The organism is Nocardiopsis deserti, from assembly GCF_008638355.1.
Classification (GTDB): domain Bacteria; phylum Actinomycetota; class Actinomycetes; order Streptosporangiales; family Streptosporangiaceae; genus Nocardiopsis; species Nocardiopsis alborubida.
Genome location: NZ_VWVS01000017.1, coordinates 112,059 through 167,862 on the forward strand (window position 1 = coordinate 112,059; position 55,804 = coordinate 167,862).

Consider the following 55,804-nt stretch of genomic DNA (forward strand, 5'->3'; position numbering starts at 1 on the left):
TATGGCTCCGCGGTCGAAACCCCCCGAGAACGCGCGTCCACTGTCGTACACCATCCGCAGCGCGCCGAGGCCCCCGGATCCGAGGGCCGTACGCGTGGAGACCGTTGCCGAAGCGGTGTCCAGGATCGCCTCCGGCGGCGGGATCCATGCCTTCCTGATCCTCCTGATGCCCTTCTCGCTCGCGGACGGCGTCACCCCCGGATCCGTCCTCACCATGTTCACGGCGGCCTACGCCGTCCTTCTCACGGTCACCACGCTTCCCGGGTTGATCGCCTTCCTCCTGGAGCGCAGGCGTGCCTCCGGCCGCAGACACGAGTCCGAGCGCAGGTGCGCGTGCGAGCACAGGCGTGCGTCCGCGCGCGGGGCTCCGACGCTCCGTGCCACGAAGGCCGCCCCCTCCGCGGTCGCGGCCCTGCTCTACGCCTGCCTCCCCGCGTCCCTGATCCTCACCGAGGGCCCCGACGCCTTCATCATCGCCACCTCCCTGTTCGTCGGCCTGTTCGGCTACCTCGTCCACCGGGCCTGCCTGGCGGTCGCCTTCTCCTCCGCCCCGGGAGCCGTCGTCCGCGCCGTGGCGCTGATCGCGCCCCTGCTGCTGATCCTGGGACTGGCCTCCGCCCTCCGGTGAACGGGGGGATCCCGACCGGCCCCGGACACGGACGAGCCACGGCGCCGATGCGGACACACTGGTAGGCGTCCACGAGGGAGAGAGCCGCATCGGTCCCGCCGCGTGTGAGCGGCGGCCGACCGTGCGGTCCGGGTCGAAGGAGGGCGTGGTGAACGGTGGTGCGGGTATTCCCGGCCGGACGTACCGGAAGGCCGAGAAGCGGCGGTCGCAGATCCTGTCGCGCGCGATCGAGGTGTTCGCCGAGCACGGCGTGGGTGCGTCGCTACGGGCGATCGGCGAGGCCATCGGGGTGTCCCACGCGGCGCTGCGCTACTACTTCGCCTCCCGCGACGAGCTCCTGGTGGAGGTGTACCGGGAGCACGAGGCGGTCGGGTGCGAGCCGTCGGATCCGGACGCCGTCTCGGCGGTCGCGGTGATGGAGCGCAGCGCGGAGCGCAACCGCTCGATCCCCGGTCTGGTCGAGCTGTACGCGACGCTGACGACGGACGCGTTGCAGGAGCAGCGGCACCCCGTGACGCGGGAGTTCGTCCGGGCCCGGTTCCGGGCACTGCGCGCCGACCTCGCCGAGCGCGTCCGCGCCGGTCAGCGCTCCGGGGAGATCGCGGCCGACATCGACCCCGACGACGCGGCGGCCCTGGTGATCGCCGCCTCCGACGGGTTGCAGTTGCAGTGGCTGCTCGATCCGCAGGAGGTGGACGTCTACCGCGCGCTCCAGGTCCTGGAACGGCTGCTGCCCGGCGGGGGAGAGGGCGCCGGGACCGAGAGCGGCGGGCCCGGTGGCGGGGCGTCGGCCCAGGCCACGTGAACGCGCCCCGGGCGCCGTCACCGCTCGCGTGCGGTGACGGCGCCCGGGGCTCTCCATGTCAGGCCCGTGCCGACTGGAGGGTCGGGCTGGCCGGGTCCCACCCCGCCGGGAGCGGGGCCACCGGCGCCACGGCGGAGGTGATCTCCACGGGCGTTCCGCCGGCCGCGGCGTCGCGGATGCCCAGCAGCACGTCGAGCACGTGCGAGGCCACGGCCCCCGAGGCGCGTTCGGTCCCGCCCGCGCGTAGCGCGCGGACCAGGTCGACGACACCGGCCCCGCGCCCGTACACGGGCCCCTCGGGGGCGATGGTGACCGGCTCCTCCCGGTCGTACCGCCACAGGGTGGTGTCCCCGCCGAACGTGTTCGGGTCGGGCAGGACGATCGTGCCCTCGGTGCCGTTGACCTCCACCATCCCCGCCCGGGGCAGCGCGTGCTGGAACGAGAACGTGGACTGGGCGGAGCGGCCCGGGCCGAACTCGACCAGCGCGGCGTGGTGCGTCGGCACCTGTACCTCGAACACCTGGCCCGCGCGGGGGCCGCTCGCGATCGTGCGGGTCGCGCGGCCGGTGGAGGCCACCGCCTGCACCCGGGTCGCGGCGCCGAAGACGTGCACGAGCGCGGTGACGTAGTACGGGCCCATGTCGAACAGGGGCCCCGCTCCGTGGGCGAAGAGGAAGTCCGGGTCCGGGTGCCAGGACTCGGGCCCGGGCACGTGGAACATCGTGGTCGCGGTCAGCGGCTCCCCGATGTCGCCGCGGGCGATCGCGCGCAGCGCGGTCTGCGTCCCCGCCCCCAGCACCGTGTCCGGCGCGCAGGCGACCCGCAGGCCCGCCTCCCCGGCCCTGGCCAGCAGCGCGGCGGCCGCGTCGTGGTCCAGGGCGAGGGGCTTCTCGCTCCACACGTGCTTGCCCGCGTCGAGGATCCGGTGCCCGACCTCGGTGTGCACGGCCGGGACGGTCAGGTTGACCACCACCTCGACGTCCTCGCGCGCCAGCAGCTCCGCCACGGTCCCGGAGGCCGGGACGCCGTACGCGTCGGCCTGCGCGGCGGCGCGCGCCAGGTCCAGGTCCGCGACGAAGCGGACCTCGACGTCGGGGAACCGCGTCAGGTTCTCCAGGTACTGGGTCGAGATGTTGCCCGCGCCGATGACGCCGACCCCGGCGGCCCCGGTGCGCGTCATCGGTCGTTCTCCCCGAGCCAGGCCAGCGACCGCGCGATGCCGTCGAACACGTCGCCCGCGTAGGCGTCGAACTCGACCACGCGGATCGCCCCCGGCGCGGCCTCCAGGACCGCGCGGACGTCGACCTCGCCCTCACCCGCGGGCCGCTGCCGTGTCACGTCGCCGTCCAGGGTGCCGTCCTTGACGTGGATCAGCCGCACCCGGTCGCCGAAGGCCCGCAGCAGCGCGGCGGCGTCGGCGCCGCCGACCCCCGCCCAGTAGGTGTCCACCTCCAGCACGACCCGCGGCTCCAGGTGCTCCACGAACACTTCCAGCGCGTGCCTGTCGCCGATGCGGGTGCTCAGCTCCCAGGCGTGGTTGTGGTAGCCGAACTCCAGACCCCGCTCGGCGGCCAGTTCCGCCAGCCGGTTCACGCGCTCGGCCAGTTCGGCCACCTGGTCGGCGGTCTGCCACCGCTCGGCCGGGACCAGCGGGTCGATGACCGTCGTGATGCCCAGTTCGGCGGCCGCGTCGAAGATCTCCTCGGGGGTCTGCGCGTCGATCACGGGGGCGTGGCCGGAGGGCGCGGTGACGCCCGTCGCGGCGAACACGCGCCGGTACTCCTCGGTGTCCAGGTGGAACGCGTACGGCTCCACGTGGGCGAAGCCGATCTCGGCCAGGCGTGCCACGGCGTTCTCCAGGCCGTCGGCGAGTTCGTCACGGACCGAGTACAGCTGCACGGATGTTGTCGGCACGGGGGCTCCTTCGTTCGCTCGGGCATCGCCCTGTCGCTCACATCGCGGCACGCCCCCGAGGGTGCGGGGCGGGGCCGCGCACCCAGATTCTTACATTGGAAGATTTTTGTCCAGGGCTTTTTTCGGGGACACGGTTCCGGTGCCCGAGCGGCACGGGGCGCGGCGGGTGCGGCCCCGTGGGGGGCCGGAGGACATGCCGAAGGGCCGGGCGGCGGGGGCCGTCCCGGCTGCGCGCACGCGCACCCGGCTTCCGGGGACCTCCCCGGGGCGCGGGTCAGACGGTGGGCGCCTCGGGCTCCTCGTCGGAGCCGGTCGTCGAGGCGTCCTCGTCGGCCTCCCGCTGGGGCGCCACGACCTCCAGGCCCACGCCGAGTTCGCGGATCGCGCGCACGGACGACTCGGCGAGGCGGTCGTCGGTGATCACCGAGGCGAAGCTCGTGAGCGCGGCGACCTTGAACGTGCCGAAGGCCCCGTACTTGTCGGCCCCGGCGACCAGCACCGACGTCGAGGCCGCCGCCATGGCCGCGCGCTTGACCGCCACCTTCGCGCGCGAGGGCGTGGTGGTGCCCCGGCTCAGGTCCCACGAGCTCGTCGAGACGAAGGCGACGTCGATGTTGAACTCCTCGATGGTGGCGGCCGCGATGTCGCCGACCGAGGAACGGTTCTCGCGGTCGATCTGCCCGCCGATGAGGAACAGCGTCACGTCGGGGTGGTCGGTGAGGGAGGCGGCGGTGGTGATGTCGTTGGTGATGACGGTGAGGCCGGTGACGCTCCACAGCGACGGCACCAGGTGCCCCAGCGTCGTGCCCGCGTCCAGGTAGACGGTCTGCCCCTCGCCGACCAGGGCCGCTGCCGCGCGGGCCATCGCCCGCTTCTCGGCCACGTCCACCCGCGACTTGTCGCGGTAGGAGGGCTCCGATCGCACCTGCGAGACCAGCTCGACGCCGCCGGGCACCGAGCGGACCCGTCCCTCCTCCTCCAGCGTCATGATGTCGCGGCGCACCGTCATGTGCGAGACGTCGAGGATCTCGCACAGCTCCTTCACGCTCAGCACGCCCGTGCCACGCAACTCCCGCACGAGCAGTTCGCGCCGTTGCGCCGGAATCATCGTTCTCCCTCGGTTGCGCTCATGGGCACCATGGTAACGAGTGTTCCCAAATGGTACCAGTCGTGATAATTGTTGACTCCCATGTTCAGCTGGTGTTAAACATGGCGCGTTGCCGTAGCGGCCCGGCGCACACGTGCCCCCCGCGAGGCCGGAGAAGGAGAACTCATGCAAGCCACCGACGTCACCACGGCGCCGCCACCGCCCGTGCGCTACGCGCTCACCGGAGCGCGCGGCGGATTCGCGCGCACCCTGCTCGCCCAGACGCCCCGGATCGAGCGGCTGCGGCCCTCGGTCCTGTGCGACCTGGACACGGAGGGGACGATCGCGCTGTGCGCCGAGCTCGGCTACCCCGCCGACGCGCTGACGGTGTGCTCCACCGCGGACGAGGTGGCCGCGCTGGCCGACGGGCGGATCGCGGTGATCGACGACGCACGCCTGCTCGAACACGCCGACTACGACGTGCTCGTGGAGGCCACCGGCAGCCCCGAGGCGGGTACCCGGGCCGCGCGGACCGCCATCGCGGCCGGACGCCACGTGGTCATGGTCTCCAAGGAGGTCGACTCCGTCTCCGGGATCGCGCTGGCCGACCTCGCCCGCGAGCGGGGCGTGGTCTACACCCCCGGGATCGGCGACCAGCCCGCCAACCTCATCGAGTGGTACGAGCGGACCCGGCTGCTGGGCCTGGACGTCGTCGCCATCGGCAAGTCGGGCGAGTACGACCTGGTCTTCGACCCGGCCACGGGCCGCGTGCGCCAGCTCGACCAGGAGACCGACGCCCCCGACCTGGCCCGCCTGCTGACCCTGGGCGAGGACGTGCCCGCCACGCTCGCCGCCCGCGCCCGCGCAGTGGCGGGCCTGTCGCGCTCGGCCGCCGCCGACTACTGCGAGATGGGGGTCGTCGCCAACCACACGGGCCTGGTGCCCGACACCGAGGCGCTGCACTACCCCGTCGCGCGGGTCGCCGAGCTCGCCGACGTCTACTCCCTCGCCGAGGACGGGGGGATCCTCTCCCGGCCCGGCGCCGTGGACGTCTTCAGCGTGCTCCGCCTCCCCGAGGAGGCCTCCTTCGCCGGAGGGGTCTTCGCCGTCGTCCGCACCGGCGACCCCGTTTCCTGGGCACTGCTCGCACAGAAGGGCCACGTGGTCTCGCGCTCGGGCCGCTACGCCTGCCTGTACCTGCCCTACCACCTCATGGGCGTGGAGACCCCGCTGAGCCTGCTGGACGCAGTCGACCACCGCCGCGCGGTGACCTCGCGGCCCCCGGCCCCGCACGCGGTCCTGGCCGGCCGGGCCCTGCGCGACCTCCCCGCCGGGACCACCCTGGACATGGGCGGGCACCACCACGACGTCCGCGGAGTGGCCCCCGTCCTGCTGGACACCGCCGACGCCCCCGGCGACGTCGCACCGCTGTACCTGGCGGCCCACACCACCCTGGGCCGCGACGTCGCGGCGGGCGCACTGGTGCGCCTCGACGACCTGGCCGACCCCAGCGACGTCCTCCTGGACGCCTGGCGCCACGCCCGCACGCACCTGTGAACGATCGGACCCACTGACATGCCGGACATCTACACCCTGTTGGCGTTCCTCGCCGCCATCGCGGTACTCGTACTGCTCATCGCCCGTTTCAAGGTTCACCCCGTGGCCACGCTGTTCATCGTGGTCGTGGCCCTCGGTCTCGTCCTGGGCATGGGCGGTACGGGGACCATCGAACTCGTCACGACGGGCTTCGGCAACACCCTCGCCAGTGTGGGGCTGCTGATCATCTTCGGCTGTGTGCTCGGCAAGATGCTCGAACTGAGCGGCGCGGCCCTGAAGATCACCGAGACCGCGCTGAAGATGTTCTCCCAGAACAAGGTGCCCTGGGCCATCGCCCTCGCCTCGACCGTCCTGGGCATCCCCCTCATCGCCGACACCGCGGTCGTCATGCTCATCCCGATCGTCTCCGCCCTGGCCTACCGCACGGGTATCTCGATGATGAAGCTGGGGCCGATCCTCTACCTCGGCGCCTACGTCATGACCTCGGTCGTCCCGCCCGGTCCCGGCCCGCTCGCCTCCGCTTCCCTGCTCGGCGTCAGCACCGGCGAGGCCATCCTCTACGGCCTCATGGTGGGCGTCCCCGGCGTCGTCGCCGCGACGGTCTACCTGTCGCGGACCAGGACGCACGTGCCGCCCAAGCCCGAGTTCGTCGAACACCTGGCCGCGGGCTCCGGCGGATCCGCCACCGGCCCCTCCGGCGGCAGCGACTCCGCCACCGGTACCGAGGCCCCGGCCACGGTGGGCCTGTTCGGCTCCCTGGTGCCGATCCTGGCCCCCATCGCCCTCATCGTCTTCGCCTCCCTGGCCGGTCCGGCGCTCCCCGAGGGGGCCTGGATCACCGAGGCCGTCCTGTTCGTCGGCGAGCCGACGGTGGCGCTCTTCCTCGCCTGCCTCCTGGCCCTGCCGCTGTTCCGCGGCCGCTGGCACGACAAGTCCACCCTCAACGACCTGTTCGAGGCGGGCCTGCGCATCGCCGCGATGCCCATCGCCCTCACCGGTGTCGGAGGGGCGCTGGCCACCATCATCCGGGAGACCGGCGTGGCCGAGAGCGTCGCCTCGGGCATCGAGAGCACCGGCCTGTCGCCGGTCATCATCCCCTTCCTCGTCGCCGCAGCGGTGTGCACGATCACCGGCTCCAACATCCTGGGCGTCATGACCTCGGCGGCCATCATGCAGCCCCTGGTGTCCGAACTCGGCCTGGCGCCGATCGTGGTGTACCTGGCCTGCGCCACCGGCGCCCAGATCATGAAGCACGCCAACTCGTCCGGGTTCTGGGTCACCACGACGCTGTCCAACATGACGGTGGGCCAGGGCATCCGGTCGATCGGCGTCGCCTCGCTCATCTCGGGCGTCACCGGGTTCCTCGTGCTCAACGTCATGATCGCGACCGGTGTCGTCTGACTCGGCCCGCCCGACCCACGGGGGAGTTCCGGCTCACCCGGCCACCGGGCCGCACGGTGCGCCGGAACCCCTCCGCCCGACCGACCCGCCCCGACCACAGGGAGTACCTCACATGGCGACCCTCGGCGTGATCGCCGACGACCTCACCGGAGCGACCGACGTCGCGATCGCCCTCACCGCGTCCGGCCACCGGACCACGGTCGTCCTGGACTCGCGGCCCTCCGGCGGGGCCGACCCCGTCGCCGCCGCGGCGGACGGGGCCGACGCCGTCGTGGTGGCCCTGAAGTCGCGCACCACGCCCGCCGACGCGGCGGTCGCGGCCTCGCTGGACGCCCTCGACCGGCTGCGGAGCGCGGGGTGCGAGCGGTTCTACCTCAAGTACTGCTCGACCTTCGACTCCACCCCGGACGGCAACATCGGCCCGGTCGCGGAGGCGGTGCTCGACGCCCTCGGCGAGGACGTCACGGTCGTCGCACCCGCCTTCCCCGCCAACGGGCGCACCGTCTACCGCGGGCACCTCTTCGTGGGAGACGACCCCCTCGACGAGTCCCCGATGCGCCACCACCCGCTCACGCCCATGACCGACTCCAGCCTCCCGCGCCTGCTCGCCCCCCAGGTCAGCGGCGGGGAGGATGACGTCGCGCTGGTGCCCTGGCCGGTGGTGGCCCAGGGGGCCGACGCGGTGCGCGACGCCATCGCGCGGGCCGGTGCCGAGGGGGCCCGGTTCGTGGTCGTCGACGCCCTGACCGACGCCGACCTGCGCACGCTCGCCGACGCGACGCGGGACCTGCGCCTGCTGACCGGCGGCAGCGCCCTCGCCCAGGGGCTTCCCGGCCCCCACGGGACCGGCCACCTTCCGCTCACCCCGCCCCCGGGGCCGCGCGTCGTGCTCTCGGGCAGCGCCTCGCGGGCGACCCAGGGCCAGGTGCGCCACGCCCTCGCCCAGGGCGGGGGACACCACCTGCTCCCGGCGGACCTGCGCGGGGACTTCGGGGCGACGGTGGCACGGGCCGTGGACCGCGCCCTGGAGGGCGGTGCGTCCCCGTTCGTGGTGTACGCGACCGCCGCGCCCGAACACGTCGTGGACACCGCCGACGCGCCGCTCATCGAGGAGGCGCTGGCCGAGATCGCCGCGCGCCTGGTCACCGCGGGAGTGCGCGCGCTCCTGGTGGCGGGCGGGGAGACGAGCGGAGCCGTCGTGCGGCGCCTGGGCGTGGCCTCGCTCGCGCTGGGGCCCGAGATCGACCCGGGCGTCGCGTGGACGCTCGGACACAGGAACGGTGAGGACATCCAACTGATGCTCAAGTCCGGCAACTTCGGCCGCGAGGACCTGTTCGTCCGCGCCTGGGAGGGGGACAAGTGAACCGCGAAGCGCGCGAGGCCGCCCGGGAGCTGTGCGCGGTCGGACGCCGCGCCGTCGACCTGGGGCTCAGCCCGGGGGCCTCGGGCAACGTGTCCGCACGGGCCGGGGGGTTGACGCTGATGAGCCCCACGGGGGTCTCCCTGCGCGACCTCGACCCCGAGGACCTGTCCGTCCTGGACGAGGCGGGGGAGCACGTCGCCGGTCCGCCGCCCTCCAAGGAGTTCCCGCTCCACCTGGCGATGTACCGGCGGGTCGGGGACGCGGGCGCCGTCGTCCACCTGCACTCGCCCCACGCCTGCGCGGCCTCGTGCCTGCCCGCCTGGTCGGAGGCGTCCGCGCTGCCGCCCGTCACGCCCTACCTGGTCATGCGGGTCGGCCAGGCGCCCCTGGTGCCCTACGCGGCGCCGGGCAGCGACCGGCTCGCCGACAACCTCTCCTCCCTGCCCGGACGGTTCCGCGCCGCGCTGCTCGCCAACCACGGTTCGATCGTGGCCGCCGCGGGCCCGGCGGCCGCCCTGGACGGCGCCATCGAACTGGAGGAGGCCTCGCGCATCGTCGTGTCCCTACGGGGGAGTGAGTTCTCGGTGCTCTCGCCCGAGGACGTGCGCGAGCTGACCGGGCGCTACGGCACCGACTGGGACCTGTGACCCCGCCTCGGGGGTGACCTTTCCGCCCGCCCCGCCCCGCCCCGTCCGCGACGACGGGGCGGGGCGGCGTCCACGGTGCGGTACGGCTCCTCGCCATGGACGGGGCCGCTGCGGGGTCTCCGGCGGCTTGCGGTCCGAGCCCGGGCCGGGCCCGCGCCGATCGCCTCCCGGGAGGGTGCGGCGACGGCGGGTCCTCGCGGTGCTAACGGCGGGCGTACAACCGGCGCAGGGGCGAGGCGGTGACACCGTGCGCGACCACGCTGGCCGTGACGGCCAGCGCGACGGCGGCGAACAGGCGCGGGTCGTGCACGCCCTCGTGGACCGAGTGCGCCGCGTAGAAGAGCGCGCTGACGCCCATCGGGCCGAACCACCCGGCGAAGGCCGCGTCGCGCGGCCGCAACCCGAGGGGCCGCGTCAGGACCATCAGCACGGGCGGACGGCGCAACAGCAGGACGGCCAGCACGAAGGCGAGCGCGGCCGGTCCGAAGCCGACCCACTCCCGCCACGGCAGGACCGCGCCCAGCAGGACGAACACGGGCAGGGCCAGGTAGCGGTTGACCGCCTCGTCGATGTTCTGCTGCGGGCCGCGCTCCCCCCTGCGCACCGTCCGGTTGTAGGCCAGCCCCGCGACGAAGACGGCGAGCACACCGCCCACCCCGATCAGCCGGGCCACCCCGAGCACGGCGACGGCGAGCAGCAGTGTGAAGACGAGCGCGGGCCCCTCCTCCAGCTCCCGGTGGCGGGTGGCCGCCTCCATCGCCTTTCCCGCGGCCGCTCCCACGACCACGCCCAGGACCACGGAGCCCAGGATCTCCCACGCCAGGCGTCCCGCCACGTCGACGGGACCGGCGGAGGGCAGTACGGCGGCCACCGCGACCCCGACCAGGGCCAGGGCGAGCCCGTCGTTGGCCCCGCTCTCCCCGGTGAGGAGCCTGCGCAGGCGTTCGGACAGGTCGCGCTGGGCGGGCTTCCCGGTCACCACCGACGCGGCGAGCACCGGGTCGGTGGGGCACAGGCAGGCGCCCACCAGCGCCGCCAGGGCCAGGGGAAGGCCGAGCAACAGCGCCGCGGCGCCGGTCACGGCCGCCGCGACCGGCATGGCGACGCACAGCAGCAGCGCCAGCGGGGCCACCAGCCCGCGCAGCGAGGACACCGGGAACCGCAGCGCGGCCGTCATGACCGAGGCCGCCAGCAGGACGCGGGTCCCCTCCAGGAGGAGGGTGTCCCGCGTCTCGGCGGACAGCGTCAGCAGGCCGAGCGCGTGGGGGCCCAGGGCCACGCCGAGCAGCAGGGCGAGGAGCGGCTCGCTCAGGGGCAGTTCCCGGAAGCGGTCGCTGAACAGTGCGAGGAGCACGCTGAGCGTGCCGATGGCCGCGTACGCCAGGGGGAGCGGGTCCATGGACCTCCTTCGTCACCTCGTGTCCGTTCCTGTCGCGGAGGCGGTGCGTCGACACCTCCGCCGGAGCAGGGTAGCGGCCGCGTGCGCCTTCGCGCCGTATCCGGACCGGGGAGTCGGAGACCGGTTCCGCGCGACGGGGGATCTCCTCCGGGGCCGGCGCCGTGGACGTCCTCAGCGTGCTCCGCCTCTCCGAGGGGCCCGCACCTCGGCGGCGCCGGGACCCTCGCACCCGCCTCGCGCCCGTCCTGGCAGCGCGGTTCGAACGAGAACACCAACGGGTTGCTGCGCCAGTACCTTCCTCGGTCCAGCACGGACTTTCGTGAGTGGTCGCAGGGGGAGCCGGGCCACCCCGGCTTGAGGCTCTGGACGACTTCCTTGCCGTGACAACCACCTGGCAGCGAGCCGTCGAGTCCCGCTGTAAGTACGAGACCACCGAGGGCCGGACCCCTCCCGGCACGTCGGCAGCGTTTCCGGCCGTCCCGGTAGCGACGACGGTGGCCTCCGCCTTCCGGCAGGCGCGAACGCTACGGGAGGGGCGGCTCCGACCAGGGGGCGGGCAGCAGCGAGGGGCACACGCCGGTGTCCACGCCGGGCGACCACAGCACCGACACCGGCTCCGGGTCGTCGACGCGCACACCCGCGGCCCGGAGCAGGTCGCCATCGTAGGCCCAGGAGTGCGCGCGAAACAGCGGCCAGCGCGGGTGGGCCACCCGGATCCACCACGTGCGCCCCGCACGGCGGGTGTGCAGGCCCCAGCGAGCGGTCACGAACCGCTCCAGCGGGGTCTCACGCTCCACCCGCCCGCCCACGGCCGCCCGCCACCGCCCCCGGGCCCCGCCCAGAGGCAGGCGGCGGCGCACCGCGCCCGCGCGCACGCCGCCGCTCCCCGCGCGCAGGGACACGTCCGACCACATGTACGGCACGCCCGTCAGGGCCCTGGCGGCCAGGACGCTGTGCGCGGAACTGGCGTCCATGGACAGGAAGACCACGCCCCGGCGGCCGTACCCGTCCACCGAGTACAGGCGCACGTTGACCTCGCCGAACCCGCCCACGGGAACCCCGGCGGCCGTGGTGAAGGGAACGCGGAAGGCCACGAGCCCGACGTAGGTGGTCCCGTCCAGCACGTCGGGCCGGGTGCGCTCGGGCAGCAGCGGCGCCACGCGCTCGGGAGGGACGGCCCAGTGCGCGAAGAGGACGTCGTGCCAGCCCTGGTACAGCGGAACAGGCCCGGGCAGGGGAGGCGGGTCCAGGGGCGGCAGCGGTCGCCGGTCCGCGCGCGTCGGTTGTTCCCGCACCGGACCTCCCGCTCTGCCGGGACGCGGACGGCGCCCGTGTCCGGGGCGAGCCTACGCCCGCGTCGTCCGTGCCGGGACACGCCCCTCCCCGCCGGGATCCCGCCGACACGCGTCCGCCCGCCCCGCGCGGAGCGGGACGGGCGGACGGGGGTGCCGGTTCCGGTCACTCCAGGGTGTCCTTGAGCCTGTCCACGAAGCCCTCGCCCTTGGTGGCCTTGGACGGGCCCTTGACCGAACCCTCACCGCTGGGGCCGCCGTCGGTCCCGTACAGCGCGGGGTCCGGGGGCGGCGCGGAGGCCGGGCCGCCGAGCGGCTGGGGCTGGTCGAGGTAGCGCAGCTCGTGGCGGCCGTCGGGCGCGGGTCGGTGCGACCAGCCGCCGTTGGCGGCCGCCGTGCCGTCCGACAGGCCCCAGATCGTGTTGGCGTGCTCCTGGTTCTCCTCGTCGAAGAGCGCGTTGGGAGCGATCTCGCCCTCCATGCCGTCCTCCTGGAGTTCCTCGATCGCGGCCAGCCACATGTTCTGGTGGACGGTGTCGCGGGCCAGGTTGAACTGGAGCATGGCCTTGACTCCGGGGTCGTCGGTCATGTTGTACAGGCGCGCGGTCTGGAGCCTGCCCTGGGCCTCGGCCGCGGCGTTGGCGCGGAAGTCGGCCAGCAGGTTGCCGCTGGCCACGATGTACTTGCCGTTCCAGGGGGTGCCGCCGGAGTCGGCCGGTACGGCGCCGCCACCGGAGACGATGGCCTGCTGCGGGTTCATTCCGCCCACGACCGCGGCCACGGCCGGGTCCTTGACGGCCTTGGCCACGGTGGTGGCCGGGGCGCCCTCCAGCAGGCGTGCCACCATCGTGGCGAGCATCTCGACGTGGCCGATCTCCTCGGTGGCCACGTCCATGATCAGGTCCTTGTACTTGCCCTCGACGCGGCAGTTCCATCCCTGGAACAGGTACTGCATGGTGACGGTCATCTCGCCGTAGGCACCGCCGATGAGCTCCTGGAGCTTGGCTGCGTAGAGCGCGTCGGGGGCCTCGGGCCTGGCCTCGAACTGAAGGTGTTTGGTGTGCCGGAACATGTTCACCTCGTCACTGGGAAATGCGGCCGTCTCACTGCGTGCTGCCGACTCCAGCTACCCGGGGCGGGCGTCCGGTAACGGTGATTGGGCGAGAGTTGGCCTTTCCGTGTACCGCCGCCTGCCGTTCGCGGCCGCTCACCCGACGCCCCTCCCCGGCGGCCGCTCGCCCGGGTACGTCCGGTTTGCCGTAGGGGGAAGGGGTAGATGCCGATCCGGAAGCAACGGGAGAGGAAAGAGGTGGGCATGCTGGAGGCGTTATCCCCTCCCTGGCCGCTGGGATGGAGCGTCGCGGTCTTCGTCCTGGTGGCCGCGGTGACCGTGGTGGCCAGTGTCCGGATGGCCTCGCTCGGCGACGTCCTGGCCGACCGCACCGGCTGGGGGGAGGCGGTCTTCGGCGCGGTCTTCTTCGGACTGGCCACGTCGCTGTCGGGGATCGTGATGACGGCGGTCAGCGCGGTCGGGGACCAGCCCGGACTGGCCTACAGCAACGCGGTCGGGGGCATCGCCGCGCAGACGCTGGCGCTGGCGGTGGCCGACTTCTTCTACCGGCGCGCCAACCTGGAGCACGCCGCCGCCTCCTCGGCGAACCTGCTCTTCTGCTGCCTGCTGATCGGTCTGCTGTCCGTGGTCGTGCTCACCGCCCTGGGCCCGGACGTGACGCTCCTGGGGGTGCACCCCGCCTCGGTCGGGATGGTCGCCTTCTACATGGGCGGCCTCTGGCTGATCAGGCAGGAGAACGAGCAGCCGATGTGGCGGGCCGTGCGTACCCGGGAGACCGTGGTGGACGTCCCCGCCGAGGCGGGCACCGCCGCCGCCAAGGACGGCGTCGGCACGGGCACGCTGTGGGTGCGCTTCCTCGTGGTGGGCGCCGTGGTGGCCGTGGGCGGGTGGGCGCTCGCCGAGTCGGCGGCCGTGATCGTGGAGGCCACCGGGCTCAGCGCGGGGCTGGTCGGCGCGGTGGCCATGGGCGCGGTGAACGCCATCCCCGAGACGGTCGCGGCGGTCGCCGCGGTCCAGCGGGGCGCGATGACCCTGGCGGTGTCCGCCGTCATCGGCGGCAACAGCCTGGACGCGCTCAACGTGGCCGTGGGCGACGCCTTCTACCGCGGGGGCTCGCTGTACCACGCCGCCACGGCCGACGAGCTCTTCCTCACCGTCGGGGCGCTGCTGATGACGGTGGTCCTGCTCGCCGGGCTCATCATCCGCCAGGCGAAGGGGTGGGGCCGGATCGGCTTCGAGGGCGTGCTGCTGATCGTGCTCTACGTGGGGATCCTCGGGGTGCTCGCCTTCTGAGCGGGGCGCCCCTTCGGCGCGGACCGGGGGAGGGCCGCCGCACGGCGGCTCCCCAAGCCGAACCGGGCGCCCCTTCGCACGGGCCGCGGGTTCCCCCTCAGCCCACCCGGTGCAGCCGGACCTCACCCAGGCGCCCGTCCTCCGCCACCACCGTCATGTACGTGTGGTGGGGCTGGCGCCGCCGGTCGGTGGGGGAACCCGGGTTGAGCAGGCGCAGACCGGAGGGGGCCGTGGTGTCCCAGGGGATGTGCGAGTGCCCGAACACCAGCACGTCGCAGTCGGTGAAGCGCTCCTGGCAGCGCTTCTCGCGCCCGCGCGCGTCGCCGGTCTCGTGCACGACCGCGAAGCGCACACCGCCGAGCGTGGCGCGGGCCACCTCGGGCAGCCGCGCGCGCAGGTCGGCGCCGTCGTTGTTGCCGTGGACGCCGACCAGGAGTGCGGCCCGCGCGTCGAGGCGTTCCAGGCTGGCCGGGTCGCACCAGTCCCCGGCGTGGATCACCGCGTCGGCCCGGTCGACCTCGCGCCACACCTGTTCGGGCAGGTCGCGGGCGCGGCGCGGGATGTGGGTGTCGGACACGATCAGTACGCGCATGCGCGCAAGCGTAGGCGACGCGGGCGCCGGTCGCGCTTTCGCTCGCGGGTCACTCGTCGGCGCCGAGGGAGTTGTACCCCTTGGCCCGCTCCTGGCCCGACAGCGCGTGGATGGAGTCCATGATCCGGTCGGTGATCTCCCGGCGCGCCTTGCCCGGGGCGAGGTGGTCGTAGCCGGTGGAGAAGTCCAGCGGCTCGCCGAAGCGGATGCTGAAGGGGCGCGGGCGCGGCATGGAGGCGCCGACCGGCTGCACGTCCTGGGTTCCCGCCAGGGCCACCGGCACGACCGGGGCCTTGGACTCCATGGCCAGCAGGGCCACGCCGGTACGGCCCCGGTACAGGCGCCCGTCGCGCGAGCGGGTGCCCTCGGGGTAGATCACGCAGGCCTCGCCCTCGCGCAGCCGGTCCAGCATCATCTCCAGGGACAGCATGGCCCCGCGCGCGTCGCGGCGCTGCACCGGCATGGCGCCCAGGGAGGAGAACACGGTCCTGGTCACGCGGCCCTTGACGCCCGTCCCCTCGAAGTAGTCGGACTTGGCCAGGAACCGCACCCGGCGCTGGGTCACCGACAGCGGGATGATCACGCTGTCGATGAAGGACAGGTGGTTGCTGGCCAGCAGGACCGCTCCGTCCTCGGGGATGTTCTCACGGCCCTCGACGGTCGGGCGGCACAGGGTACGGGTGAGTACCGATACCGTCTGCCGCAACGCACCGTAGAACACGTGTTCTCCCTCACGAATGGTCGGATGCCGGAGTCCAATGTAAGGCCGACCCGTCGGTAACAACGGGTCGGGGGGAGAGAGTGCCCTAGGTCACCACACCGCGATGGCGGCTCTGGCCAGGCCCGTGACGTGCGGATTCCCGTGGGGTCAGTCGGCGCGGCGCCACTCGGCGTTGGCCCCGCACACCACCAGGCACGGCCGCTCGCCGGGGACGCGCCCCGCCAGCCAGGCGGCGAAGGGCACGGCCGCGGCCGGTTCGGTGGCGATGCGGAACTCCTCCCAGAGCCGGTCCTGGGCCCGCAGGATCTCGGCGTCGCTCACCAGGGCCTGAGTCACCGGGTGGGTGCTCAGCACCTCGAAGGGGACCCGCCCCAGGGTGGCCGCGCCCAGCGCGGAGGAGGCCACCGAGTCCACGGGGGTCTGCACGGGGCGCCCGGCGGCCATCGCGGCGTGCATGCTCGCGCAGCCCTCGGGCTCGACCCCCACGACCTCGCGCCCCTCCGCGCCCAGGCGCACCCCGGCCACCAGTCCGCCGCCGCCCACCGCGACGACGATGGTGTCGCACTCGGGCGCGTCGGCGGCGATCTCCAGGCCGATCGTGCCCTGACCGGCCACGACGAGGGAGTCGTCGAAGGCGTGCAGGTAGCGCACGCCCTCGGTCTCGGCGCGGTCGCGGGCCGCCTCGGCGGCCACCGCGTAGTGCTCGCCCACCCGGACGATCTCGGCGCCGGTGGCGGCCAGCGGCGCCGCCTTGGCCTCGGGGATCGACTCGGGGACGTAGACCGTGGCGCGCACACCCAGCAGGCGGGCGGCGGTGGCCACCCCCAGACCGTGGTTGCCCCCGGAGGCGGTGATCACCCGGTCGGTGTCCTCCCCGCCCAGCAGAGCGTTGAGTGCGCCGCGCAGCTTGAACGCCCCCGTGCGCTGGAGGTGCTCCAGCTTGAGCGTCAGCGGCCGACCGTCGACCTCGGCGTGCATGACCGGGGTGCGGCGGGCGTAGGGGGCGATGCGTTCGGCGGCGGCACGGACGTCGGTGGCCGTGGGCGCGGCGTGCGCGGTCGTGGTGCTCATACAGCCCACTGTGCCCCTACCCGCCATTAACTTAAAGTTGGGTCTGCTAAAGATCGTTAAGCGAAACTTTGTACCTGGCTTTGTGTGGAAGGAGGAGTGCCGTGCTGGACGCCAACCGGGTGCGGGTGCTCGTGGAGATCGCGCACGCGGGGTCGATCGCCGCCGCCGCCGAGCGCCTGTCCTTCACCCCGCCCGCCCTGTCCCAGCAGCTCACCAAGCTGGAGCGCGAGGTCGGATGCACCCTGGTCGAGCGCGGCCGTACCGGGGCCACCCTCACCGAGGCGGGCCGGGTCCTGCTCGAACACGGCGAGCGGGTGCTGGGGGAGCTGCGCGACGCCGAGGCCGCCGTCCGCGCCGTGGCGGGCGAGCCCCCCGACCGCCTGTCCCTGGGTTCCTTCGCCAGCGCGGGCAAGGTCCTGCTGCCCGCGACCCTGGCCGCCTTCGGGCGCCAGCGCCCCCAGGTGCGCCTGTCCCTGTCCGACATCGAGCCCCCCGGAGGGTACGGCCTCGTCGCCTCCGGGGACCTGGACCTGCTCCTGACCCACCGCTACCCGGGCGTGCCCCTGCCGCGTGCCGGGGGCCTGCACCGCGAACGCGTTCTGGTGGACCCGCTGCTGGTGGTCGTTCCCGAGGGCCATGCCCTGGCCGAGCGGGACGTGGCGCTGGCCGACCTGGCCGACGAGGAGTGGATCTGCGGGGCCCCGGGCATCTACAACCGGATCAGCCTGGACACCGCCGCCGCTGCCGCCGGGGTGCGCCTGACCGTGGCCTACGAGACCCGCGACTACGAGGTGGCCCTGGCCCTGGTCGAGGCCGGGGTGGGGGTGGCCCTGGTCCCGCTCAGCATCCTGCGCTCGGACCGCCGGGGCGGCTGGGTCAGCCGTCCGCTGCGCGGCACCCGCCTGGCCCGTGAGATCTACGCCGTGTACCGGCGCCGCCCGCCCGAGCCGGTCCCGGCGATGGTCGAGCTCCTGCGCGGCGTCGCGTCCCGGGCGCTGGGCGGGGCCGGGGACGTGGGCGGACCGGGCACGGGCGGGGCCCGCGGGGCCGGGGGCACGGGGAGGCAGGGCCCCGGCGGGTCTCACAGCGGCGGGGAACCCGGCGGGCTGGGCGCGTTCCAGCGGTAGAGCAGCGCCAGCAGCCGCACGGCGAAGCACAGCACCGCCCCCGCCACGGCGATCCATCCCCAGGTCAGGCCCGCCCAGTACGCGACGGCGACCAGGCCCGCGCCCAGCAGGGCGGGGACGGCGTACAGCCGCGAGTTCGCGCTCAGCACGGTCGGCACCCGGTTCAGCAGGACGTCGCGGATGGTGCCGCCGCCCACCCCGGTGACGACGCCGAGCAGGGTCGCCTGGAGGGGGCCGAAACCCAGTTCCAGGGCCTTGGTCGCCCCGATCACGGCGAACAGGCTCAGCCCGGCCGCGTCGAAGACGAGGATGGGCCTGCTCAGGTGGGTGAGCTGGCTGCTGAGGAAGAACGCGGCGGTCGCGCCCAGCAGGGCTGTGCAGATGTAGCGCCAGTCCTGGAAGGTCGCGGGGGTCACGCCGAGCAGCAGGTCGCGGATGACGCCGCCGCCGAGGGCGGTCACCACGCCCAGTGCCAGGACGCCGACGATGTCCAGGCGCGCGGTGCGGATGCCGGTCAGCGCCCCGTCGACGGCGAAGGCCAGGATGCCGACGAGGTCCAGGACGAGGATCAGGGTCTGCGTGGACATGCGCGTGCGCCGGGGACGGCGGTTCCTTTCGGACGGGACGGCGGGCGGAATGCCGATCGGCCATTCCACCACGTCCGGGGCGCGTGTGCCGCGCGTGGGTGCTGTGACGCGCCGCACGGGGGCGTCCCGCCGCCGGAGGAGACCCGAACCGCGGCGCGTCCAGGTGTTGTGCGGCCGTGACCTGGGCACCGGCGTCCCGGCCCGGATCCGGCTGTGCGAACCCGCCGAATGACGGCGTGTCGGGGCTTCCCCTGGGACACGGGCAGGCGACACCATCGGGGGTGACCGGGACCCGGGCGGAACGAGGACACATGCAGCACATGGACGCGATCGTCATCGGAATGGGGCCGGGCGGCGAGACCGTCGCGAGTCGGCTGCTCGCCGCAGGCAAGCGCGTGGCGGTGGTCGAGCGCGAACTCATCGGCGGCGAGTGCGGCTACTGGGCCTGCATCCCCACCAAGGTGCTGCTGCGCCCGCCGGAGGTGCGCCAGGAGGCCGACGGCGCCGCCGGGGTCTCCCGCCCGGACCTGCGCTGGCCCGAACTGCGCGACTACCGGGACCAGATGATCCGTCACCTGGACGACTCCGCGCAGGTCCAGGGGTACCAGGACCAGGGCGCCCTGGTCCTGCGCGGCGAGGGGCGCGTCACCGGCCGCGACCCCTGGCGGGTGGCGGTGGGCGACACCGAACTCACCGCCGACCACGTCGTCGTGGCGACCGGCTCGGAGGCGGTGCGCCCGCCGATCGAGGGACTGGACGACCTGGACCCCTCCGTGGTGTGGACCAACCGGGAGGCCACCACGCTCACCGACGTCCCCGGCCGGGCCCTCGTGGTCGGCGGCAGCGCCGTGGGGGTGGAACTGGGCCAGTTCCTGGCCCGGATGGGCACCCGGGTCACCCTGGTCCAGCGCGGCCCGCGCCTGGTGGACCGCGAGGAACCCCGTCTGTGCGAGCTGATCAGCGACCAGTTCGACCGCGACGGCGTCACCGTGCACCTGAACACCGAGGTCTCCGCGGTGGCCCGGGACGGGGACGGGGTCCGCGCGACCCTGGACAACGGCGAGCACGTGCGGGCGGACGTGGTCGTGCTCGCCACCGGCCGCCGTCCCCGCGGCGTCGGCCTGGGGCTGGAGGAGGCCGGGGTGGAGCTGGACGGCACCGGCCTGCGCGTGGACGAGCGCTGCCGCGCGGCCCCCGGGCTGTGGGGGGTCGGCGACGCCACCGGCCGGGCCCTGTTCACCCACGTGGCCAAATACCAGGGGCGCGTGGTCGCCGACAACATCCTGGGCAAGGACCGGGCCGCCGACTACACCGGCGTGCCGCGCGTGGTCTTCTCCTACCCCGAGATCGCCGGGGTGGGGCTCACCGAGGCCCAGGCGCGGGAACAGGGGATCGACACGGCCACCGCCGAGGCCGACCTGCCCCAGACCCTGGCCCGGCCCTGGACCTACGACACCGACCCGCGCGGCACCCTGGGCCTGGTCGCCGACCGCCGCCGCGGGGTGCTGGTGGGCGCGTGGGCGTTCTCGCCCATGGCCTCGGAGTGGATCCACACCGCGGCGCTGGCGATCCGCACCGGCCTGCCGGTCGCGGCGCTGCTCGACTCGATCCCGCAGTTCCCCACGTACAACGAGGCCTACCTCATCGCCCTGGAGAACCTGAAGATGTGAGGCGGCACCGGCGCGCCCGGCGGGGGAAGCCGGACACCGTCCGGTGCCCGCGGCCCCGACCTCCCCGAGCGGGCAGGCCCGGCGGGGAGGTCAGTCCCTCCCCGCCAGGGCGGCCTCCTCCTCGGCCTCCACACCGCGGTTCCACTCGGCCTTGCTCGACTGCCAGCCGTCCTCGTCACGGCCCAGGCGCCAGTAGCCCGACACCGACAACTGCTCCTTGGGCAGGCCGTGCTCGATACGCAGCAGGCGGCGCAGGTCGCGGACGAAGGCGGCCTCGCCGTGCACGAACGCGTGGACGCGGCCCGCGGGGAAGTCGAGGGCGCGCACGGCGGGGACCAGGACCGATCCCACGGCCTCGTCCCCCCGGTGCAGCCAGTGCACGTGGACGTCCGGGCCGCCCTCCAGCTTCAGCTCGTCCTGGGGGCCGCCGACCTCGACGAACACGTGGGCGGTGGCGTCCGGGGCCAGCGCCTCCACGGCGGTGGCGATGGCGGGCAGGGCGCTCTCGTCCCCTGCCAGCAGGTGCCAGTCGGCCCCGGGATCGGGGGAGTAGGCGCCGCCGGGGCCCATCAGCCGCAGCCGGTCGCCCGGCTTGGCGCCCGCCGCCCACACCCCGGCCAGACCGGTGCCGCCGTGGTGGACGAAGTCGAGGGTGAGCCGCCGGGCGGCGGCGTCCCAGTCGCGCACGGTGTAGGTGCGGGTGACCGGCCACTCCTCCCGGGGGCGTTCGGCGCGCACGCGCTCCAGGTCGAAGGGCTCGGGGTCGCCGGGCGCGGGCGGCGGGAAGAGCAGCTTGACGTAGCTGTCGGTGTGCCCGTCGGTGGAGAACGCGTCCAGGCCCTCCCCTCCCAGGACGACCCTGACCATGTGCGGGGTGATCTGCTCGACCGCCTCGACCCTTCCGGTGTGGACGGTCCTGGCCCGTCCCTGCCGCTGTGCCACGGCGCCCTCTTTCTTCCGGGGTGAGTTAGGTAAACCTAAGTAAGACTTACCGTAGGGCACAGTGACGCACCAGGGCAAAACCTGAGTCCCGGCGGCAGCGGAACCGAGGCCGGAACCGGCCCGCGCGGCGCGGCCGCCGGGTCGAACCCCAGTACCGCAGCGAGTTCGGTGGTCTCCCCGGCTCGGCCCGCTGTTCTTCTGTGGGCATGTCCGTCCGCGTTCCCAGGGCGTAGGTGTGCGGCGGCCCGGTCCGGCGCGACGTCAGCGGTCCGGCCGCCTCCGGGTGGTCCTGGACGTGGTCGAGCGCGGCTCCGGTCGTACCAGGCTGTGCGCGTGCCACCGTCCGCCGCGCGCTGGTCTCCGCGGAGTGGAAGAATCTCCCCTCGGAACGTAGAAACCACACGAATTCGGACAATGTCCTCGCCGTCAACTGAGTAACCCGCGCTCAGTCCGCTTGGATCCGAACCGCGAGAACTCCGGGACCTGATGATGACTCATAGTCCACGGACAATGAGTCAATTCCGTATGACAAGGGGAAAGCTGGCCGCGCCAGCGCTGTGACGAATGAAGACGACGATCATGAACTCCAGAACCACCACTCGGGCGGCAGCCGCTACGGTCGTGTTCACCCTCACCGCCGGGCTCACCGCCTGTGGCGGCGAAGGGAGTACCGAGGGCGCTGAGGCGGGAACGTCCGCGACGAGCGAATCCCCTGCGGAGGAGACCGTCGAGCCTGCGCAGTCGACCGTGGAGTCCTTTCCTGTCGGTGCACCCTTCGGCCAGGCCGTCTGGAGCGTCGACGTCGGCGCGGGAGAAAAGACGGTGTTCGTTCGACCCGATCGGGTCTTCGTGGACAACCTGAACCTCGACACCCGCACCATCCACGCGTACACGTCCGAGGGCGCGGAAGCCTGGACATACGAGCTCCCCGATCACGAATACCCTGAGAACGCCAAGATCGGAGTCTTCGACGAGACGGTCGCCGTCCTTGAGCAGGTCGAGACCGAGGCTTCCGGCCTCGACACCGCGAGCACGGTCACCAGGCTGACCGCGCTGTCCCAGGAGGACGGTTCGGTCGTCGCCGAGGAGGAGATCCCGAGCGACGCCCTCTCGATCAACGGCTTCGGGAGCGTTGTCTACTGGGGCGAGGGCGAGGACACTCTCAACTTCGTCACCGAGACGGGCGAGATCGTCGACGTCGAGGCTCCCGACACACAGCCCAACAAGGCGGGCTTCGTCGACGGGATCCCGTTCTGGGTCGACCGCGCCAGTCACGTCAACACCGCGTCGTGGTCATCGCGGGAGGACTTGGGCCTCGACCAGTCGGAGTTCATCGGAGCCGAAGTCCTCGCCGTTGACAACAGGCAGGGGCTGCTCGTCCTCCAGGTGTCCTCGGGCGTAGGGGTGGACCGTTCCTACTACGGGGTGCGAGCGGAGACGGGTGAGGTCGTCTACGAGCTCAGCTGCCCCGGCTACTCGCACTCGGACAGTCAGACCGATATCGCCCGCAACAGCCCGAACGGCGAGTACGGGGTCCTGGAGTCCATCTGGATGTCCGCGGACGAGGGGCAGTGCTTCGGGGGTGAGGACGGGCAGAGGTCGGTCGAGCTGATCGCTGTGGACGACAACGGCACCGCTTATGGCGACGCGGCGCTAGGCAGTGGTGGGAGCGACGAGCTGGTGGTCATCCCCGCTGGAGGCGAACCCGAGGTCTCGGAGGGGCCCACCCCTGTGGGGATCATGAACGGTGACATCGCCGTCCACGTCAACGGGAGCCGCACCGAAGGAACGTCCTTCACCGGGGCGACGACGATCAGCGGCAACCCGATCGAGTAGCAGCACCGTTCCGAGCGCGCAGAACCCCGTGGACGCACCGTCCCCGGGGTTCTGCCTCCGCCCTGCCACAGCGACGTCTCCATCCGCTCTGCTTCGTACTCCCCGGTCCTCTCCTGCGGGCGGCGGTTGTGCCCGGTCACCGCCCTCAGGCGGCGTCGGGGCGGTCCTTGCCCGGAACGCGGTCGGCCAGGGTGAACACCGCGTGCAGCCGCTGGTCGTCCTCCGGCGCCCCCGCACGCAGGGCCGCCAGCCAGGCAGCAGCGCCCGCAGTGCACCCGGCCGCGGCGACCTCGGCCCCTGACGCGCACAGCGCCAGTTTGCGGGTGAGCGCCGAGCGCACGGGCTCGGACCGCGAGAGCACCCCGCCCGCCAGCACCACCGGCAGCCTCTCCCCGGGCGAGCGCACCTGGTGCACCGAGTGCGCCAGGTGGCCCGCGGCGGCCTCCACGATCACCTCGGCCGCCGGATCGCCCTGCGCGTGGGCCTCGCTGACCAGGGGCGCCAGTGCGGCCAGCGTGACCGGGGCGGCGGCGGTCAGGGTCCGCGCGAAGTCGCGGGCGTGCTCCTCGGACAGGTGGTCCTCGCCCTCCGAGGGGCGCTGACCCGGAATGACCTGCTTGGCCACCGCGCGCGCCAGCGGACTCAGGTCCCCGCCCCGGGACAGCTGCCGCGCCGTCTCCCGGGCCGCCTGGTGTCCGATCCAAAACCCCGACCCCTCGTCGCCGATCAGCCACCCCATGCCGTCCGCCGAACGGGTCCGTCTGCGCTCCTCGATCCGGGTGGCGATCGCCCCGGTTCCCGCGATCAGCACCGTGCCGTCGGGGCCCGGGGTGCCCGAGGCGAAGGCCACCTCGTCGTCGCCGGTGAACACCGTGCCCTCCGGCGTCAGTCCCACTCCGGCCAGGGCCCGATCCAGGCAAGCCCGCACGTCGTCGTCGCGCAGCGCGGACACCCCCGCCAGGCCGACCACGCCGAAGGCCACGGCCCCGCGCGCCCGCGGCCCGGCCGCGTCGAGCGCCCCCGCCACCGCCTCGGCCAGCCGCTCGGCGGCCCGGTCCGCGCCGTGGGAGTTGGGGTTGGCGCCACCGGCCCAGGCCTCGCCCAGCCGTTCGCCGGCCAGGGTGGCCACCAGCGCCCGGGTGGCGGTGCCCCCGGCGTCCACCCCCAAAACGAGTCTGCGCTGGTCGCCCGGCTGGTCGGATCGGGTCCGGGAAGAAGAGGAGATCATACGTTCCACCTAGTCTCTCGGAGGATGCCCTGGCCTTGAGGGCAGGGAGGAATCCGGGCAGGCAGCCCGCGCCTTTCCCGTTCTGCCTTATGCGGACGGCGTACAAGTGCCGGGCCTACCCGGACCCCGAACAGCAGGCCCAACTGGGCCGCACGTTCGGATGCGCGCGCCTGGTCTGGAACAAGACCCTCGCCGATCGCCGCACCGCCTACCACCAGCACGGCGGGAACACCTCCTACAAGCAGACCGACCAGGCGCTGACCGGGTGGAAGAAGACCCCGGAACTGGGATTTTTGTCCCAGGTGTCCTCGGTGCCGTTGCAGCAGGCCCTGCGCCACCAACACAGCGCGTTCGCGAACTTCTTCGCGGGCCGCGCCAGATATCCCCGGTTCAGAACCCGGACTGGTCGGCAGTCGGCGCACTACACCCGCAGCGCGTTTCGTCTGCGCGACGGTGCGTTGTTCCTGGCCAAACACAAGAGACCGCTGAAGGTGGCATGGTCGTGGGATGAAGTCGACCTCGCGTCGCTGGACCCGACCACGGTGATCATCTCCCGCGAGGCGGACGGGCGCTGGTACGCCACCTTCGCCGTGGACACCGACGCCCCTGACCCCGCACCACAGACGGAGGTCGAGGTGGGTGTGGACCTGGGAGTGAAGGACTTCGCGACCCTGTCCACGGGCGAGAAGATCGCCAACCCCCGCCATCTGGAGCGCAAGGCCCGCAACCTCAAGCGTTACCAGCGGCGCATGGCACGCACCCAACGCGGCTCGGCTAACCGCTGCAAAGCGAAGAGGAAGGTCGCGGACGCGTACCGCAAGGTCCGCCACGCCCGCGCTGACTTCCTGCACAAGACCACCACCCGCCTGGTGCGCGAGCACGACCTGATCGCGATCGAGGACCTGAACGTGCGGGGCATGACCGCCTCCGCACGCGGCACTGCCGAGCGGCCCGGTACGCGGGTCCGTCAGAAGGCCGGGCTCAACCGGGCGGTGCTCGACGCTGGCCTGGGTGAGTTCCGCCGCCAACTGGAGTACAAGGCCGCGCGTGCGGGCCGCGTGCTGGCGGTGGTGGATCGGTGGTTTCCCTCCAGCAAGACCTGCTCTGCGTGCGGGTACCTGCTGGACAAGCTTTCGTTGGGTACCAGGTCTTGGACGTGCCCTTCCTGCCGCACCCGGCATGATCGGGACCACAACGCGGCCAAGAACACTCTTGCGGCTGGTCGAGTCGCAGCCCGGGAAGCAGTCTCGGGTGATGCCTGGGGAGCTGGTGTGAGTCGGCAAGGGTCCTCCCTTCCGCTGTCGGCTGCGAAGCAGGAAACCGGGCCCGTGAGGGTCGCCGCGCGAGCGGCACCGGACTGTTAGGTCTGGTCGGAACCCCCCTCCTTCGAGGAGAGGGAGGAAGTCAAAGAGGAGAGATGCCCCGTCGCGCCGCGTGTTACTCGTCCCGGCGGCCCGGTCCGCGCCGCGTACGCGGAGGAGGCGGGCGGCGCACCGGAAAACCCACTGGCGTGCTCCCCGGGGCGGCTGAGAGGGTCGGTGCCATGACAGGCGCGCCACAGCACGACCCCTCCCGCCGCGACGACGCTCCCGCGTGGACCGTGCGCGCAGGCACGGAAAAGGACCACCCCGAGGCAGTCAGGGTCTTCTGCGAGGCCCTCGTCCTCTCCGTCCGGGAGGTCCTGGACGACGAACGCGACCACCCCATCACCGAGCACGACCGCACCCTGCTCGCCCTGGACGGCGACCGCGTCGTCGGCACCGCCCTGTCCCACGGCTTCGAGATGACCGCGCCCGGCGGGCCCCGCCGGGTCGCGGGCGTGACGGGCGTGGGCGTGTGGCCCACCCACCGCCGCCGCGGCGTGCTCAGCGCGCTGATGCGCCGCCAGATCGCCGAGGTCCGGGACCGGGGCGAGAACCTCGCCGTGCTGTGGGCCTCCGAGGGCGGCATCTACGGCCGCTTCGGCTACGGCATGGCCTTCCGCGAGACCAACGCGACCCTCCAGCGCGCCCACGCCCGCCTGCGCCCCGACGCGCCCCGCGACCCCTCCCTCACCCTCGAACTGGCCGAACCCGCCGAGGTCCGCCAGGAGCTGGAGCGGGTGTACCGCGAGGCGCTGCCCCAGCGCGTGGGCCAGCTCGCCCGCGGCGCCCACTGGTGGAGCCTGGTGCTCAAGGACAAGGAGGTCGGCGGGGCCGGGCGGCTGCGCGCGGCGCTGGTGCGCGGCCCCGACGGGCCCCGCGGCTACGCGCTCTACCGCGTCGTCAACCGCTGGGAGGACGGCCTTCCGGCGGGACGGGTCGTGGTGCGCGAGCTGACCGCCGTCTCCGTCGCGGCGCGGGTCGCCCTCTACGAACACCTCCTGGACCGCGACCTGACCAGCGAGGCGGTCTTCGAGAAACTGCCCGAGGACGACCCCCTCACCGTCCTCCTGGCCGACCCCCGGCGCCTGGTCCGCAAGGACCTCGACGGCCTGTGGGTCCGCCTGGTGGACCTGCCCGGCGCCCTGTCCGACCGCCCCTACGCCGCCCCGGTGGACACCGTGCTGGAGGTCACCGACCGTCACGCGCCCTGGAACGCCGGGCGCTGGCGCCTGGAGGCGGACACCGGCGGCGCCCGCCTGAGCCCGGCCGACGCCGCCCCCGACCTCGCCTTGGACGCCTCCCACCTGGGCGCCGCCTACCTGGGCAGGCGCGCGCTGACCGCCCTCGCCGACGCGGGCCTGCTCACCGAGCACACCCCCGGTGCGGCCGCCAGGCTGGACACCGCGCTGTACGCGCCGCGCGCGCCCTTCTGCGGCACCGACTTCTGAGGGACCGGCCCCGCGCACCGGCCACGGTGTGCGGGGCACACGGTTGCGCACACCGGTCACAGCACGGGCAGCATCACTGCGCGGCGGACAGCCCCGGGCGGATCCGCCTCGCCTGCCGCACCGCACGGACCGGAGTACCGCGCCGAGTCCAGGCCAGGCGGGCAGAAGTTTCGACACCTCCAGTGCCGAGCAGTTCGCCGTGATCTTGTACCTAGAGCGAGGTTCGAGCGCCCAACCTCGCTCTAGGTACAAGATCACCGCAGGTCAGAACCCGTGCGCCGCACCAGCAACGGTTCCGGCCAGACCGAACTCATTATCTGCTGGCGGACGCCCTTGCGGATCGGCCCCGGACTATCCGACGCCGCCGGTCCACCGCCCCATGGCGGGCCACTCGCTGCCGGGGTCGTGCACGGGCGTGAACCCGCACCGGAGGAAGAACTCCACCCTGCCCTCAGCGCCCTCGCCCTCCTCGGGCAGCAGGAACACCCACTCGACCCCGGCCGCGCGGGCCCGGTCCACGAACCCCTCCAGCAGGCCCCTGCCGACCCCGCGCCGTCTCCACCCCGGGTCCACCACCACCGCCAGCACGTACCCGTGCGGCGGTGGTGCCGGGCTTCCCGACCCCTCGTAGACGCCGTCCAACACGCCCTCCACCCACCCCACCACCGCGCCGTCCGCGTCCGCGACGAGCACCACCATGTCCTGGGGCAGTAGCGAGGCCGGGTAGCCCTTCTTGTCCAGGTGCGGTGAGGCGCGGCCGATCAGGGCGGCGATACCCGGGCCGTCGCCGGGGCGAGCAGAGCGCACGATCATGGCAGCACGGTAGTCCCGGCCGCGGTCGGCCGCCAGCGCGCGCACCGGAAGCGTCGGGCACCCACACGGAACGCCCCCGTAGCCGCACGGACGGGACCGGCCCCGCCCCGCGCCGGGAAAAGGAGTGGCACGCCTCCCGGTGGAGTCCGTACGTTGTGGCTCTGGCCATCCGCACCCTGTGTTCCGGACCCCGTGTGCCGTGCTCCCCGTGTTGGAACCCACGGGCACGCTGCCTGGGCCCCATGCCCGGAACATGCCAGTATCGCCCTGAACATGAAGTGAACCCCGGGCCCGTCTCGCCCTCGCCGCGAGTGCGCCGATCCCCGGTTCGAAGAGTGGAGGAACGCACACGTGAACGCCGGAGGGGACATCTCCCCGACCGAATGGACCGTACGGGGAACCGACCGCGACGAGTACCCCGAGGTGATGCGCGTCGTCGGTGAGGCGCTGCTGTCCTCGGACCCGCCCGCGGAACGCGAGCCCTTCCTACGACCCCTCCTGGACGCCGAGGGCTACGACCGCGTCCTGGTCGCGGTGGACGGGGACGAGATCGTGGGCGCGGTCAACGACTTCGCCTTCGAGATGGCCCTGCCCGGCGGCCCGCGCCCGGTGGCCGGGGTGACCGGCGTGGGCGTGTGGCCCACGTACCGCCGCCGCGGCGTGCTCAGCGCGCTCATGCGCCGCCAACTCGCCGACATCCACGCGCGAGGGGAGCGCTACGCCGCCCTGTGGGCCTCCGAGGGCGCCATCTACGGTCGGTTCGGCTACGGCCCGGCGGTCACCGAGATGGAGACCGCCGTCCGCCAGCCCCACGCCCGCCTGCGCGCCGACGCGCCCCGCGACCCCGGCCTGCGGATCCGCCTGGCCGACCCCGAGCAGGTGCGCCCGGACCTGGAGCGGGTCCACCGCGAGGTCGCCGCCGTCCAGGTCGGCCAGTTCCAGCGCGCCGCCCACTGGTGGGACCGGGCCCTGCGAGACCAGGCCCAGTTCCGCGAGGGCCGTGGCCCGCTGCGGGCCGTGGTGGTCAGCGGCCCCGACGGACCGCTGGGCTACGCGCTCTACCGCACCCGCAACAGCTGGGAGCGCGACGGCTCGCGCGGCGAGGTGTACGTCAAGGAGGTCACCGCCACGACCCCGGCCGCCTGGACCGCCCTGTACGACCACCTGTTCAACCGCGACCTGGTCACCGAGATCTCCTTCGACTCCGTGGCCGTGGACGACCCGCTGCGCCACCTGCTCGTGGACAGCGGCCGGGCGGCCCCCACGCTCTACACCTCCCTGTGGGTGCGGCTGGTGGACGTGCCCGGGGCACTGTCCGAGCGCTCCTACACCGTGCCCGTCGAGACGGTCCTGGAGGTCGCCGACCGGTTCGCCCCGTGGAACGCCGGGCGCTGGCACGTCAAGGCCGACACCGGCGGCGCCCGCGTGGAGGCCACCGACGCCGCCCCCGACGTCAGCCTGGACGTGTCGCACCTGGGCGCCGCCCACCTGGGACAGACCACCCTGGACGGCTACCTGCGCGCGGGCCTGATCACCGAGCACACGCCGGGCGCGGTGGAGCGCCTGGACGCGGCCCTGCACCGCTCCCGGGCGCCCTTCTGCGGCACGGTCTTCTGACCACGAGGGTGCGGCGTTCCGGCCCCGCCCACCGGCGGGGCCGGACCCGCGTCCTCACCCCTGGAGCGCCTTGACCAGTCGGTCCACGTCGGACTCGTCGTTGTACAGGTGGAACGCCGCACGCATCCGCCCGTTGCGGGCCGCCGTGACGATCCCCGCCCCGGCCACGCGCTCCACCGCGCCCCCGGGCACCGGGACCGACACGATCGCCGACCCGGCGGGCTCCATGTCCATGGCCTCGCGGAAGCGGTCGCCCAGGGCGGCATTGTGCTCGTGGATGACCTCCACCCCCAGCTCCTCCACCAGGGACAGGGTCTCCTCCAGCCCGACCCACGCCCCCCACACCGGTGCCAGGTCCAGGCGCCGCGCGCCCTCGGCCAGCCGCAGCGGTCCGCCGTAGAGGGAGTTCCAGGGCTCCCGCGCCCCGTACCAGTTCGCGGCCAGCGGGGAGAGTGCGGCCAGCGCCTCCTCGGTTCCGGTGAGCAGGGCCGAACCGCGCGTGCCCAGCAGCCACTTGTACGCGGCGCACACCGTGTAGTCGACCCGGTCCACGGGCAGCGGCAGCCACCCGGCGGCCTGGGTGGTGTCCAGCAGCAGCCGCGCCCCGTGGTCGGCGCAGGCCGCGATCAGGTCCTCGACGGGGGCGATCGCGCCGTCGGCGGACTGCACGGCCGAGACGGCCACCAGGTCGGTGTCCGGACCCACTCGCGAGGCCAGGTCGGCCAGGGGAACCTCGCGCACGCTGATCCCCGCGTCCGCCCTGGCCATGAAGGGGTGGACGACCGAGCTGAACTCGTCGGCCGCCGTCAGCACCCGCGCGCCCGGGGCCAGGCTGGCGGCGACCGTGCCCACGAACTGGGAGACGTGGCTTCCGATGGCCACGTCGGCGGCGGACACCCCGGTCAGACGCGCGTAGGCGGAGCGGGCGCGCTCGATGCCCGCGTCGGCCCCGCCCGGCTGGAACCGTCCTGCGGCCACGTCGCGGGTGTGCTGCTCCAGGGCCCGTAGCGCCCGCCGGGGCGTCAGGCCGTGCGTGGCGGTGTTGAGGTAGGTGTTGTCAGCAGCGAACTCCTGCTGCGCGGCCCGCAGGCGGGCCCGTCCGGCTTCGTCCATGTCCCCGATGCTCACAGCGCGGCGGGGAGCGCTCAAGGTCCATTCCGGCCGGGAACGGACTGCCTTTCACGCCGGGGGCCGGGCTGTCAGGCACGGGTCGCCCTCCGTGCCCGGGGACGGTCGGGAGCGGACCGCCTCCACCCTCCGGCAGCCCTCAGACGCGGAACTTGGCCTTGGCCTCGGTGGAGCCCGCCATGAGCTTGTTGAGCAGGCGCACGAGTTCCTGGCGCTCGTCGGGTTCCAGGGCCTCGGCCCAGGCGCTCTCGCGCCGGTTGTGCGCGCGGAAACCGCCGAGGATCGCCCGGTACCCGGCCTCGGTGAGGCTCAGTTGGAGGGCCCGCCGGTCGTGGGCGGCGCGCTCGCGCACGATGAGCCCGTCGCGTTCGAGGGTGTTGAGCAGCGCGGACAGCGCGGCCCGGCTCATGCCCGAGATCTCGGCGGTGGTCTTGGCCTCCATGGGCCCGGCCAGCCACAGCGCGAAGATCACCCGGAACCCGGGCCAGGTGAGCCCGCGCGGGCGGTGCACGGACGACTCCAGGTCGTAGACGACCATGCTCGTCGCCCGGTTGAGGGTCAGGACCATCCGCATGGCGTCGGCGTTCACGGAGGGCAGTTCCTGCTCGGCCTTCCGCACCGCGTAGTCCACGAAGGACCAGAAGGTGAGTTCGGGGGCGGTGTCGTGGGTCACGCCGGTCAGCCTAGTGCCTGATCTCCTGGCGGGACCGGTCGTGCCCGGCCCCGCGCGTCCGCGCTGGTCGGTCACGCGGGCCTCCGGCTTCCGGACACCGCGGGCGCCCCGGCGCGTGCGTCCGCACCGGTCGGAGCCGCCGCGGCGCCGCGTCCGGCCGACACCGGCCGCGTTCGTGAACCGCCACGCGGGCGATCGGCTGACACGGAGGATCCCGCCGTATTATGTGACTTGTATCACTCGATAGCGGGTTCCACGCCTCTTGGTCCTGTGGCGTGGGGCACGTTATGGTCAGAATCATCAAACCTTTGATCAATTGGGCGGCAGCAGCCGTCCGGAGCGAGTGAAGGGCCCGACCATGGCAGCCAAGCCGTTCGCCTCATCCGCCGACACCGAGGCCAAGGAGCAGACCCTGGAGGTCCTGGCCGACGGCGTCTACGCCCTCACGGCCGAGGGCGACCCGAACGTGGGCGCCATCGAGGGCGAGGACTTCGTCGTGGCCTTCGAGGCCCTGGCCACGCCCGCGGCCGCGGGGGAGTGGCTCGCCAAGCTGCGCGAGCACACCGACAAGCCGATCCGCTACCTGGTGCTCTCGCACTACCACGCGGTCCGCGTCCTGGGCGCCAGCGCCTTCGACGCCGAGATCATCCTGACCCACGAGAAGACCCACGAGCTCATCCGCGAGCGCGGCAAGGAGGACTGGGCCAGCGAGTTCGCCCGCATGCCCCGCCTGGCCAAGGACGCCGACTCCGTGCCCGGGCTGACCTGGCCCACCCAGACCTTCGCCGACCGCACCACCATCGACCTGGGCGGCGACCGCGGCGAGCTGGTCCTCCAGTACTTCGGACGCGGCCACACCGAGGGCGACATCGTCGCCTGGCTGCCCAAGCAGAGGATCCTCTTCGCCGGGGACCTCGTCGAGGCCCAGGCCGCCCTCTACACCGGCGACGCCTTCCACCGCGACTGGGCCGGGGCCACCCTGGACGGGGTCAAGGCCTTGGGCGCGGAGATGCTCGTCGGCGGGCGCGGCGCGGTCAGCCGCGGCCGCGAGGAGGTCGACGCCGCCATCGAGCAGACCCGCGGCTTCCTCGACGTCATGATCCGCGAGGTCGGCGCCGTCCACGAACGCGGCGGCACCCTCAAGGAGGCCTTCGAGGCCACCCACGCCGCCCTCGTCGACGACTACGGCCACTGGCCCATCTTCGAGCACTGCCTGCCCTTCGACGTCTCCCGCCTGTGGGACGAGTTCTCCGGCATCGAACGCCCGGTCATCTGGACCGCCGAGCGCGACCGCGAGGTCTGGGACCAGCTCCAGGGCTGACCCGCCGCCCCGCCCACCGATTCCCGACCCCTCCCACGCCCGTACGGGGCGTCCACGCCGAACGGAGCCACCAGATGCGACCCCCCGCTCCACGCACTCCCGCGGACCCCGCCGCCGACCCCGTCCTGGTGCTCGGCGCGGGCCCGGTCGGCCAGACCGCGGCCCTGCTGCTGGCCCGGCGGGGCGTCCCCGTACTGGTCGTGGACGCACGCCCCGAGCGCGACGCCGTCGGCTCCAAGGCCATCTGCCAGCAGCGCGACGTGCTCGACGTCTGGGACTGGCTGGGCGCCGGGCGGATCGCCAAGGAGGGGCTGACCTGGGACACCGCCCGCACCTTCTACCGCGACAGCGAGCTGTTCAGCGTCCGCCTCCCCGACCCGGGCGCCTCGCCCCTGCCGCCGTTCGTCAACATCTCCCAGTCCCGCACCGAGGAGGTCCTGGACGATTGCCTGGCCGCCGCCGGGGTGCGCACCCTGTGGAACCACCGGGTCACCGGCCTCTCCCAGGACGCGCGCGGCGTCACCGTCGAGTGCCGCACCCCGGGCGGCCCCGTCCGCCTGCGCGGCACCCACGCCCTGTCGTGCCTGGGCGCCCACGGCGGGGCGGTCCGCGAGACCCTGGGCCTGTCCTTCGACGGCACCACCTTCGACGACCGCTTCCTCATCTGCGACATCCGCGCCGACCTGGCCGGATGGGAGCGCGAACGCCGCTTCTACTTCGACCCCGAGTGGAACCCCGGGCGCCAGGTGCTCATCCACCCCTGCCCCGACTCGGTGTACCGCATCGACTGGCAGGTGCCCTCCGACTTCGACCTCGACGCCGAGGAGGCCAGCGGCCGACTGGAGGCCCGCATCCGCCAGATCATCGGCGAGCGGCCCTACGAGATCGTCTGGCACTCGGTCTACCGGTTCCACACCCGCGTGGCCGAACGCATGCGCGCGGGCCGCGTCCTGCTGCTCGGCGACAACGCCCACCTGGTCGCCCCCTTCGGCGCCCGCGGCCTCAACTCCGGCGTCCAGGACGCCGAGAACGCCGCCTGGAAAATCGCCTACGTCCTGGCCGGATGGGCGGGCGAGGAACTCCTGGAGAGCTACCACGCCGAGCGCCACGCCGCCGCCCTGGAGAACGCCGACGTCACCAGCGCCACCATGCGCTTCCTCGTCCCCCAGGACGAGGAGGAGCACCGCACCCGCCTGACCGTGCTCGAAGCGGCACTCACCGAGGAGGCGGCCCGCGCCCGGGTCGACTCCGGACGCCTGGCCGAACCCTTCTGGTACACCGACTCGTCCCTGACCACGCCCTGCCCCGAGCGGCCCTTCGGCGGCAGGCCCCCGCGCGGCCGGGCGCCCGCCCCCTGCCCCGGGGTGGTCCTGCCCGACGCCCCCGTGGACCTGCCCGGCGACGGAGCCCCCGCGCGGCTGCGCCCCCGGCTGCGCGAGGGCCTGACCCTGCTGGTGGGCGCCGCTCCCGACGGCACCGACCCCGACGCGTTCCTGGAGGGCGTGCGCACCGCCGCGCGCGAGGCCACCCCGGCACCCGTCACCGCCCTGTACCTGGCCAGGATCGACACCACCGGCGCGCTGACCAGGGCGCTGGTTCCCGAACCGGGACAGGTGTGGCTGGTGCGCCCCGACGCCCACGTCGCCGCCGTCGTCGCGGGCGCCGACCCCGACGCCGTGCGCGCGGCCGTGCGCACCGCGCTGGGGCTGGCCGCGGGCCGCCCGGTTCCCGCCGCCGAGAGCCGACCCGGAGCCGCCGCCACCGACCCGCGCGGCGACGAACCCGCCCCGACCGCCTGACCCGGACCCACTCCACACGGAAGGGACAACACCGCCATGGCCTACTACCGCCAGGTAGGCGAGGTGCCGCGCACCCGCCACACCCAGCACCGCACCCCCGAGGGCGGGCTGTACTACGAGGAGCTGATGGGGGAGGAGGGCTTCTCCGCCGACTCCTCGCTGCTCTACCACCGCGCCATCCCCTCGGCCATCGTCGACGCCGCCGAGTGGGAGGTCCCCGACCAGACCCGCACCCGCAACGCCCCGATGGTGCCCCGCCACCTGAAGCTGCACGAGCTGTTCTCCGACCAGGAGTGGAAGGCCGCCGACGTCGTCGAGTCGCGCCGCCTGGTCCTGGGCAACGACGACGTGCGCATCTCCTACGTGGTCGCCGGAGCGCCCTCGGAGCTGTACCGCAACGGCATCGGCGACGAGTGCGTGTACGTGGAGTCGGGCACCGCCCGCGTGGAGACCGTCTTCGGTCTGCTGGAGGTCGGCCAGGGCGACTACGTCGTCCTGCCGCGCGCCACCACCCACCGCTGGGTGCCCACCGGCGACCAGCCCCTGCGCGCCTACGTGGTGGAGGCCAACAGCCACATCGCCCCGCCCAAGCGCTACCTGTCCCGCTACGGGCAGTTCCTGGAGCACGCCCCCTACTGCGAACGCGACCTGCGCGGCCCCTCCGCGCCGCTGCTGGCCGAGGGCGAGAACGTCGACGTGCTCATCAAGCACCGCGGCGACGGGCCCGGGGGCATCTCCGGCACCCGCTACACCTACCCCACCCACCCCTTCGACGTCGTGGGCTGGGACGGGTGCCTGTACCCCTACGTCCTCAACGTCGCCGACTTCCAGCCCATCACCGGCCGCGTCCACCAGCCGCCGCCCGTGCACCAGGTGTTCGAGGGTCACAACTTCGTCATCTGCAACTTCGTGCCGCGCAAGGTGGACTACCACCCCGGCGCCATCCCGGTGCCCTACTACCACTCCAACGTGGACTCCGACGAGGTCATGTTCTACTGCGGCGGCGACTACGAGGCCCGCAAGGGATCGGGGATCGGCCAGGGCTCCATCTCCCTGCACCCCGGCGGCCACTCCCACGGCCCCCAGCCCGGTGCCTACGAACGCAGCATCGGGGCCGAGGCCTTCGACGAACTCGCCGTCATGGTCGACACCTTCCGCCCGCTCGACCTGGGCGAGGGCGGCCTGGCCAGCGACGACGGCGTCTACGCCTGGTCCTGGGCCGGGGGACGGAGGGAGCGCCGGTGAGCGCGCTGCTGTACCGCGGCCTGTTCGACGACGCCGCGCTCTTCCCGCCCGGCAACGCCCCCATGGGCGGGGCGCTGCCCGCCCACCGCGCCCACCGGGCCGGGCCGCGCGCCGAGTACGTCGGCCCGTTCCTGGTCTCCGACGCCCGCGTGGGCGAACTGCGCGCCGTCCTGGCGCGTGAGGAGCCGGGCCACGGCCCGCTCGCGGTCGTGGTGACCGTCCCCGGCGGCGCCGAGGGCGTCGGCCCCGCCGTGGCGGCCGCGACCGCGGACCCGGCGCTGCGCCTGGCCGGGGTGGAGGCCGCCGCCGCTCCCGGGACGGCCGCCGAGGTCGCCGCGCGGCTGGACGAGCACCTGCCCGAGGGGGCCGAGGGGTTCGTGGAGGTCTCCCGCCAGGGGGACGTGCCCGCCGAACTGCGGTCCCTGGCGGGCACCGGCCACAACGCCAAGTTCCGCACCGGCGGACTCACCGCCGAGGCCCATCCCAGCGAGGAGGAACTGGCCGAGTTCCTGCACGCGGCCGTGGAGCTGGACCTGCCCTTCAAGTGCACGGCCGGACTCCACCACGCCGTCCGCCACACCACCGCCGAGGGCTTCGAACAGCACGGTTTCCTCAACGTGCTGCTGGCCACGGCCGCCCTGCTCGACGGAGTCTCCGAGCGCGAGGCCGCCCTCGTGCTGGCCGACCGCGACGGCCCGCGCCTGGCGGCCCTGGCCGCCAAGCTCACCGACGAGGAGGCGCGGGCGGTGCGCGGCCGGTTCCGCTCCTTCGGTACGTGCAGCGTCACCGAACCCCTGGAGGACCTGGTCGTGCTGGGGGCGCTGCCCGCCTTCCGCGCCTGCTGAACCGTCCGGTCCGGGGGCCCGCACGCTTCAGGAATCCGCCTGACCCGGACGCCCTCCTGCTCCAGGAACCCGACCGCCCGGGAACCCGACCGCTTCACGAGCCCCCCGCTTCGAGAAACCGTCCACTCCAAGAAAGCGAACGCCATGCCCGACAGCTGGCTCGACCTCGCCCCGGACGCGCAGTTCGGCCTGGCCACCCTGCCCTACGGCGTGTTCGGCACCGCCGACGACCCCGCGCCGCGCACCGGTGTGGCCATCGGCGACCACGTCCTGGACCTGGGGGCCGCGGCCCGCGCCCTGGACGCGCCCTTCGCCGACACCGTCGACCGGCCCAGCCTGGACGCCCTACTGGCCGCCGGACGGCCGGTGTGGGACCAGGTGCGCGCCGCGCTCACCGACTGGTTCACCGACCCCGCCCGTGCCGAGGCCGTGCGCCCGCACCTGGCGGACCGGGCCTCGGTGCGCATGCACTTGCCCTTCACCGTCGCCGACTACGTGGACTTCTACGCCTCCGAGCACCACGCCAGCAACGTCGGCCGCATGTTCCGCCCCGACCAGGAGCCCCTCACCCCCAACTGGAAGCACCTGCCCATCGGCTACCACGGGCGTTCGGGCACCATCGTGGTCTCGGGGACCGACATCGTGCGCCCCACCGGCCAGCGCAAGCCGCCGAACGAGCCCGTGCCCGTCTTCGGGCCCTCGGTCCGCCTGGACATCGAGGCCGAGGTGGGCTTCGTCGTCGGGACCGGAACCGAGATGGGCGAGCGCGTGGCGGTGGACGACTTCGCTGATCATGTGTTCGGGGTGTTCCTGCTCAACGACTGGTCCTCCCGCGACCTCCAGGCCTGGGAGTACGTGCCGCTGGGGCCGTTCCTGGGCAAGTCGTTCGCCACGTCGGTGTCGCCGTGGATCGTGCCGCTGGCCGCGCTGGAGTCCGCGCGCGTGGAGCAGCCCGACCAGGACCCCGAGCCGCTGCCCTACCTCAGGGGGAGTGGACCCGGCGGCCTGGACCTGCGGCTGGAGGTGCGGCTGAACGGGCACCTGGTGTCCACGCCGCCGTTCTCGCAGATGTACTGGACGGCGGCGCAGCAGCTCGCGCACATGACCGTCAACGGGGCGTCCCTGCGCACCGGGGACGTGTACGCCTCCGGCACGGTCAGCGGACCCGAGCGCGGGCAGCGGGGGTGCCTGCTGGAGCTGACCTGGAGCGGGAAGGAACCGCTGAGCCTGCCGGACGGCACCGAGCGCACCTTCCTGGAGGACGGCGACGAGGTGACCATCACTGCTACCGCCCCGGGCCCGGACGGGACCGTCGTGCACTTCGGTGAGGTGAGCGGGACGATCCTCCCCGCCCGCTGAGGTCTCGGAACGGCCCCGCGCACCCTCCCCGAGGGCGCGCGGGGCCGTTCTACACATGAACAGTCAGACATCCAAGGCCTGCCCAACACTCGTTGTACCGTGACCGCATGAGCACCGGTTTCCGTCCCAACGAGGATGACGGACAACTCATCGAACGTCTGAAGAGGCCGGGGGAGTCGACTAGTGAACTGATCCGGCGTGGCCTACGCGCTCTGGCCAGAGAGGAAGAACGGCGCAGAGCCTATGAGGACATGATCCGCATCGCCGAGTCCGGCGAGAACCTCGCCGACGAGCCGGACGAGTGGGAGTACACGGACGACGGGCGGGTTCGAGTCATCGGCACGGACACCACCGCCAACGCGCGCGTGGAGGACACCCGCTGACCCGAGGCGCCGTTTACCCGAGAGACCTGTGGGGTTCGCGGTGGGGGGAACAGGGCCCTGGCAGCCATGCTCCCCCCACTGACCGGCGCCGTGTTCCGGTCGCCGCCTTGGGTTCCCCGACTGGAGGGGCGGTGGTCGTCTCGCACGGTCGTGAGACCGCGCGGGTCTCTCACCCCGGCTCAGGTGTCGGGGAGGCTGGTGGGGCGGAATCGTCTGGCTGGTTGAGGAGTGCGGCGATGTGTTCTTTGGGGTAGCGGCGTGCTCCTCCGGGGGTGCGGAAGGGTTGGAGGACGTTGTCCCATTCGCCTCGGTGGAGGCTGCGGGGGCGGATGTTGAACAGTTGGGCGACTTCGCTGGGGGTGAGGACGTCGGGGCGGCCGTCGAGGAGGTAGCGGTAGTCGGGCATGAGGGGCTTTCCGTGTCCGGTGTTCTGTGTTCTGTGGTTGGTGGGGTGGTCCCGCCCTCCCGGGGAAGGGGAGGGCGGGGCTTGGGGCTGGTGCGGAGGCACCGGCCCGTCCGCACCGGCCCGGGGGACAGGTCGGGTGGTGCGGAGCGTGGAGCGCTGCGCGCTCACGGGGAGGTGCGGGTCACCAGGGGAAGACGGCGCGGACGGTGATCGCGCCGCACGAGTGCTGCTTCCAGTCCCAGTAGGAGCACAGCGCCTCGACCAGGCGTAGTCCGTTGCCGCTGGGGCGCAGGGGTTCGGGGCTGGGCACGCGCGGGAAGCTGGGCTGTTCTCCGGGTCGGGGGCCGTTGTCGGTGACGCGGAGTTCGAGGTGGCGCGGGGTGCGTTCGATCTCCACGCGGATGCCGCCACCAGGAAGTCCGGACGCCGAGTGGCGCAGGGTGTTGGTGACCAGCTCGGAGACGGTGATGCCGACGGGTTCGGCCAGGCTGGGGCGGGAGCGGGTGGCCTGGGCGGCCCAGCGGCGGGCGATCCTGACGTGGCCGAGGTCGGGGCCGAGCAGAATGCCTGATTTAGTGGCGGTTCCACACAGTCGGCGTGGAAGTGGGAAGGGTGGAGCGGTAGACTTTATTGGTCTCACCTCGTGTCTTTGCGGGACAGGTGGGGCATCTGGCCTCGGCGACCGCTCTCAACTTCGGTCTCCGAGGCTTTTTCATGCCCTCTGGCAGTAAGCTGCTCCGTTCGCAAAAGGATGCGAGCAGGGTGGCGCTCTTGCTCCGCCCGGTCCAGGGCAGGCATGCGCTGGCCTCCCCCAGGCGGTAAGAGGGCGGTGGCCGCACAAGACGCCGCAACAACGATCACGGAGGTCAGCACGGGGCCGGTCTGTCGTGATCCAGTTACGACTATGTCCATCCGCAGGTCAGAGGTCTATAGCAACGCCAGAACTGTTTTTTCTCGGGGTCTCTGGTGGCGTGTAGTTGGGAACTGTTGTTAACTGTTTCCATGCCCCAGGACGTCAAGCCCAAATGGGTTTCGTTTGGAAAGTATGTTCGGAAACTCCGCGAGGAGCGCGGGTTCTCCCTCGAAGAGGTTGGTGTGCGCCTCGGTGTCACCGGGTCTATGGTCGGCAGTATCGAACGTGCCACACGGGTACCAAAGCGTAAGCATGCGGACAAACTGGAAGCTCTCTTCGCAACTGAAGGGGAACTTCTCACCTTCTGGAAGGACACGCAGCTCGAAGGGCATATCCCTGAACAGCTGAGAAGCGCGCTCGCTCTTGAACGCAAAGCAACCCAAATCAGGGAATACCAGTCAATTATTTTTCCTGGCCTGCTCCAGACTTCCGCCTACGCGCGTGCCCTCGTTTCGGCCCGAACTCCCGAAGCCACAGAAGAGCAGGTGGAAGAGATCGTTCACGCCCGTGTCATCCGGCTGGACGCTCTTCGTGAGCGTGGTGTCAAGATGTGGTTCGTTTTGGATGACGTGGTGCTCACGCGCCCTGTGGGCTCTCCTGAAGTCTTGGCGGAGCAGTTGGAGTGGGTCGCAAAGCTCATTGACGCCGGTACGATCCGATTCCAAGCGCTTCCCCTACCTGGTGCCCCTGGCCTGTGCGCGCCGTTCCGGCTGGCGAGCCTCGGTCCCCGCCGGATGGCCCTGTACCTGGAGCACGCCATGGGAGGTGAGATCGTAGAGTCTCAGGAGACCGTTGCTGGTGCCCTTGACCTGTTCAGCGCTATGCAGGGAGAGGCGCTTTCAACGCGGTCGACGCTTGAGCTGATCAGTAAGCAGATTAAGGAGCAGCGGACCGCATGAACGAGTGGCACAAGTCCAGCTACAGCGACGGTGGCGGTGGTAACTGCGTTGAGATCCGTGAGCACGAGGTTGGTTCGGATGTTCGTGACACCCAGAACCGGGATCAGGGACATCTGACGTTCACCCGTCGGGAGTGGACCGCTGTTCTTGCCGCCACGAAGGGATAAACCGTGAGGTCTGACTGGCACAAGTCCAGCTACAGCGGCAACACCGGGCACTGCGTCGAGGTCCGAGAGGGCGTCTTCACAGACGTGCGCGACACCCAGAACCGGCAGCTGGGCTACCTGTCGGCTCCGGCACCCGAGTGGGCCGCCCTGCTCGCGGCGGTGCGCATCCAGTAGCAGCACAGCGCGAACCGGCCCCGCCCAGGCGTAGTGGGCGGGGCCGGTTTCATGGTGACACCAGCAGAAGCTATCGCGACGACACCATGCCGCCCATAGGCCGAAAGGCCCGGCCGTGACGACACCCCACAGTCGGACCCCCATTACCCCGAGCTGGACCCGGCCCGGTGATCGGCCCACACCTCAGCTGCCTCAGCCATCGCCCCCAACCACTTCTCGTCCGCGCGCAGTTCAGCGAACCATCGGTTCAGCCGTGCGTTCGCCCGTGCGACGGCCCCCAGACTCTCCGCGCTGGGCCTCTCCCACGCGACCGTCTTGGACACCCACGACTCCGCGGACTCCGGAGAGTGTCCAGAAGACACCAACTGCACCGCGAGGCACGTTGGCATGGCCGCTGGGGCGGCGCGGGTGGGCCACTCCCAGTCCACGGGACGTCCGTCGCACCGAACACTCTGAGCATTGCGGCCAAAGACCCGTGAGGAGGGTGGACGTCCGCTCGGCTCGGGTGCTCCTCGTCATCTCAGATCGTTACCGAGCACGCGAGCGCTGCGGAACGTGCCGAGGATTCCCACCTGTGACGGGTCGTAGGGATGGGCCTGGTGGCCCGCCCGCGTAGCCGAGATCTCGGCCTCCGCCGCGGCGGACGCGCTCTCCTCCCTAGCTGCCAGACGCAACTGCAGTTGGGCGCGGGTGTGCTCGAACTTCGACCTGCGCGGGTCGTCGGGGTGGGCCACCGCCAGCGCGCGCTCGGTCAGGGCCAAGGCCTCGGTGATCCCGTCCGGGCCCTCAGCGCCTTGGCCGAGGAACTCCGCCACCTGCACCAGCCGAACCGGCAGGTGCGGACTGTGGGCGTCGGTCATCTCCAGGGCCTCGCGGGCCAGGCCCAGGGCTCCGGCCAGTTCCGTGGGATCGGTGTCCGGATCCCGCGCGAACGTGGACGCCCACCGGGCGCCCAGGGTCCCGGCGAGTTGCTGGCGGAACATCGCGGCGTCGGGGTCCCCGCTCCCGCCCAGACGGATCGCCTCCTCCAAGTGGTGGCGGCTGCCCTCCGCGTCGGCCGGGTCGTCGCTGTCCAGGTAACGCATACCCAGGGCCAGTCCCAGGACGTAGTGCGGCCAGGGATCTGCCTCTTGGGCCCGTTCCAGGGCACGGGCCCTGTCCACCACCTCACCGAGGCCCCCGCGGGAGACGTTGGGCAGGAGAATCTCGTCGAGGATTTCGGCGCGAACACGATCGGGGTTGGACATCCTGTCCCCAGGGGGTCGTCGGGCACAAAGCGGCCATACTACCGGGTGACGAGGATCACCCGGTATAGGGTGTTCCCGGCCCATCGGTGCGCGGAATGGAGACGGTGTGTCCACCCCCTCACAGCAACTCCCCCTCCTCAACCAGGCCGTGGCGACCTGGTTTCGCATGGAGGCCCTGATCGGCACACCCCTCGGGGAGCAGGCGTGGCGGGAACACTGGGAACTGGTGCTGCGGCTGCGCAGGTCCTACGTCCTCTTCTGCCTGGGTACCGGGCTGTTCACCGCGGGAATCGCCGCCGTGTCGGTGACCCTGCTGGGCCTGGTGTGGCAGCAGGGCGGGGATTTTCCCCTGTCTGTCCTGCCCTTCGTGTTCACCCCGGTGATCCTGGGGCCGATGTGGAAGCGCAGGACGGTAGCGACGGTCGCCCCGTTCCTGGGCCAACGCCGACACGTGTGGGCCCGCTGGCTGTTCGCACTGGTCTTCCCCGTCGTCCTCATCCTCGGAGTGTTCGTGCCCTGGAGCCCCGTGTGGGCGGTCCTGGCGGGGCTCCTGTGCGCCGCGCCCTGGTGGCTGAGCGCGACCCTGGAACAGCGGCGGCCCGCCCCGTCCTACCCGACCGCGTGGCTCGGCTCCTGAGGCCGGGCCCGGGCCAGACGTGGTTTCCGCGCCCCCGGCTCAGGCACGTGGTGCCCTATGGCTGACAGCGACCCCCTCCAGTCGCCGGTCCCCTCCCCCCGCAAGCCGCGTCTGCGTGACCGCGTCCTCTCTGTGACACCGGTGCTGGTGGTGTTCGTCCTGGTCGCGGCCCTGGGGGTACGGTTCACCCAACCCGACATGGAGCAGTACCCCGACTATTCGGAACGGGCCCGGGCGGAGGTCACCCACGTGCGGGTGATACCCGGATCCGGCCAAGCGGGGATGGGGGCGCAGGACACCTTGGTGCCGGAGGTCGTCTACTCGGTCCAGGGTGTGACCCACACTGCCGAAGTGTCCGGGAGGCTGCCCGAGGAACCGTCCGAGGGGGACGTGCTGACCATCGCCTACGACCCCGGTTCCCCGGGGGAACCGGCGTCCCTGATCCTCGCGGCGGATCCCGCGCACAAGCGGCCACGGCTGTTCATCGCCTTGTTCCTCGGCTGGATCCTCTCGGTCGGTCTGGTGGCCCTCGGCGTCGTCGTCTGGCGCAATCCGTATGAGTGGATCACCGTTCCGGGACGGGGTGGGGGTTGAGCACGGATCTGTTGGGTTTCGTGCCGGAGGGCTCCACACCGTCGGGTGTGGGGCCTCGGTCTTGGACTGCCGGAGTTGCGTCAGTTCGCACTCCCCGGCAGCAGGCATGTGTGAGGCCCATGGGAACGAGCAAGCGCACGACACCCCGCACGCGCTGTGGTTGCGTGCCTCCCCGCCCAAGGAGGAGTCCGAGACGGTCGTGGAGGTCACGAAGTTCGACGACGGCTTCCGCACGGTGCGTGACGGCAGTTTTGCTCATCGAACCCGTCGCGCCAGCGCGTGCGCTACAGCTGACGCCGACCGAGACAGAGCGCCTGCTCGGCCTGGCCAAACCCTCGCCACTGCGCCCCGCGCCCAGGACCCGGCCCGAGCGGCCCCATCCCCGGGCGCTGGCGATGCTGGAGGCCTTCCGCGTCGCCGTCGACGCGGAAGGCCCTCACCTGTCGCGGACCCGGATCAGGGCTGGTCGCCGGTGTAGCGGTAGATGTTGTTGTTGGCGTTGACGCCCCAGACGGTGCCGTCGGCGGCGGCGCTGATGTCGGTCAGTCCGCCGGGGATGTTGTCCCAGGGGTTGGCGTCGTCGTTGGTGTAGCGGTAGATGGCTCCGCTGGCGTTGACGCCCCACACGTTGGTGCGGGATCCGGCTGAGATCCTGGTGAGTCCTCCGGAGATCTGCTTCCAGTGGGAGGTTCCCTGGTCGCCGGTGTAGCGGTAGATGTTGTTGTTGGCGTTGACGCCCCAGACGGTGCCGTCGGCGGCGGCGCTGATGTCGGTGAGTCCGCCGGGGATGTTGATCCAGGGGTTGGCGTCGTCGTTGGTGTAGCGGTAGATGGCTCCGCTGGCGTTGACGCCCCACACGTTGGTGCGGGATCCGGCTGAGATCCTGGTGAGTCCTCCGGAGATCTGCTTCCAGTGGGAGGAGCCCTGGTCGCCGGTGTAGCGGTAGATGTTGTTGTTGGCGTTGACGCCCCAGACGGTGCCGTCGGCCGCCGCACTGATCTCGACCAGTCCGCCGGGGATGTTGTCCCAGGGGTTGGCGTCGTCGTTGGTGTAGCGGTAGATGGCTCCGCTGGCGTTGACGCCCCACACGTTGGTGCGGGACCCCGCCGAGATCCTCGTCAGTCCTCCGGAAATCTGCTTCCAGTGCGCCATGTTGATCGTCTCCGTCCATTCGGGGTATTGCGCTGAACAATCAGGAACACCTGTGGCACGGCCGGTCCGGGAGTGACCGGTGTACCCCTGGGGCGACGGTGAACGCGGAGAGTTTCGACGGCCCGGACATCGGCCGCGCTCCGTTTCCTCTTCCAGAAGGGAATTCTCTGAACGGGGCTGGTGCGACGATGTTCCACGACTTCTCGGTGGAACCGTGGAATTTTCGCCTTCCTCGACCTCGCGCGTCGCTGCCATTGAGATGCCCGAGGGTGGGGGTCTACAACCCCTTTGGGCCCGTTGCGGCCAATGTTCAGAAAATTGTTAACACACAAAAAGATCCGTGATATAGGGTTGGCAAATGCACTATGGGTGAAAAAATATAAGATTCCGGAAATGTATTTCCGTGTGTCTGCGGGCGGTCCGGGGGTGCGGAGTGGTCAGGGGCGGGTAGCCGGTCGGCCGACGTCGTTGCTCGCGTGGGTTGTCCCGGCACTGGCCTGAGAACTCATCGGGAAGCGGTTCCGATCAGGGTTCCCACATGGTCAGCCTCCGGGGCCGACTCCTCCCACGCACGCGCCTCACGGAACCCGTGACCAACCAGGATCTCCTCCCACACCTCGGGTTCGTAGGCCCACCGGTACACCCACACCCGGCGGCCGTTGAACCCGCCTCCGTACATGCCCTGCATCCCGTATGACCCGGGGACCGCAGGAGCGTGGGAGAACACGAACCTTCCACCGGATTCCAGACGGTCGTGCACCAGTGGGAACAGCACGTCGGGATCGGTGAACCAGGCCGCGCCCCACACCGAGTAGACGGCGTCCCACCGCTGGCCGGTCCCCGCCAGGAACTCGACCACGTCCGCGTGACGGAACTCCGCGCCCAGGCGGCCCCACCGGTGTCGGGCGTGCTCCACCGCCACCGGTGACACGTCCACTCCCGCGGCTTTCACCCCTCGGGAGGCCAGCGCGGCGACAGCGTTGCCCCGCCCGGACCCCAGTTCCAACGCGGAGGCGGGTTCCCCCAGCAGTTCGAACCCGGGCCCGTGCCCCGGGTACTGGGTCCACTCCAGGGCGGTGGCCAGTGCCTCCTCCGGGTCCTGCGGTGTGACGCCTCGGGCGTAGCGGTCCCAGTAGCTCGGGATGTCCGTGGTCGGGTTGGCCATGGTCGTGGTCCTCGCGGCTCAGGAGACAGGACCCGGACCAAGGTAGCCACGGCACGGCTGAGACGGCAGGGGAACAACGAAAGAGGCCGACACCTCCGCAGGTGTCGGCCCCGCCCAGGTTCCGTCCATGCGGCCAGTGGCGGTTCGACCCGGGAACGCACAGGGTGAACTCGAAGAACGTCCGGGGCAGGGAGCCGTGTGTCCGCCGACGGCGGCGGCTCAGGATCCGTGGAGTTGGGTGCTTCTGGTCGTTTCTTCGTCCTTCCGAGGCGTTCCCGTGCCATGATCCTTTTGGTTTGCCGATGACGGCGACTGCTTACCACTGATGGAGGAGTACATGGCTGAGCGCCAGAACGGCACGGTGAAGTGGTTCAGCGACGAGAAGGGGTACGGCTTCATCACACCGGAGTCCGGGAGCGACCTTTTCGTTCATTTCAGGGCGATCGAGAGCGAAGGCTTCAAGTCCTTGCAGGAGGGACAGACGGTCAGCTTCGAAGCCGTCCAGGGGCAGAAGGGGATGCAAGCCGACAAGGTCCGCGTGGAAGAGTAGGTGGGCCGCAGCGGCACTGAAGTGCGGAAGCCCCCGCATCCGGCCTTCCCGGGTGCGAGGGCTTCGTCGTGTGTGGCGAGGTGCGTAACGTGCAGGCGGGTTCCACGGCCGTGCCCGGTCTCCACCGAGCCGGGGAATCCGAGTGGAAGGGGCCTTCGGGGGCAGGAAACGGGGATGGAGGTGCCCCCATGGACGTCCCGTCCATCCTGGCCGCATTGTTCATCGCCGTGGTTGTCGCCCTCATGGGCCTGTTCGTGTGGAACGCGTCCACCGAGCGTCGATCACGTGCCGCGTCGATGAGTTCTTGGGCCCGACAACGCGGGTGGCGGTTCGAGGAGTCGGCCCCGCACCTCGCGGACCGCTTTGAGGGGTATCCGTTCGTGCGCGGGGACGCCGAGCGCAGGGCCGAGAACGTTCTCAGCGGGCGACACCGTGGCCGGGAGTTCCTGCTCTACGACCGCACGCACACCACCGTCCAGTCCGGAGAGGGCGCGTTCGGATGGCGGGAGCACACCGTCGCGGTCACCGAGGTCCGGCTGCGCTCCGACGCCGTGCTGGCCTGTCACGAGCGGCGACCGTCCCTGCCCGCCTTCGATCTGGAGGGCGCCACCGAGGTACGCACGGGCGACGACGTGTTCGACACCGACTTTCGGACGCTGGCCAGCGACCCGGAGGCGGCCCGCGCGGTCCTGACCCCTGAGGTCCGCCGGTGGCTATGTGAGCGGCCCCCGCTGGCCCGCCTGCCGTTCCGGTGCACGGGTTCCCGCATGATCATGTGGGAGAACACCTACAGGACCACGGTGAACGCGCTGCGCGGGGCGGATCAGCTGACGGAACTGCTGGAACGCGTTCCTGAGGACGCCTGGCACTCCTCATCGGACTGAACCGCACCACGGAATACGCACGGCCGCGCTGCCCGGCCCCTGTGTTGATCTTCGCCTCTGGGCCTTTCCATGCCAATCGGAGAAAGCAGAGCAAAACCGCTCTATGTGAATTGTGCGGCAAACCAGACAGTTCAGGCTTCTGGCATGTGCGGACTTGAGGGAAAATTACGCGAACTCGTGTTCGCTGCGCTAGCGTGTTCCCCGAAAAGAAAAATCCCGGTCGGTGCGCCAAACACCGAGCCGGGATTTGGCCGACGCCTGTAGAAGCAAGCGCCTGGCCGCGCCGCCTGCCCACTTACCTAAGAAGGCGACTCGTCGTGGAGTCTACCGCCCTCGCCCCCTATGCCACCACCGAACGCTGTGATTCGGCCCGGTTTTTCTGCCCGCGTCAACGCCCCCGCAAGGCAATGCGCGGAATTGGTTTCATACCGGACATCTGGGTCAATGAAGCCCGCGAGGCCGGACTCTTCCCCACATCCCGCTCCTTCGTCGCCGCGGCGATCATCGCCCGCGCCGCGGACCTCGACGGCCGCTGGTGCTTCCTCTGCCTGGACACCCTGGTCAGCCGGTCCGGCCACCTGCTCAGCCTCTCCGTGGCCAAGCGCGCCATCGCGGACCTCGTCGCCGCCGGACTGGTCCGCAAACTCGACCCCGGACAGACCCGCGCCTTCTTCGCCGAGGACCTGAAACAGCGGACCCGCTCACCCGACCGCCTTCCCCTCGTCCTCGAACTGCTGATTCCTGCCGAGGACTTCCCCGACCAGGTGCGCGAGGAGATCAACGCCGTCCGCGCGGCGCTGGGGGAGGAGCCCCTGGACGAGGCCACCCGCCCCCGAATCAGGAAGGCCGCGACGGTTCGGATCGACCTCGGCGACGGGTCGAATCGACCCGCACACCTGTATCCCATTCACCTCTCCTCCGACGAGCGCCCCGATTCCGTCCGAAGGAGCCCGGGTACAGCAGGAGGGCCCGAAGCCACGCGGCCGAGCACGCGTGGACGTCCCCCGCGCACGCAACCTCCGCAAGCACATCCCCAGCACGCACGTCCTCAGCACGGGCACCCCCTGCTCCGGCACGTCCCCGACGCCGCCCTGAACGACCCGCCCACCGACCGGGCCGCCCTGACCCGCGCCCTGCTGCGCCTGCGCGACGCGGGCCTGACCGAACAGCAGCTCACCGCCCTCGTCCGGGGCGCGGAGAGGCTGCGCCGCCCCTTCCCGGCCCTGATGCTGCGCCTGCGCGGCCCGGCCGAGGCCCGCGCCTTCCTCACGGGAGTCCTGGGGCGGGGGATCACGCCCACGACGCCCTGGCAGGCGGGGATCCCCGCGCCCCGAAGGCCCGCCGACGGGCGCGGCCCCGAGGACGGCGATCCCTTCGCCCGTCCGCCGGGGTTCGACGTGGACGCCCGGGGCACGGCGGCGCTCACCTGTCCCGAGCACCCCGGTGTGCGCAACGTTCCCGGCGGAGTCTGTCGTGCGTGCGGCGGCCCCTGCCGGTCGGTGCCGGGCGGACTCCCGCACCCACCGGCCCCGCCCGATCCCGAGCCGCCCGGGCCGAACGGGGCAGGGGATGGGTCGGACGTCGAGGAACTGACGGGGGAGGGGACACCCGAACTCGAACCGGCCCTCACCGAGCGCATCCTGGTCTCGCTCACGGGGGGTGCACCGACCGCCGCCGACGTCGGCCGGGGGAGGGAGCCGGGACCCGTGCGGGGGACAGAACCCGCCCACCCGCCCGCACGTCAGGCGGTCATCGACCGGCTCCGCAGACAGCTCGCCGCCTGAAGCTCCAGCGGCGGACACGGCCCAGCGGCAGACGCAACCCGGCGAACACGCGGCCTGTCACCGGGTCCGGAGCGAGGCGAGGAACTCGTCGGTCCTTCGGACCTCGTCGCGGTCGTAGGTGCTGACGTTGGCGAGCACCTCGGAACCGCCGGTGCGGTCAAGGAGGTCGGTGAGCGCGTCCGCCACCTGCTCGGGAGTGCCCGCGATCGCGGAGTCCATCCAGCCCTGCACCTCCCTGCGCTTCCTCTCGCGGCTCGTCTCGCCCAGCAGCCGACGTACCTCCTCGACGGGTCGGAGCGCGCGGAACTCCCCGACCTCCCGCGAGTCCGCGTACGCCCAGGCCTCGGGCAGCAGCAGGTCGCGAGCGCGCTCCTCGGTCTCCGCGACGGCGACGTCCACGTTGACGACCAGGTAGGGAGCGGATGCGGTCGGGCTCGGCCGGAAGTCCTCGAAGTACGCGGCGATCCTGTCCGGGTCACGAAGGACCGGCCCTCCGACCACCGCCGGAAGCCCCAGCTCGGCGGCGAGTGCCAGCCCGTTGCGGACGGCGAGCAGGAACACCGGCGGAGGCGCGACGCTGGGCTTGGCGGTGATCTGGGCCTGCCCGCTCAGGTACTCGCGGATCCTTTCGACGTCGGCCGGGTACTCGCCCTCGCTCAGGGCGGTGCGCCCGAGCGCACGCCGGATCGGAGCGGTGAAGCCGAGCGAACCGCCCAGTCCCAGGTCGATCCTGCCGGGGAAGAGCGCCTCCAGGAGCAGCGCCTGCTCGGCGACCACCAACGGGCTGTGGTTGGGGACCATGACCCCGCCCGTGCCCAGGCGGATGCCGCGCGTGCGGGCACCGATGGCGGCGAGCAGCACGGTGGGGGCCGAGCTGGCGATACCGGGTACCGCGTGGTGCTCGGCGGTCCAGAACCGGTGGAAGCCGAGTTCCTCCGCGCGCACGGCCCTCTCGACGGTCGTCGCGATCGTCTGTGCGTCGGACTCGCCGCCGCGCGTCCGTGAGCGGTCAAGCAGGGAGACCCGCATCGGTTCTCGTCTCCGTCCGTGTGGTGGGGAAGCGCATCGTCCTCCTCCGCCCGGAGCGTACTCGCCGCGAGCGTGTGTGGGTGCCGGACTCCGCGCTCGTCAGCGGTTCCCCTGGAGGAACAAGACCGGTCGCTGTGGAACGCCGACCTCGTCCTCGAGGGAACCGGGCTGATCGACGGCGTGTGGAACCGCGGTGAGGTCGGCCCCTGCCGGTCGGTGCCGGGCGAACTCCCGCAGCCACCGGCCCGCCCCGACCACCCGAGCCGAACGGGGCAGGGAAGGGTCCGGACGTCGAGGAGCTGGCGGGGGAGGGGACCCCCGGACTCGAACCGGCCCTTACCGGGCGCATCCTGGTCTCGCTCATGGGGGCGCACCGATCGCCGCCGACGTCGGCCGGGGGAGGGAGCCGGGACCCGCGCGGGAGACAGAGCCCGCCCACCCGCCCGCACGTCAGGCGGTCATCGACCGGCTCCGCCGCCAGCTCACCGCCTGAAGCCCTCCCGCTTCCGCAACCTTTCGCCTCGCGGTGCCGAAGGAGGGAACGCCGAAGCGAGCGGGGCCCGGGGTCCCCCTATACATCGAGCATGCGCGAAGCCCCAGTGGTCCCACAAGCTCGGAGAAGGGGCTGTGGATGAACGGGGTTGAGGACAAGGCCCGCACCCTTCGCCGTGATCCCGTGCCTGTGGCGAGATTCGAACACCCAACCTCGCCGTAAGTACAAGATCACCGCAGTCCAGGGCCCTTTCATCGCGTCGGCAACGTTCGCGGCCAGCCGGAGCCCGGCACCCGTCGGCGGACACTCCCTAGGCTGGGAGCATGCTCTCGTCAGCGCAATTGGCCGTCTTCGTCCCCGCCGCGCTGGCCGTGGCGGCCTCGCCGGGCGCCAACAACCTGCTCGCGTTCCGCAATGGCCTTCGGCAGGGCCTTCTACCCGCCGCCGTCGCGCTCACCGGCCGCTTCGCCGCGTTCACCGTCATGCTCGGCGTGGTCGTCACCGGGCTGGGGGCGCTCCTGCACACCTCCCAGACGGCCTTCGAGGTCCTGCGGTTCCTCGGAGCGGCCGTCATGATCGGTCTGGGCGCCTGGGTGGTGTGGTCGGCGCGAGCCGCGTCCGCCTCCGACGAGGACCCGCCGGAACAGGAGAACGGGCGTACCGGCGGCGTGGCCGGGTGGAGGCTGGCGGCCCAGGAGTTCGTCACCGCGGCCGCCAACCCCAAGGCCTTGCTGCTGTTCACCGCGTTCCTGCCGCCGTTCGTCTCCTCCCAGCCAGGAGCGGCCGCGGCTGGAGCGCAGTTGGTCGTGCTGGGTGCGCTCTACATGGTGTGCGAGGCGGCCACAGCGTTGGGGTGGGCGGCGGCCGGGCGCGTGCTGGCCGGACACCGACTGCGCCCTGTGACGCTGCGCCGCTTGGACCAGGCTTCGGGCGGTGCGCTGATCGTCTTCGGCGGAGGCCTGGCGCTGGCGGATCTGCCCCGTCGTTAGGGCGAGTGGCGCTGGGCTGCCACCGGACCGGGAGGACGGGATTCCCGGCGGATGGTCGCGCACCGGCCGTCCCCGGGGGTGCGGCTATGTGCGGCCCCCGGGAGTCGGTTCGCCACCCGGGGACCGCACATGTCAGCCGATGCCAGCCAGTGCCAGCCGGTGCCAGACCCGGGTCATGGTGAAGGCGTAGCCGCCCCGCCGGAAGGATCTCCGTCCCCGGGGGCATCAGCGACCCCAACCCTGTGTGCGCAGGCGCTCTGCTCACCGGCGATGGGCGTTCACAGTCAATGATTACGATCTACATTGTAAAAGCAGCGGTTCGTCACACCGTTCCTCAGCCCGTCCCCTCGCAACACACGCCAATGGAAACGGGCTCCGGCCTGACGTCGTGATGCGGTAACAGCTCTCACCCGGAGGGGTGGACACCCCGGACCCACAGGCGCCCGTGCGCCCGGGGCCCGCTTCCGCAGCACCGTCAGGGGTTGGAGTACATCTGCACGACGACGCGGTCGAAGCGGCGTGCCTCCAGATCCTCACGGGCGATGGTCCAGTACAGAATCCCCATCGGCACCCCGACCCACTGCGCGAGCAGGACCCAGTCCTCGGGGGCGGAGTGTTGCCCGCCCTCCTCCATGTTCACCGAGGCACGTGCCGGGTCCCCGTAACCGTCGAAGTCCGCGGCGTAGCCACCGATCTGCCACTCGCCGCCCCCGTCGGACTGCTCGGACCAGACTTCCTGCAACGTCTCCGCGTGGGGGTGCAGGGCGAGGTCCTCGTCCTCGGCGGGGCAGGAGGGCAGTCCCACACCGGGGATCAGCCGCAGGTCACCGGTGCGCCGCAGCTCCTCGTCCAGGTCCTCGGGGGAGTCGTACTCGTAGGGCTCGTAGTCGGGCGAGGCCTCCCGCTCCTCCACCGGCGTCCCCGCCGGGACGTACACGGCGCCACCCGCCAGGACGACGTCCTCCAACTCGACGTTCGCGAACAGGAGCAGGTGGCCGTCGGGCGGCAGCGGGATGTCGGTGGCCTCCGGCGGGATCGCGGCCAGGTCGAGCGTCGCGATGAGCTGGTGATCGTCGCGGTTGTCGGGGTCGTCGGCGTCCCACACCGTGCCCGGGGTGGGCGCGTCCGGCGGGAGCATCAGCGGGCTGCCGAGCCTGCCGACGACCGGGCCGCCGCCGTCGCGCGCCGTCCGCAGCTTCGGGCGGGCCAGCCCGAGCCACCGGTCGACGTCGTCGGCCGGAACCCCCTTGTCGAGCGCCTGTTCCCGGAACCGGTCCAGCCACCACAGCGCCGACGCGGGCAGGACACTCGTCGACGGGTGCAGCACCCCCGCGCCGAACTCCCAGCCGGGTTCCGGCGCCACCACGCCCGGCTCGCCCAGCCCCGCGAGCCACTCCGCTGCGGACGAGCGTGCCTCGGCGTCGGAGCCCGACAGCGCGGCCGTCGCGGCCGCCCGGGCGTCCGGGTGGTCGCCGAGCACACGCCGGGCGGCCAGGCGGTGGCGGTTCGCGCCGAGCGCGAGCGAGGTCAGGCGCGGGACCAGGGCCTCGGGGGCGGCGGGGAAGCGTTCGAGGATGGTCAGGATCATCGTCGTCGTGTCCACGGCGGGCTGGTCCGGGTGCCGCCTCCCGTCGCCGCCGTCGAGGTACTCGTCCGCGAGGTCCAGACGTTCGGCGAACAGGGGCCACCAGCGCTCGGCGTCCTCCGGGGTGAGGAAGGCGCCGATCTTGTGTCCGCGGGAGTCCGTGCGGGTGACCAGGAGCGAGGCGGTCCGCCGGTCCGCGTCGGACATCCCGGCGGCGCGGAAAGCGTCCCGCAGGGCGCGGACGTCGGGCATCAGCGCCACCCTCCCCTCGACGCCGTTCCAGGAGCGGTCCCCGTCGGATCCGCTCCCGGCCCCCAGCGTCCGCAGCTCCTCCGCCAGGTCCGCGTCCTGCGGTGCGGCGACGTCGGGCACGGGGACGGCGGCCTCCGCGGTTCTCAGCGCCCGCACCCGGGAGGCGGCCCGGCGCAGCAGCCCCTCGCGCTCGGGGTCCCGCGGCCCGTCGCCGCCGTCGGCCAGGGCCTCCTCGATCGCCGCGACGCCGCCGTCGAGGTCGGTCAGACGGGCCAGGACGTCCGGCAGACGGTCCAGCGGTGCGGTCCGCAGGTGCCGTCGCAGCAGGTCCACCTGCCGGGGGCCGTCGATCCGGGCCAGGGCGGACAGCGCCTGCGCGCGAACGCCCGCGTCGGCGTCCACCGCCAGGTCGGCGGCGAGTCGCGCGTGCGCCTCAGGTCTGCGCGCGCACCGGTCCGCCACGTATCTGCGGGACTGGGGACCGAACCCGGTGACGAGGTCCGCGAGCTCGTCGGCGTGCCGGGCGAGGAAGACGACGCCCGCGTCGCTCTCCAGGAGCCGGTGCCGGAGAAACGGCCAGTGGCGGGAGTCCGAGTACAGCAGCGCCGACAGGACGGCGTGCACGGGAGTGCGGCCGGGTGCGCCGCCCACCCGGGCGACCTCGGTGAGGGTGTGGGCGTCCCACCGCCGCTGGACGTCCTCGGCGTCGGTACCCTTGGCGGCGCCGCAGACACGGAGCACGTCGTCGGCCAGCACGAGGAGCCACGACGGCTCCCCGGACGACGGGGCGTTGCCCGCGGCCGCGTGCAGCGCCTGTCCGAACCGGGCGAGCACGTCGGTCGGCGCGAGCCGGTAGAGCACCAGCCGTGCGGCTTCGGCGTCCCGGAGCGACCAGCCGGGATGCGCGTCGGCGACGGCCGCCAGCCGGTCGGCCGACCAGACCACGTCCGGTTTGGCGACCATGTCGGCGCCGGTCGGCCGTTCCCGCAGTGCAGCCAGGGCCTCCGGGCGGGTACCGCGCAGCACGTGCTCGACGACCGGTTCGGGGGCCTCGGACACCCGCAGCGGCGCGAGGCAGTCCCGCACCGCTTCCGCCACCCGGGCCGAGGTGTCCGTGCCGCCGCCCGATCCAGCCGTTCCTGCTTCAGATTCGTACATACCGGGAGACTAGGGGTAGGGGCCGACACGCCCCTTCGCCGCTGCGCCTTCGGTCGGACGGCCTTCTCCGGGCAGCCGCTCCGGGGCGGCGCCGTCCCGCGCGTACCGGTGGTCATGACGGGCTGGTGTCCCCGGAGGAGGGGCCGGGCGCTGTGGGACGCCGACCTCGTCCGCCGCTTCAGGCCCGGCCGGAACCCCCTCGCAGGGGCCAGGCATCGATCAGATACCTCTCCGTACCGTCCACCTCCTGTACGGACTCGCCCTGCCTGCGGACCTCCTTGACCCGCTGCCCCACCGTGTCGCGTCCCCGGGATCTCACACTGACGTGCAGCTCACCGGAAACGGGGAGGTGCCATACGTCCGCGATGCCTCTGGTCCACTGGTTCACGTAGACCGTCCCCGAAGCGCATGAGAGCTCTGCTTCTTCGGGCTCAGACCATCCCCGGTAGACATTCTCACCAGGGGCGCCGTCCCAGACGCGCATGCTGAGGAGAATGCGGGCGAGGTCCTCCACGCAGTTGATGTAGACGTGCCCCGGGTCCACGTCGAGAAAGGTCCGTCCGGGAAACCGCAGCGAAGGAGTATATTCTATTTCTCGCTCGCTGTCGTGGATGTCAATGATTTTGTAGTCGGTTGTGACCACAGTGGAGAAACGTGCCAACAACATCGCCATGACCTCCTGGAATCGGGAAACCGGACCACCGGGTCCGGCAGGACTCTTCCAGGGTCCGTCATGGTGCGGACAGTCCGGTCGGAGAACGGTTCGGGCCCGCCGTGCCGACGGACACGGCTTCACGGCCGCCGAGGTGCCCCGACCGAGCGACCCCGAAGGCGTCCGGTGTCCGCCCTGACACCATTACCGACTCTCCACTCCCACGCTTTCGATGGTGATGTTCGGCCTTTGACCTGTTCGCCCGTACCCGCGCGGTCCTGTCCGGCACCGAGGTCGGCGAGGCCCGGTGATTTCATCCACTCCGTCTCCCCGACCGGGCACGGGCGCCGTGAATGCGGGTCTGTGCCCGTCAACCGCGCGAAGTGATCCGCCCCCAAAACCGGGCTTGCCGAAGGAAAGGCTGGTGCACAAGGTGCCCACCCCCGCCATAGACGAAACGGTGCGCTCTGGGAAGAGCAACCCGATGTCCTTGCTCAGGGAGCGGAGGGAATGGGTCTTCTTCGCCACCCTGTGGAAGTCGCATCCCGGGCTGACCGCGACCTGGTGGGCGCTGATCCTGTTCCAGGGCGTTCTTCCGGCCGGTTTCGTCGTGGCGGTCGGCATGCTCGTCGGCACCGTCGCCGACGGCTCCCCGCTGCTGACACCGCTGCTCCTGATCGGTGTCGTCTTCGTCCTCATGCAGCTCCTGACGCCCCTGCACAACCAGATCGGCTCGCTTCTGGGCGAACACGTCTCCGACCGGCTGCACGATCGCCTGCTCGTCGCCGCGGGCACCCCCGAGGGCGTCGCGCACCTGGAGGACCGCGCGCACATGGACGAGCTGACC

At 72.2% G+C, this 55,804-nt stretch carries 52 protein-coding genes (1 of these 52 running past the window's edge); 29 read left to right on the forward strand and 23 right to left on the reverse strand.

Going from position 1 to position 55,804, the window contains the following annotated elements:
- Positions 1-94: 94 nt before the first annotated feature.
- Both FYW99_RS23355 and FYW99_RS23360 read left to right on the forward strand, forming a co-directional pair.
- Positions 95-628, forward strand: coding sequence for a hypothetical protein (locus FYW99_RS23355; RefSeq protein ID WP_150254179.1), 534 nt, complete (start codon positions 95-97; stop codon positions 626-628).
- A 148-nt stretch (positions 629-776) separates the two neighbouring features.
- On the forward strand, positions 777-1,433 hold the full coding sequence (locus tag FYW99_RS23360) for a TetR/AcrR family transcriptional regulator (RefSeq protein WP_150254180.1): 657 nt from the start codon (positions 777-779) through the stop codon (positions 1,431-1,433).
- A 58-nt stretch (positions 1,434-1,491) separates the two neighbouring features.
- Here FYW99_RS23360 and FYW99_RS23365 read toward each other — a convergent pair whose 3' ends face one another.
- From FYW99_RS23365 to FYW99_RS23375, 3 genes are all read right to left on the reverse strand, one after another.
- Entirely contained in the window at positions 1,492-2,613 is a 1,122-nt protein-coding gene (locus FYW99_RS23365; RefSeq protein WP_150254181.1) for a Gfo/Idh/MocA family protein, read from the reverse strand.
- Entirely contained in the window at positions 2,610-3,347 is a 738-nt protein-coding gene (locus FYW99_RS23370) for a sugar phosphate isomerase/epimerase family protein (RefSeq protein ID WP_223839430.1), read from the reverse strand. Before FYW99_RS23370 ends, FYW99_RS23365 begins: the two co-directional genes overlap by 4 nt.
- A 274-nt stretch (positions 3,348-3,621) precedes the next feature.
- Positions 3,622-4,455 carry a DeoR/GlpR family DNA-binding transcription regulator gene (locus FYW99_RS23375; protein WP_150254182.1) on the reverse strand — a complete coding sequence of 278 codons (834 nt, stop codon included), beginning with the start codon at positions 4,453-4,455 and terminating at the stop codon, positions 3,622-3,624.
- 165 nt (positions 4,456-4,620) lie between these two features.
- Between FYW99_RS23375 and FYW99_RS23380 the strand changes: the two genes are divergently transcribed.
- The 4 genes from FYW99_RS23380 to FYW99_RS23395 all read left to right on the forward strand — a co-directional run bounded on the left by FYW99_RS23380 (position 4,621) and on the right by FYW99_RS23395 (position 9,402).
- Positions 4,621-5,991, forward strand: a complete 1,371-nt coding sequence (locus FYW99_RS23380; RefSeq protein WP_150254183.1) for a homoserine dehydrogenase — start codon at positions 4,621-4,623, stop codon at positions 5,989-5,991.
- A gap of 18 nt (positions 5,992-6,009) precedes the next feature.
- Complete coding sequence (locus FYW99_RS23385; protein WP_150254184.1) at positions 6,010-7,392, forward strand: GntP family permease; 1,383 nt, start codon at positions 6,010-6,012, stop codon at positions 7,390-7,392.
- A gap of 112 nt (positions 7,393-7,504) precedes the next feature.
- A complete protein-coding gene (otnK, locus tag FYW99_RS23390) occupies positions 7,505-8,755 on the forward strand; it encodes a 3-oxo-tetronate kinase (RefSeq protein ID WP_150254185.1) in 1,251 nt (416 codons plus the stop codon).
- Positions 8,752-9,402, forward strand: a complete 651-nt coding sequence (locus FYW99_RS23395; RefSeq protein WP_150254186.1) for a class II aldolase/adducin family protein — start codon at positions 8,752-8,754, stop codon at positions 9,400-9,402. Before otnK ends, FYW99_RS23395 begins: the two co-directional genes overlap by 4 nt.
- A gap of 202 nt (positions 9,403-9,604) precedes the next feature.
- Here the strand turns inward: FYW99_RS23395 and FYW99_RS23400 are convergent, their stop codons facing one another.
- The 3 genes from FYW99_RS23400 to FYW99_RS23415 form a co-directional block, all read right to left on the reverse strand.
- Entirely contained in the window at positions 9,605-10,801 is a 1,197-nt protein-coding gene (locus FYW99_RS23400; RefSeq protein ID WP_150254187.1) for a cation:proton antiporter domain-containing protein, read from the reverse strand.
- Between the two features lie 524 nt (positions 10,802-11,325).
- Positions 11,326-12,096, reverse strand: coding sequence for a YqjF family protein (locus tag FYW99_RS23410; protein WP_190394770.1), 771 nt, complete (start codon positions 12,094-12,096; stop codon positions 11,326-11,328).
- A gap of 163 nt (positions 12,097-12,259) precedes the next feature.
- Complete coding sequence (locus FYW99_RS23415) at positions 12,260-13,165, reverse strand: manganese catalase (RefSeq protein ID WP_150254189.1); 906 nt, start codon at positions 13,163-13,165, stop codon at positions 12,260-12,262.
- Positions 13,166-13,408: 243 nt separating this feature from the next.
- On the opposite strand from FYW99_RS23415, the gene FYW99_RS23420 reads away from it, so the two are divergent.
- Positions 13,409-14,458, forward strand: a complete 1,050-nt coding sequence (locus FYW99_RS23420) for a sodium:calcium antiporter (protein WP_150254190.1) — start codon at positions 13,409-13,411, stop codon at positions 14,456-14,458.
- Positions 14,459-14,555: 97 nt separating this feature from the next.
- On the opposite strand, the gene FYW99_RS23425 is transcribed toward FYW99_RS23420, so the two are convergent.
- From FYW99_RS23425 to FYW99_RS23435, 3 genes are all read right to left on the reverse strand, one after another.
- Positions 14,556-15,050 (reverse strand): metallophosphoesterase family protein, encoded by a 495-nt coding sequence (locus FYW99_RS23425; protein WP_150254191.1) that lies wholly within the window; start codon positions 15,048-15,050, stop codon positions 14,556-14,558.
- Positions 15,051-15,099: 49 nt separating this feature from the next.
- Entirely contained in the window at positions 15,100-15,771 is a 672-nt protein-coding gene (locus FYW99_RS23430) for a lysophospholipid acyltransferase family protein (RefSeq protein WP_150254192.1), read from the reverse strand.
- A gap of 147 nt (positions 15,772-15,918) precedes the next feature.
- Complete coding sequence (locus FYW99_RS23435) at positions 15,919-16,842, reverse strand: threonine/serine dehydratase (RefSeq protein ID WP_150254193.1); 924 nt, start codon at positions 16,840-16,842, stop codon at positions 15,919-15,921.
- A 101-nt stretch (positions 16,843-16,943) separates the two neighbouring features.
- On the opposite strand from FYW99_RS23435, the gene FYW99_RS23440 reads away from it, so the two are divergent.
- The gene (locus tag FYW99_RS23440; RefSeq protein ID WP_150254194.1) at positions 16,944-17,969 is read left to right on the forward strand and encodes a LysR substrate-binding domain-containing protein; all 1,026 of its coding nucleotides are present in this window, start codon (positions 16,944-16,946) and stop codon (positions 17,967-17,969) included.
- Here the strand turns inward: FYW99_RS23440 and FYW99_RS23445 are convergent.
- Positions 17,924-18,556, reverse strand: coding sequence for a trimeric intracellular cation channel family protein (locus FYW99_RS23445; protein ID WP_150254195.1), 633 nt, complete (start codon positions 18,554-18,556; stop codon positions 17,924-17,926). The two genes, FYW99_RS23440 and FYW99_RS23445, sit on opposite strands and share 46 nt — an antisense overlap.
- 311 nt (positions 18,557-18,867) lie before the next feature.
- Here FYW99_RS23445 and FYW99_RS23450 point away from each other — a divergent pair, with 311 nt between their 5' ends.
- Entirely contained in the window at positions 18,868-20,226 is a 1,359-nt protein-coding gene (locus tag FYW99_RS23450) for a dihydrolipoyl dehydrogenase family protein (protein WP_150254196.1), read from the forward strand.
- 90 nt (positions 20,227-20,316) lie between these two features.
- On the opposite strand, the gene FYW99_RS23455 is transcribed toward FYW99_RS23450, so the two are convergent.
- Positions 20,317-21,168 carry a siderophore-interacting protein gene (locus FYW99_RS23455; RefSeq protein WP_150254197.1) on the reverse strand — a complete coding sequence of 284 codons (852 nt, stop codon included), beginning with the start codon at positions 21,166-21,168 and terminating at the stop codon, positions 20,317-20,319.
- Between the two features lie 564 nt (positions 21,169-21,732).
- Between FYW99_RS23455 and FYW99_RS23460 the strand changes: the two genes are divergently transcribed.
- Positions 21,733-23,004, forward strand: a complete 1,272-nt coding sequence (locus tag FYW99_RS23460; protein WP_150254198.1) for a hypothetical protein — start codon at positions 21,733-21,735, stop codon at positions 23,002-23,004.
- A gap of 145 nt (positions 23,005-23,149) precedes the next feature.
- On the opposite strand, the gene FYW99_RS23465 is transcribed toward FYW99_RS23460, so the two are convergent.
- Positions 23,150-24,166, reverse strand: a complete 1,017-nt coding sequence (locus FYW99_RS23465) for an N-acetylglucosamine kinase (RefSeq protein ID WP_150254283.1) — start codon at positions 24,164-24,166, stop codon at positions 23,150-23,152.
- Between the two features lie 155 nt (positions 24,167-24,321).
- Between FYW99_RS23465 and FYW99_RS23470 the strand changes: the two genes are divergently transcribed.
- Together FYW99_RS23470 and FYW99_RS23475 are read left to right on the forward strand one after the other, a co-directional pair.
- Entirely contained in the window at positions 24,322-25,596 is a 1,275-nt protein-coding gene (locus tag FYW99_RS23470; protein ID WP_150254199.1) for an RNA-guided endonuclease InsQ/TnpB family protein, read from the forward strand.
- A gap of 179 nt (positions 25,597-25,775) precedes the next feature.
- Entirely contained in the window at positions 25,776-27,044 is a 1,269-nt protein-coding gene (locus FYW99_RS23475; RefSeq protein WP_150254200.1) for a GNAT family N-acetyltransferase, read from the forward strand.
- Between the two features lie 351 nt (positions 27,045-27,395).
- Here the strand turns inward: FYW99_RS23475 and FYW99_RS23480 are convergent, their stop codons facing one another.
- Entirely contained in the window at positions 27,396-27,857 is a 462-nt protein-coding gene (locus FYW99_RS23480; protein WP_150254201.1) for a GNAT family N-acetyltransferase, read from the reverse strand.
- Between the two features lie 351 nt (positions 27,858-28,208).
- Here FYW99_RS23480 and FYW99_RS23485 point away from each other — a divergent pair, with 351 nt between their 5' ends.
- Positions 28,209-29,474 carry a GNAT family N-acetyltransferase gene (locus tag FYW99_RS23485; RefSeq protein WP_150254202.1) on the forward strand — a complete coding sequence of 422 codons (1,266 nt, stop codon included), beginning with the start codon at positions 28,209-28,211 and terminating at the stop codon, positions 29,472-29,474.
- A 54-nt stretch (positions 29,475-29,528) separates the two neighbouring features.
- Here FYW99_RS23485 and FYW99_RS23490 read toward each other — a convergent pair whose 3' ends face one another.
- Positions 29,529-30,587, reverse strand: a complete 1,059-nt coding sequence (locus FYW99_RS23490; protein ID WP_150254203.1) for an aminotransferase class V-fold PLP-dependent enzyme — start codon at positions 30,585-30,587, stop codon at positions 29,529-29,531.
- 154 nt (positions 30,588-30,741) lie between these two features.
- Entirely contained in the window at positions 30,742-31,275 is a 534-nt protein-coding gene (locus FYW99_RS23495; protein WP_150254204.1) for a MarR family winged helix-turn-helix transcriptional regulator, read from the reverse strand.
- A gap of 358 nt (positions 31,276-31,633) precedes the next feature.
- On the opposite strand from FYW99_RS23495, the gene FYW99_RS23500 reads away from it, so the two are divergent.
- The 6 genes from FYW99_RS23500 (at position 31,634) to FYW99_RS23525 (ending at position 38,227) form a co-directional block, all read left to right on the forward strand.
- A complete protein-coding gene (locus FYW99_RS23500; RefSeq protein WP_150254205.1) occupies positions 31,634-32,596 on the forward strand; it encodes an MBL fold metallo-hydrolase in 963 nt (320 codons plus the stop codon).
- A gap of 74 nt (positions 32,597-32,670) precedes the next feature.
- Positions 32,671-34,395: an FAD-dependent monooxygenase gene (locus tag FYW99_RS23505; RefSeq protein ID WP_150254206.1), complete on the forward strand. Its 1,725-nt coding sequence runs from the start codon at positions 32,671-32,673 to the stop codon at positions 34,393-34,395.
- Between the two features lie 36 nt (positions 34,396-34,431).
- Positions 34,432-35,640 carry a homogentisate 1,2-dioxygenase gene (locus FYW99_RS23510; RefSeq protein WP_150254207.1) on the forward strand — a complete coding sequence of 403 codons (1,209 nt, stop codon included), beginning with the start codon at positions 34,432-34,434 and terminating at the stop codon, positions 35,638-35,640.
- Positions 35,637-36,485: a hypothetical protein gene (locus tag FYW99_RS23515; RefSeq protein ID WP_150254208.1), complete on the forward strand. Its 849-nt coding sequence runs from the start codon at positions 35,637-35,639 to the stop codon at positions 36,483-36,485. The genes FYW99_RS23510 and FYW99_RS23515 overlap by 4 nt, the downstream gene beginning before the upstream one ends.
- 144 nt (positions 36,486-36,629) lie before the next feature.
- Positions 36,630-37,844, forward strand: coding sequence for a fumarylacetoacetase (gene fahA, locus FYW99_RS23520; RefSeq protein WP_150254209.1), 1,215 nt, complete (start codon positions 36,630-36,632; stop codon positions 37,842-37,844).
- Positions 37,845-37,951: 107 nt separating this feature from the next.
- Positions 37,952-38,227, forward strand: coding sequence for a hypothetical protein (locus tag FYW99_RS23525; RefSeq protein WP_190394771.1), 276 nt, complete (start codon positions 37,952-37,954; stop codon positions 38,225-38,227).
- A gap of 169 nt (positions 38,228-38,396) precedes the next feature.
- Here the strand turns inward: FYW99_RS23525 and FYW99_RS23530 are convergent, their stop codons facing one another.
- Together FYW99_RS23530 and FYW99_RS23535 are read right to left on the reverse strand one after the other, a co-directional pair.
- Entirely contained in the window at positions 38,397-38,633 is a 237-nt protein-coding gene (locus FYW99_RS23530; RefSeq protein ID WP_150254210.1) for a helix-turn-helix domain-containing protein, read from the reverse strand.
- Between the two features lie 181 nt (positions 38,634-38,814).
- Positions 38,815-39,264: an ATP-binding protein gene (locus tag FYW99_RS23535; RefSeq protein ID WP_150254284.1), complete on the reverse strand. Its 450-nt coding sequence runs from the start codon at positions 39,262-39,264 to the stop codon at positions 38,815-38,817.
- Positions 39,265-39,635: 371 nt separating this feature from the next.
- Between FYW99_RS23535 and FYW99_RS23540 the strand changes: the two genes are divergently transcribed.
- The 3 genes from FYW99_RS23540 to FYW99_RS23550 are packed head-to-tail and all read left to right on the forward strand — an operon-like array spanning position 39,636 to position 40,786.
- Complete coding sequence (locus tag FYW99_RS23540) at positions 39,636-40,445, forward strand: helix-turn-helix domain-containing protein (RefSeq protein WP_150254211.1); 810 nt, start codon at positions 39,636-39,638, stop codon at positions 40,443-40,445.
- Positions 40,442-40,612: a DUF397 domain-containing protein gene (locus FYW99_RS23545; protein WP_150254212.1), complete on the forward strand. Its 171-nt coding sequence runs from the start codon at positions 40,442-40,444 to the stop codon at positions 40,610-40,612. The genes FYW99_RS23540 and FYW99_RS23545 overlap by 4 nt, the downstream gene beginning before the upstream one ends.
- 3 nt (positions 40,613-40,615) lie before the next feature.
- Positions 40,616-40,786: a DUF397 domain-containing protein gene (locus FYW99_RS23550; RefSeq protein ID WP_150254213.1), complete on the forward strand. Its 171-nt coding sequence runs from the start codon at positions 40,616-40,618 to the stop codon at positions 40,784-40,786.
- Between the two features lie 515 nt (positions 40,787-41,301).
- Here the strand turns inward: FYW99_RS23550 and FYW99_RS23560 are convergent.
- Positions 41,302-42,033, reverse strand: a complete 732-nt coding sequence (locus tag FYW99_RS23560; RefSeq protein ID WP_150254214.1) for a hypothetical protein — start codon at positions 42,031-42,033, stop codon at positions 41,302-41,304.
- Between the two features lie 106 nt (positions 42,034-42,139).
- Here FYW99_RS23560 and FYW99_RS23565 point away from each other — a divergent pair, with 106 nt between their 5' ends.
- On the forward strand, positions 42,140-42,670 hold the full coding sequence (locus FYW99_RS23565) for a hypothetical protein (RefSeq protein WP_150254215.1): 531 nt from the start codon (positions 42,140-42,142) through the stop codon (positions 42,668-42,670).
- A gap of 57 nt (positions 42,671-42,727) precedes the next feature.
- The gene (locus FYW99_RS23570; protein ID WP_150254216.1) at positions 42,728-43,264 is read left to right on the forward strand and encodes a DUF3592 domain-containing protein; all 537 of its coding nucleotides are present in this window, start codon (positions 42,728-42,730) and stop codon (positions 43,262-43,264) included.
- A gap of 456 nt (positions 43,265-43,720) precedes the next feature.
- Here FYW99_RS23570 and FYW99_RS23580 read toward each other — a convergent pair whose 3' ends face one another.
- Positions 43,721-44,416: a tectonin domain-containing protein gene (locus FYW99_RS23580; RefSeq protein WP_150254217.1), complete on the reverse strand. Its 696-nt coding sequence runs from the start codon at positions 44,414-44,416 to the stop codon at positions 43,721-43,723.
- Between the two features lie 505 nt (positions 44,417-44,921).
- Entirely contained in the window at positions 44,922-45,581 is a 660-nt protein-coding gene (locus tag FYW99_RS23585) for a class I SAM-dependent methyltransferase (RefSeq protein WP_150254218.1), read from the reverse strand.
- A 337-nt stretch (positions 45,582-45,918) separates the two neighbouring features.
- Here FYW99_RS23585 and FYW99_RS23590 point away from each other — a divergent pair, with 337 nt between their 5' ends.
- From FYW99_RS23590 to FYW99_RS23600, 3 genes are all read left to right on the forward strand, one after another.
- A complete protein-coding gene (locus tag FYW99_RS23590; protein WP_150254219.1) occupies positions 45,919-46,131 on the forward strand; it encodes a cold-shock protein in 213 nt (70 codons plus the stop codon).
- A 188-nt stretch (positions 46,132-46,319) separates the two neighbouring features.
- The gene (locus FYW99_RS31910; RefSeq protein ID WP_190394772.1) at positions 46,320-47,015 is read left to right on the forward strand and encodes a type III secretion system chaperone family protein; all 696 of its coding nucleotides are present in this window, start codon (positions 46,320-46,322) and stop codon (positions 47,013-47,015) included.
- A 407-nt stretch (positions 47,016-47,422) separates the two neighbouring features.
- Positions 47,423-48,799, forward strand: a complete 1,377-nt coding sequence (locus tag FYW99_RS23600; RefSeq protein WP_150254221.1) for a YML083C domain-containing protein — start codon at positions 47,423-47,425, stop codon at positions 48,797-48,799.
- Positions 48,800-48,856: 57 nt separating this feature from the next.
- On the opposite strand, the gene FYW99_RS23605 is transcribed toward FYW99_RS23600, so the two are convergent.
- Complete coding sequence (locus FYW99_RS23605; RefSeq protein WP_150254222.1) at positions 48,857-49,828, reverse strand: MsnO8 family LLM class oxidoreductase; 972 nt, start codon at positions 49,826-49,828, stop codon at positions 48,857-48,859.
- Between the two features lie 816 nt (positions 49,829-50,644).
- Here FYW99_RS23605 and FYW99_RS23615 point away from each other — a divergent pair.
- The gene (locus tag FYW99_RS23615) at positions 50,645-51,310 is read left to right on the forward strand and encodes a LysE family translocator (RefSeq protein ID WP_150254224.1); all 666 of its coding nucleotides are present in this window, start codon (positions 50,645-50,647) and stop codon (positions 51,308-51,310) included.
- A gap of 475 nt (positions 51,311-51,785) precedes the next feature.
- Here FYW99_RS23615 and FYW99_RS23620 read toward each other — a convergent pair whose 3' ends face one another.
- Positions 51,786-54,305: a DUF1963 domain-containing protein gene (locus tag FYW99_RS23620; protein WP_150254225.1), complete on the reverse strand. Its 2,520-nt coding sequence runs from the start codon at positions 54,303-54,305 to the stop codon at positions 51,786-51,788.
- A 178-nt stretch (positions 54,306-54,483) separates the two neighbouring features.
- Positions 54,484-54,978, reverse strand: a complete 495-nt coding sequence (locus FYW99_RS23625; protein WP_150254226.1) for a hypothetical protein — start codon at positions 54,976-54,978, stop codon at positions 54,484-54,486.
- Between the two features lie 463 nt (positions 54,979-55,441).
- Between FYW99_RS23625 and FYW99_RS23630 the strand changes: the two genes are divergently transcribed.
- Positions 55,442-55,804, forward strand: the beginning of a protein-coding gene (locus tag FYW99_RS23630; protein WP_150254227.1) for an ABC transporter ATP-binding protein. Its footprint extends 1,443 nt past the window's final position; 363 of the gene's 1,806 nt are visible here — the first part of the coding sequence; it begins with the start codon at positions 55,442-55,444; its stop codon lies beyond the right edge, outside the window.

Excerpts from the sequence above, each read along its gene's own strand:
- FYW99_RS23365 (WP_150254181.1), bottom strand. The coding sequence starts at position 2,613 with ATGACGCGCACCGGGGCCGCCGGGGTCGGCGTCATCGGCGCGGGCAAC.
- FYW99_RS23375 (WP_150254182.1), bottom strand. The coding sequence starts at position 4,455 with ATGATTCCGGCGCAACGGCGCGAACTGCTCGTGCGGGAGTTGCGTGGC.
- FYW99_RS23380 (WP_150254183.1), top strand. The coding sequence starts at position 4,621 with ATGCAAGCCACCGACGTCACCACGGCGCCGCCACCGCCCGTGCGCTAC.
- FYW99_RS23385 (WP_150254184.1), top strand. The coding sequence starts at position 6,010 with ATGCCGGACATCTACACCCTGTTGGCGTTCCTCGCCGCCATCGCGGTA.
- otnK (WP_150254185.1), top strand. The coding sequence starts at position 7,505 with ATGGCGACCCTCGGCGTGATCGCCGACGACCTCACCGGAGCGACCGAC.
- FYW99_RS23400 (WP_150254187.1), bottom strand. The coding sequence starts at position 10,801 with ATGGACCCGCTCCCCCTGGCGTACGCGGCCATCGGCACGCTCAGCGTG.
- FYW99_RS23415 (WP_150254189.1), bottom strand. The coding sequence starts at position 13,165 with ATGTTCCGGCACACCAAACACCTTCAGTTCGAGGCCAGGCCCGAGGCC.
- FYW99_RS23420 (WP_150254190.1), top strand. The coding sequence starts at position 13,409 with ATGCTGGAGGCGTTATCCCCTCCCTGGCCGCTGGGATGGAGCGTCGCG.
- FYW99_RS23425 (WP_150254191.1), bottom strand. The coding sequence starts at position 15,050 with ATGCGCGTACTGATCGTGTCCGACACCCACATCCCGCGCCGCGCCCGC.
- FYW99_RS23435 (WP_150254193.1), bottom strand. The coding sequence starts at position 16,842 with ATGAGCACCACGACCGCGCACGCCGCGCCCACGGCCACCGACGTCCGT.
- FYW99_RS23445 (WP_150254195.1), bottom strand. The coding sequence starts at position 18,556 with ATGTCCACGCAGACCCTGATCCTCGTCCTGGACCTCGTCGGCATCCTG.
- FYW99_RS23450 (WP_150254196.1), top strand. The coding sequence starts at position 18,868 with ATGCAGCACATGGACGCGATCGTCATCGGAATGGGGCCGGGCGGCGAG.
- FYW99_RS23460 (WP_150254198.1), top strand. The coding sequence starts at position 21,733 with ATGAAGACGACGATCATGAACTCCAGAACCACCACTCGGGCGGCAGCC.
- FYW99_RS23470 (WP_150254199.1), top strand. The coding sequence starts at position 24,322 with ATGCGGACGGCGTACAAGTGCCGGGCCTACCCGGACCCCGAACAGCAG.
- FYW99_RS23475 (WP_150254200.1), top strand. The coding sequence starts at position 25,776 with ATGACAGGCGCGCCACAGCACGACCCCTCCCGCCGCGACGACGCTCCC.
- FYW99_RS23480 (WP_150254201.1), bottom strand. The coding sequence starts at position 27,857 with ATGATCGTGCGCTCTGCTCGCCCCGGCGACGGCCCGGGTATCGCCGCC.
- FYW99_RS23490 (WP_150254203.1), bottom strand. The coding sequence starts at position 30,587 with ATGGACGAAGCCGGACGGGCCCGCCTGCGGGCCGCGCAGCAGGAGTTC.
- FYW99_RS23500 (WP_150254205.1), top strand. The coding sequence starts at position 31,634 with ATGGCAGCCAAGCCGTTCGCCTCATCCGCCGACACCGAGGCCAAGGAG.
- FYW99_RS23505 (WP_150254206.1), top strand. The coding sequence starts at position 32,671 with ATGCGACCCCCCGCTCCACGCACTCCCGCGGACCCCGCCGCCGACCCC.
- FYW99_RS23510 (WP_150254207.1), top strand. The coding sequence starts at position 34,432 with ATGGCCTACTACCGCCAGGTAGGCGAGGTGCCGCGCACCCGCCACACC.
- fahA (WP_150254209.1), top strand. The coding sequence starts at position 36,630 with ATGCCCGACAGCTGGCTCGACCTCGCCCCGGACGCGCAGTTCGGCCTG.
- FYW99_RS23525 (WP_190394771.1), top strand. The coding sequence starts at position 37,952 with ATGAGCACCGGTTTCCGTCCCAACGAGGATGACGGACAACTCATCGAA.
- FYW99_RS23530 (WP_150254210.1), bottom strand. The coding sequence starts at position 38,633 with ATGCCCGACTACCGCTACCTCCTCGACGGCCGCCCCGACGTCCTCACC.
- FYW99_RS23540 (WP_150254211.1), top strand. The coding sequence starts at position 39,636 with ATGCCCCAGGACGTCAAGCCCAAATGGGTTTCGTTTGGAAAGTATGTT.
- FYW99_RS23545 (WP_150254212.1), top strand. The coding sequence starts at position 40,442 with ATGAACGAGTGGCACAAGTCCAGCTACAGCGACGGTGGCGGTGGTAAC.
- FYW99_RS23560 (WP_150254214.1), bottom strand. The coding sequence starts at position 42,033 with ATGTCCAACCCCGATCGTGTTCGCGCCGAAATCCTCGACGAGATTCTC.
- FYW99_RS23570 (WP_150254216.1), top strand. The coding sequence starts at position 42,728 with ATGGCTGACAGCGACCCCCTCCAGTCGCCGGTCCCCTCCCCCCGCAAG.
- FYW99_RS23580 (WP_150254217.1), bottom strand. The coding sequence starts at position 44,416 with ATGGCGCACTGGAAGCAGATTTCCGGAGGACTGACGAGGATCTCGGCG.
- FYW99_RS23585 (WP_150254218.1), bottom strand. The coding sequence starts at position 45,581 with ATGGCCAACCCGACCACGGACATCCCGAGCTACTGGGACCGCTACGCC.
- FYW99_RS23590 (WP_150254219.1), top strand. The coding sequence starts at position 45,919 with ATGGCTGAGCGCCAGAACGGCACGGTGAAGTGGTTCAGCGACGAGAAG.
- FYW99_RS31910 (WP_190394772.1), top strand. The coding sequence starts at position 46,320 with ATGGACGTCCCGTCCATCCTGGCCGCATTGTTCATCGCCGTGGTTGTC.
- FYW99_RS23600 (WP_150254221.1), top strand. The coding sequence starts at position 47,423 with ATGCGCGGAATTGGTTTCATACCGGACATCTGGGTCAATGAAGCCCGC.
- FYW99_RS23605 (WP_150254222.1), bottom strand. The coding sequence starts at position 49,828 with ATGCGGGTCTCCCTGCTTGACCGCTCACGGACGCGCGGCGGCGAGTCC.
- FYW99_RS23615 (WP_150254224.1), top strand. The coding sequence starts at position 50,645 with ATGCTCTCGTCAGCGCAATTGGCCGTCTTCGTCCCCGCCGCGCTGGCC.
- FYW99_RS23620 (WP_150254225.1), bottom strand. The coding sequence starts at position 54,305 with ATGTACGAATCTGAAGCAGGAACGGCTGGATCGGGCGGCGGCACGGAC.
- FYW99_RS23625 (WP_150254226.1), bottom strand. The coding sequence starts at position 54,978 with ATGGCGATGTTGTTGGCACGTTTCTCCACTGTGGTCACAACCGACTAC.